Here is a 57,671-nt window from a genome sequence, read left to right as displayed (position 1 = left end):
CGGTCTGGCTGGGCTGGATTGCGCAACAAACCGGCTGGCCACGTCAGATTTCGCACAATATCGCCCGCCAGACTCAAGGTTATGACACCTTTATCTCCTGGCCGGTCATGATTATTGCCGCGCTAGGTACGCTCGCCTGGATCGCCCTGGTACGCTGGCGCCTGTCCACCAACCCGCCAGGGCTGCTGCGCGGCACGGTCTTGTCTGCAGGTGGCCTGATTACGACCTGGCTCCTGCTGGTTACCCTGTGGATGCCCTCGCTGGACTACGTACGTAGTTACCGGGACGTCTCCGGTGAACTGTCCGCCGCCCTGCGCGAACACAGGCAGCCCGGCGAATGCCTGCGCTCCTGGGGCCTGGGTTCGGGACAACGAGCCTCCTTCCTGGTGTTTAACAACATCAAGATCAATTTCGACAACCGCTGCTCTTTGGTGCTGGAACAGTTCTCCCTGCGCGACCTGCAAGATGGCAAGGCCCCCATTCCTGACAATGCGGTCCAGCTCTGGCAAGGTAAACGCGGGCCAGATCGTCACGAGGCTTTCCGTCTGCTGCGAGTACAAGCTCAGTAAGTTTCAATCATGTCCTCCGTGTTTCATCACAACTGGAAAGGCCAGGCAGGCCAAATCCTGCGTCAGGCCTGGCCTGTGCTGGTCGGCTCCTGGGCGGGTATCGCCTTTGGGGTGCTGGATACCGTTATGGTCGGCCACAGCAGTCCGGTCGACTTGCAGGCCATGGGCCTGGGCGTATCCATTTACATCACCGTCTTTATTGGCTTGATGGGTGTCATCCACGCCCTCATTCCTATCATTGCGCAGCAATTTGGCGCGCGCCGCCTGACTGAAGTAGGCCGCTGGTGGGGGCAAGGCGTGTGGCTGGCCCTGTTGCTGACCTTGATCGGCACCCTGGCGCTGGCCTTTCCCAATATCTGGCTAAGCTGGTCGGGCGATTTGAGCCCTGAGGTTCACGACCGGGTGACCTGGTATTTGCGCAGCCTGATTCTGGCCCTGCCCGCCTCCCTGGTTTTCCGAACGATTTACTGCCTGGGCACGGCAACCTCTCACCCCAAAGCCGTCATGCTGATCAATCTGTTCAGCGTGGCCTTCAAGGCCCTGTTCAACTGGATGCTGATTTTCGGGAAATTCGGTTTGCCAGCCATGGGAGCCGTCGGTTCGGGCCTGGCGACCACCGTGGTTTCCTGGCTAATGCTGGCTGCTGGCCTGTGGCTGCTGCGCGCCGACCGCTTCTACAAGCCCTTTAGCTTGCGACTGGGCCTGCCTAGCTGGACGGCGCAGAAAGAACTGCTGCGCCTGGGCCTGCCCATGGGCGGCTCTTACCTGATCGAGATCTGCGCCTTCAGCTTCATGGCTTTGCTGGTAGCCCGCGAAGGGGTCTTTGCTTCGGGTGCACACCAGATCATGGCCAATCTGGCCGCTGTCTGCTTTATGGTGCCCATGGCCGTCGGTGTTGCTGCGGCCTCGGTCAGCGCTCAAGCCATTGGAGCCGGGCAATATCATCGTGCCCGCCATGTGGGAATGTTAAGTCTGGGGATTGTGTTGGCCGGGGTCACGCTGACGATCAGCCTGCTGGTTCTGCTGCGCCCTACCTTGGCCCATGCCTATACCGACGATGCCGACGTAGCCCTGCGCGCCCTGCTCTTGCTGCAACTGCTGCCCTTCTTCCACTTTTTCGACGCGTTCCAGTGCCTGATTTCCTATTTGCTGCGCGCCTATAAAGTGGCTTTTGTTCCCATGTTGCTGCAGTTCTTTGCCTTAAGCGTGTTGGGTCTGGGCGGTGGCTGGTGGTTAGGGTTTGGACCGGCGGCCGGATCGCTGGAAGGGGTTATTCAGTGGCTGGCACCGGGTGCGCCTGTGGGTGCGGCCAGCTTGTGGACCATGTCCAGCCTGGGCCTGGGGGCCTCGGCCTTGCTGCTGCTATTCTGGTACAGCCATATTCTGCGTATCTACAATCCGGCAAGACGCAAGGCGCGGGCGTCCTAACAAGCAAAGCATGAGCTGCCGGCATTCAGGTCCATGGCAGACTCAGACATCCAGCGGCTCATTGCTCAGCACTAAAAGCCTAAGGCCAAAATAAGCCAAACCGTGAAAGCACAAACAAAAAAAAAACGGGGCCAGTTATTCAACAGGACCCGTTTTCTTTATCGCTTTAGCAAGACAAGGCTAACTCAGGCAGCAGGTTTACTGCCTTCAATGGCTTCCACGATCTTGGCCGTATCATCCGGAGTCGACTCTGCAGCCGCATCTGGCGATTCCTCCACCGCATCAATCAGCGGGCTGACCAGGTCCACAACCTTGCTGCGCGAGAGCAGGCCCAGGAACTCGTCGTTCTCGCCAGTGACGGCCAAAGGTTCGCTGCTACGCAGCAATTGCCCCAGGATTTCATCCAGACCCATGGTGGCGGGCACGGAACTCATCTCGTCCACAAAGCCGGAAATATCCCGTGCACCTTGCTGCACTGCTTCTTGAGCACTGGAACGCATCAAGACACCGGCCAGACGCTTGCCATCGAGCACAGGCGCATAACGCACGCCCCGTTCGCTCAAGCGCTCCAGCGCATGAACAGCGCGGGTACGCATGGTGAAGGTCAGCGTCTTGCTGGAATCGCGCACCGCATGAGCAGCGTTCAGCACTTTGCTGCGGTTCACATCCTGCAAGAAGGCCTGCACATAATCGCTGGCGGGCGAGAGCAGAATATCCTCGGGCGAGCCTTCCTGGATCAGTTCACCATCTTTAAGAATGGCAATCCGGTTGCCCAGACGCAGCGCTTCGTCCAGATCATGCGTAATAAACACAATGGTCTTGTTCAGACGGGCCTGCAGTTCCAGCAACTGGTCCTGCATTTCACGTCGAATCAGCGGATCCAGCGCAGAGAAGGCTTCGTCCATCAGAAGAATGTCGGCATCGGTGGCCAAGGCACGCGCCAGACCCACACGTTGCTGCATACCGCCAGACAACTGATGCGGATACTGATTCTCGAAGCCTTGAAGCCCTACCTGCTCCAGCCAGTAAGTGGCTTTCTCTTCACGGGCGGCACGTCCTATGCCCTGCACTTGCAGACCGTAGGCCGCGTTCTCCAGCACCGTGCGATGCGGGAACAGGCCAAAACGCTGGAAGACCATGCTGATCTTTTGCTGGCGGAACTGCATCAGCGCCTTGCCATCCAGGCTCATCACATCCACGTCATCGACCAGAATCTGCCCGGCTGTCGGTTCGATCAGGCGGTTGAAATGGCGGATCAGGGTGGACTTGCCCGAACCGGACAAACCCATGATGACGTAAATGCTGCCATGCTCAATGGACAGGCTGATGTCACGTAGCCCCAAGGTGTGGCCGCTTTTGGCCAGTAGCTCGTCCTTGCGCACACCGTTGCGGGCCTCTTCCAGCCAGCGCTCGGGTTGGGAGCCAAAGATCTTGTAGATATTGCGAACTTCAATCTTGCTCATGAGGCCTCCCGTGTCTGAAAGCGGCGGCCAAATTCTTGTGTGATACGGTCAAACAGAATAGCCAGCAGCACAATACCCAAACCGGCCATCAGGCCACGGCCTACTTGCAGTCGGTTGATACCTTGCAGCACTTCGTAGCCCAGACCTCGCACACCGATCATGGAGGCGATCACTACCATGGCCAGCGCCATCATGGTTGTCTGGTTAATACCCGCCATGATGTTGGGCATGGCCAATGGCAATTGCACCCCGTAGAGCTGCTGCCAGCGGTTGGACCCGAAAGAACGCGAGGCTTCCAGCACTTCGCTGTCGACCAGGCGTATACCCAGATCGGTCAGACGAATCACCGGCGCAATGGCGTAAATAATGGTGGCAATCAGGGCGGCGATCTTGCCCAGGTTGAACAGCATCACTACCGGAATCAGATACACAAAGCTGGGCATGGTTTGCATCACGTCCAGCACCGGCATCATGATGCGGCGCAGCCAGTTGAAGCTGGCCATCAACAGACCTAGCGGTATGCCTATCAGGACAGACAGGAAAACGGCCACGATCATCAGCGCCAGGGTCTGCATGGCAGCATCCCACAGGCCGATCAAACCAATGACGAACAGCATGGCACCCATGGCCACGGAAAACAGGACGCGACGGCTGGCAGCCCAGCCCAGCACGACCACCACCAGCACAACGGCCCACCAGGGACTGCTGCGCAAGATGGACTCCATAAAGACCAGCATGTCCAGCAAAGGCTGGGTCATGGCGCGCAAGGTACTGGAATAATTGGCAACCAGATCACCCACGAACTGATCGATGGGCAAACGTAAGGCGCGCGGATCAATCAACTCAGGAAACATAAAAAACACTCCGTAAAACTCGTGCATGCGGCGCGGGCATATCGCCCGGCCATGAGCCTGCCGGCCACAATGGGGCCAGGCAGAAAAGCGAGGTACGACTCAGTACCCGCACCCGCATGGGGTGCAGTCACCGAGGCCGGCCTCGCCCTACAACGACACGAATACTAAAGAGCGGCTTTTACGCGCTGAGCCACTTCCATGGGCACCCACTTGGACCAGGTGTCCTCGTGCTCTTTCAGGAACCAGTGCGCCACATCCTCAGGCTCGCCTTCGGTTTTTTCCATGTGGGCCATGGTGTCGTTCATCAGCTCCAGGGGCATGCTGACATTGGCCAGGAAGGCCGTCAGTTCGGGAGCCTGCTTGGAGAACTCCGTATTCACAGCCGTGAACACCGGATTTTCGGGGTAATCGCTAGGCTCTGGATTGGCACAATCCGGGTCCGTCAGACACCCGTGCTTTTTCTCGTCATAAGCGGGCAGTTCCAGCTTGACCAGATCCATGGAACCCACCAGCGGCGTAGGGTACCAGTAGTAGAACACCACGTTTTCCTTGCGCTGATAAGCAGAGGTCAGAGCCGCTTTCTGCGTGGCACCAGTACCGGGCGAGAACAAGGTGAAGGTATCACCCAGCTTCAAGGCATTGAACAGATTGCCGCTGACCACTTCACAACCCCAACCTGCCGGGCAGCCATAGAAGCGGCCTTTACCGGGCTCTTCAGGGTCCTTGAATTCATCCTTGAACTTGGGCAGGTCCGCTGCGGACTTCAGTTCAGGCAGGCGCTCGGCGGTGTAGCGTGGAATGAACCAGGCTTCGCCACCCATATAAATATCACCAATACGTTTTACGTTTCCCTTGGCTTCAGCCTGTTTCCAGGGATCAGCCACACTGTTGAGCCAGATTTCAGTGTTGACATCCAGGTCGCCTCGCTCCAATGCGGCCAAGGCCGGAAGCGTCTCGACCGAGATGACCTCAGTCTTGCAGCCATAACCCTTGTCAGCGATAAAACGCTCGACTTCAGTCAGGACCAGATTGGATTCCCAATTCATGCCGCCAAAGCGAACCGTGCGGTCCAGTTCGCAGGCAACCGGGGTAGCGGCTTGTGCGGCGGACGACAAACCCAGCAACACGCTGGTCAGCACAGAGGCTTGAATCAGGGGAAAGCGGTGCAAGCGCGACTTGGCACCGGCGTGAGGGAAGTATGAAGACATGATGCTCCTCCTTGAGTTACTGTGGACGCGTCCTGCATGATCAGTCGGCGCCAAGGCTAAAGGGGTGTGCGGAAGACGATGCTCTTATCGCCAATACATACCTACGTATAGAGCGAGTGCCAGGCACTCACGAAAAACCCGGAACAATATTCAGGGCTGAGCCCTTTTTGTACTGTTCGCTGCCTTGACCGAAACAAAACGGCTGGGCCAGGGTTACACCGCGCGGCGCGATGATTTGGTGCGAATAGAACACGCAGTTTCAGGCGGTTCTAGATCGAATTGATGAATCTGGTAAGGAGGCCATTCTACGGGCCTTTGCAATCAAAAACAAATTCTTACCTCGAAAAACCATCAAAATTCTGGAATATGTCAATGGCAAAAACGCAACAAAACCCTTGTTTGGCGTGGTTTTAGCGCTTTTCTAAATTTTTTTTTGTTACCTATTAATTCAGAATTGATGGAGTGGCGTAAAAGCAGCCCCAAAAAAGACAAATGACAAGGCATAAAGCCTTGTCATTTGCCCCTCCAGACCGCGCCCTCTAACGCTGGTACATATAGTCCCGACGCCATGGATACACCAGGTCTGGCGCGTAATCCAGCTCCTGTGCCCGCCCAGCACTTTGCGCCTGAGCCAGAACCTGGTGCAAGGCAATCCAGCCATGCTCAAAGCCCATGGCGCAACCAGCCAGATAAACCCGGTAAGCACGCAAGGATTTTTGACCCTGCTCGGAATCCAGCGTGGCCTTGGCCTTGTCCAACTGACTTTCCAAGGCATCGCTCCAGGCCCACAACGTGCGTGCATAGTGCGGACGCAGATTCTCAATGTCCAGGCCTTCCAGACCACCTTCAGCCAGATGACGCAACACATGGCTGATATGGGTCAGCTCTCCACCGGGGAAAATGTATTTCTCGATAAAGTCGCCCATCCCGGCACCCAGCTGGCTATTGTCCACGCCACCGGCTGTAATGCCGTGATTCAGAATCAAACCACCGGGCTTGACCAAACGGCGCAACTTGTCGAAATAGGCACTAAGCTGGGCGCGGCCCACGTGCTCGAACATCCCGACCGAGGCCAGCTTGTCATAAGGCTTGAGTTCATCCAGCTCGCGATAATCCAGCAACATCATGCGGGCCCGGCCCGACAAACCTTTCTGCTCGATCAGCCCGTTCACATAGGCATGCTGGTTACGGGACAAGGTGATGCCCGTCACGTCCACATCGTAGTTTTCAGCCGCCCATATCAGCAGCCCGCCCCACCCGGCTCCCACATCCAGAAAGCGCTCGCCCGATTGCAGACGCAGCTTGCGGCAAATGTGGTCCAGCTTGGCTTCCTGAGCCTGCGCCAGCGTCATGTCCGGTTCGCGGTAATAGGCGCAGGAGTAGACCCGACGCGGGTCCAGCCACAAGGCGTAGAAATCATCCGATAAATCGTAGTGAAACTGGATCTGTTTGGCGTCCCTTTCCTGGGAATGGCGCCAGACGGAAGTCAGATGCTTGACGATGGAAGTCAGCCAGCCTGCCTGGGCAGCGTCAACCGGGGAGCCCGGCAAAATATCCGCTGCCAGCTGCATCAGATCCCGCATGGAGCCCTCAAAGTCCATACGCCCTTCCACGTAGGCCTCTCCCAACTGCCCGGATTGCCCGGCGGCCAGCTGCGCCAAGGTGGCATTATCTTTAATGATCAGATGAACCGCTGCATCAGCCGGGCCAACTTGCTCGCCGTTGGGCAAGGTCAGCCGAACCGGAATGCTGAGTTGATCTAATTTGGCCTGGACCATTGATGAAATTGAACTCAACTTCGCCTCCTTGTATGTAAACAAACAAAGATGACAATGTGTCGCCTCTTTCGACACACCGCCCGTAAGCTGTCAATCCTGTAGCCTAATACAATCAGCCCCTGAATCCGTTGCGTCAAAGTCACGAATCATATGCTTTACACCTAAAGCACTTAGACCGGAGTTGAGCTTGCCCCATGCTAAACTGCCTGCCTTTGGCCCATTGCATCGGTTTGCATTGATGCTCGGCACAGGGTAGTGGGTTCAGGCTCTCGGCCAGGATCTGCCCCACCTTAATACTTGGCCCGATGACACGCAACCACTCCCCTGCATTTCCCCCTTGGCTCATCTTGATGGGGCTGCTCACTGCCCTGGGGCCACTGGCCATTGATATGTACCTGCCCGCCTTCCCGGCAATGGCCCAGAGCCTGAACACCTCGGCGGGCATGGTAGAGCGCACGCTGGCGGGTTTCTTGCTGGGTGTGGGCGTGGCTCAATTAGTGTACGGCCCCATGGCCGACCGCTTCGGGCGCAAGCTGCCCTTGCTGCTGGGCGTGCTGATTTTCGCCACCGCTTCCTTTTTCTGTGCACGCGCCAGCGATATTGATGAATTGACCGTGTGGCGCATTGTGCAGGCCTTTGGTGGTGCCGCTGGCATGGCTATTCCCCGTGCCGTGATCCGGGATCGTTTCGAGACCCGTGAAGCCGCCCGCGCCCTGTCCATGCTGATGCTGATTATGGGCGTCATGCCTATTCTGGCCCCGCTGATCGGTGGTCAGATCCTGCTGTTTAGCGACTGGCGCGGTATTTTCTACTTCATGGCTGGCTGTGGCGTGCTCTTGTGGCTGCTGACTTTTTTCACCATGAAAGAGTCCCTGACCCCCGAACGAGTCCTGCCACTGCAACCCAAACTGATTGCCCATAATTACAGTGCCTTGTTACGCGACCGGCCTTTCATGTTTTATTCGCTGGCCGCCGGTTTCAGTTCTGCAGGCATGTTTGCCTATATCGCCGGATCGCCACGCGTCTTTATTGATTTATTTGCAGTCGAGCCGCGCCATTTCGGTTTTTATTTTGGCGCGAATGCCGCCTGTCTGATTGTTTTCTCTCAAGTCAGCGCCCGTTTGCTCAATACGTACAGCCCGCCCACTTTGCTGCGCGTGGCACAGGGACTGCAAGTGATCTTTACCCTGCTGGGTGCCGTTCTGACCCTGCTGGGCGTACTGGACCTGACCTGGCTGATGGTGACGCTGATGGGCTTTATGGCGTGCCAAGGCTTTGTGAACCCCAATTCCGCGGCCCTTGCCCTGTCTGAACAAGGCCATCGCCTGGGAACGGCCTCGGCCCTGATGGGCGCTTTGCAAATGCTTTGTGGTGCGCTGGCCGGTTTTGCGGTCAGCAGCTGGTCCTCTTCCAATGCTTTGCCATTGACCGCCGTATTGGCCAGTTGTGCCGTCTTATCGTGGCTGTTTGGCCGCAACGCAGCAAGGAAAGCACGGTAAAACTTGATCTAAGTGATTTTTCCATATTAGAATAATCTTCTTTGTACCCCAGCACTGGGGTTAACACGATCCTAATTTTACAATCGCCCGCGGCTTTTTTCGTTTAGCGGAGGCTGATTTAGATCTCAAGGGGTATGACCATGGCACGCGTATGCCAAGTGACCGGAAAAGGCCCAATGTCGGGCAACAATGTTTCGCACGCCAACAATAAAACCAAGCGTCGCTTCCTGCCAAACCTGCAGTCCCGTCGTTTCTGGGTTGAAAGTGAAAACCGCTGGGTTCGCCTGCGCGTTTCCGCTAACGCTATCCGCACCATCGACAAGAACGGTATCGACTCCGTTCTGGCCGAAATGCGCTCCCGCGGCGAAAAATACTAAGCTGCGCTTCTTAAACATTTAACCAGGAGCTCATCATGGCTAAAGGTATACGCGAAAAAATCAAACTCGAATCGTCCGCCGGCACCGGTCACTTCTACACCACCACCAAAAACAAGCGCAATATGCCTGAAAAGATGGTGATCAAGAAATTTGACCCCGTCGTTCGCAAGCACGTCGAGTACAAAGAAACCAAGTTGCGTTAATTCGCGCCCCGCTCCTGCAGCGGATTGGTTTTCAAAAAAAGCCCCTGCCCTGCAGGGGTTTTTTTTGCCCTTCACAGGCTGCTGTGACAGGCCTGCCTCCTGTCTGCCATTACGCTCATGCACACTGCCCACCTTGCAGCCGTCCACAGCGAGATTTGCCCCGTATAATGGCGGATACTCCTTTACTTTTGTCTAAAACGGTATTGCCACTCATGCAGGAACGTTACAACCCCAGCGAGGTTGAACAACTCGCTCAGCAAAACTGGACCGATCGGGACGCCTATCGCGCCGTCGAAAACGCCACCGCTCCCGATGGCTCGCTCAAACCCAAGTTTTACGCATGCTCCATGCTGCCCTACCCCAGTGGCAAGCTACATATGGGCCACGTGCGCAACTACACCATCAACGACATGATGGCGCGCCAGCTACGCATGCGCGGTTTTAACGTTCTCATGCCCATGGGCTGGGATGCCTTTGGCATGCCCGCTGAAAACGCCGCCATCAAATCGCAGGTTCCGCCCGCCAAGTGGACTTACGACAACATCGCCTACATGAAAAAGCAGATGCAGGCGATGGGTCTGGCCATCGACTGGTCGCGTGAAATGTGTGCCTGCGATCCCGAATACTACAAATGGAACCAGTGGCTGTTCCTGAAGATGCTGGAAAAAGGCATTGCCTACCGCAAGACCCAGACCGTGAACTGGGACCCGGTGGATCAAACCGTTCTGGCCAACGAACAGGTTATTGAAGGCCGAGGTTGGCGCTCGGGCGCGCTGGTTGAAAAGCGTGAAATCCCCGGCTATTACCTGCGCATTACCGACTACGCTGAAGAGCTGCTGGACACCGTGAAAACCGGCCTGCCCGGCTGGCCCGAGCGTGTCCGCCTGATGCAGGAAAACTGGATCGGCAAGAGCCAGGGTGTGCGCTTTGCCTTCCCTCACGATATTCGTGACGAGCAAGGCCAACTGATTCAGGACGGTCGTCTGTATGTGTTCACCACCCGCGTGGACACCATCATGGGTGTTACCTTCTGTGCTGTTGCTCCTGAACACCCGCTGGCCGCCCTGGCTGCCCGCAACAATCCCGAGCTGACTGCCTTTATTGAAGAATGCAAGAAAGGCGGCACCACGGAAGCCGATATGGCCACCCGTGAAAAAGAAGGTCTGCCTACCGGCTTGAGCGTCAAGCACCCACTGACCGGTGCGGACGTTCCTGTCTGGGTCGGTAACTACGTCTTGATGAGCTACGGCGACGGTGCCGTCATGGGCGTGCCTGCTCACGACGAGCGCGACTTCGCCTTTGCCCTGAAATACCAATTGCCTATTCAACAAGTGATTGGCGTTGAAGGCAAAGAGTACGACGCCACTCAATGGCAAGACTGGTACGGCGACAAGCAGCAAGGTCAAACCATCAATTCCGGCAAGTACGACGGCCTGGCGCATGCCGCCGCCGTGGACGCAATTGCGGCAGACCTGAATGCTCAAGAGCTGGGCGAGAAACAAACCACCTACCGTCTGCGCGACTGGGGTATTTCCCGTCAGCGTTACTGGGGCACCCCGATCCCGATCATCCACTGCGAGGATTGCGGCCCGGTTCCTGTTCCGGAAAAAGACCTGCCCGTCGTTCTGCCCGAAGAGCTGATTCCCGATGGCAGCGGCAACCCGTTGAACAAGCACGAAGCCTTCCTGAAGTGCACGTGCCCTTCTTGCGGCAAGCCTGCACGTCGCGAAACGGACACCATGGACACCTTTGTGGACTCGTCCTGGTACTTCCTGCGCTACACCACGCCCAATCTGAACGACTCCATGACCGATCCACGCACCGATTACTGGATGCCCATGGATCAGTACATCGGCGGTATCGAACACGCTGTGCTGCACTTGCTGTATGCCCGCTTCTGGACCAAAGTCATGCGCGACATGGGCCTGGTCAAGATTGACGAGCCCTTCACCCGCCTGCTGTGCCAGGGCATGGTGCTGAACCACAGCTACACCCGCCGCACACCTCAAGGTGGTATCGAGTACTTCTGGCCTGAAACCGTCGAAAACGTCTACGACGAAAAAGGCGCGATTATCGGTGCCCGTTTGAAGAGCGATGGTCAGCCCGTGCAGTACAACGGCATCGGCACCATGTCCAAGTCCAAGAACAACGGCGTGGACCCCCAATCCCTGATCGACACGCTGGGCGCGGATACCGCCCGCCTGTTCATCATGTTTGCCAGCCCGCCAGAGCAAACCCTGGAGTGGTCGGATTCGGGCGTGGATGGCGCCAACCGCTTCCTGCGTCGCCTGTGGGCCTTCTGCTATAACCACGCCGATGCTCTGCGCGCTGGCAACGCCCAACAAGCCACCGACTGGAGCGATCTGGATGCGGCCGCCAAGCGTACCCGTCTGGAAATTCACTCATTGCTCAAGCAAGCCAATTACGACTACGAGCGTATTCAATACAACACCGTGGTTTCGGCTTGCATGAAGATGCTCAACACCCTGGAGCAGACTCAATGGGAAGACACTCCCGCCGCACAACGTGCACTGGCTGAAACCACGTCCATTCTGTTGCGCGTGCTGTACCCTGTCGTCCCTCACATCACCTGGCAGTTGTGGCGTGAACTGGGTTGGGCAGACAGCCTGGGCGATATGCTCGACGCCCAATGGCCTGCTGTGGATGAACAAGCCCTGATTGCCGACGAAGTGGAGCTGATGCTGCAAGTCAATGGCAAGCTGCGCGGTTCATTAGTCGTGCCTCAGGGAGCGGAAAAAGCCGCCATTGAACAAGCCGCAGCCGAACACGCTGCCGTGCTCAAGTATCTGGAAGGCCGCCCCGCCAAGCGCATCATTGTGGTGCCTGGCAAACTCGTTAACGTCGTAGGTTAATCATGCACCTAGCCCGCCTGCTTCCTTCCAGATCCTTGTCTGTTCCTGCACCCAGGTTCTGGGGACTGGCGGGCTTGATAATCCTGCTCAGTGTTGTTCTGACAGCGTGTGGCTTTCACCTGAAAGGGGTGGCCCCGCTGCCGTTCGACACGATTTACACCAACATTACGGACAACAGTGCGTTTGGCGCGAATCTGCGTCGAACCTTGTCGGCCAGTTCACCGCAAACCCGCTTTGTGGAGCGCCCGCAAGACGCTGAAGCCATCTTGCAACAGCTCTCCCACAGCCGTAATCAACGCGAAATTTCCATCAACGCCAAAGGCCAGGTGGAAGAGTACGAACTGCAACTGACATTTGTGTTCGAGCTGCTGGACGCCAAAGGCCGCGTGATCCTGCCGCCCACAACACTGAATGTCATTCGTGAAGTGCCGTACGATGCCGAGGCCGTGCAAGCCAAAGATAGCGAAATCGAGATGATTTTCCGCGACATGGAACAGTCTCTGATCAATCGCATTGTGCGTCGCTTGAGTTCGCCCGACGTCACCAGTGCCTACCATTACATAAGCAGCCAACCAGAGGCCAGCTCCATGGAAGAGATGGAACTGCTGCCCACTCGACAACAGGCTCCGCTGTAAGAATGGGACGCAGGGCCGACCACGACACCTTGCTGCGCGAGCTGGCCACGCCAACCGCCGCTTTCCAACCGCTTTATGTGGTGTCCGGTGACGAGCCTCTGTTGCTGGTTGAAGCGGCGGATGCGGTGCGCGCCCGCGCCCGCCAGGACGGCTTTACCGAACGCAGCAGTTTTACCCTGGATGCACGGGCCGACTGGTCGCAGCTGTTTGCTGTAGCCCAGAACATTTCCCTGTTTGGCGATCAAAAACTGGTGGATGTCAATATTCCCAGCGGCAAACCTGGCAAGCCAGGCGGCGACGCCCTGCAAAAGCTGTGCGAGCTGATCAGCGGGGGGCAAATGGATGGCACCAGCTTTCTGATTCAACTTCCCCGGCTGGACAAGGCCACGCGCAACAGTAAATGGTGTCAGGCTCTGGAGCAGGTGGCCTGTTGGGTTGACATTCAGCCCATCAACCGCAACTCTCTGGCAGGCTGGATTGCCCAACGCCTGAAAGCCCAGGACCAAAGCCTGGAGCGCAACAGCCTGGAATGGATGGCTGACAAGGTTGAAGGCAACCTGCTGGCCGCCCATCAGGAAATACAGAAACTGGCCCTGATTTACCCACCTGGCCAGCTTAGCCAGGAAGAACTGGAAAACGCGGTTCTGAACGTAGCTCGCTACAGCGTGTTTGATCTGCGTGACTCCATGCTGGCAGGCCACAGTCAACGCGCCCTGACGGTGCTTGATGGCTTGCAGGCAGAAGGCGAAGCCCTACCGCTGGTCTTGTGGGCTGTAGGCGAAGAAGTGCGTACCTTGGCCCGCTTGTCACAAGCGCGTCAGCAAGGGCAGGATCTGTCCAACCTGTTTCGCCAATACCGCATTTTTGGCCCGCGTGAAAAACTCGTTCGTCAGGCCCTGGACCGTATCCCGCCTCAAAGCTGGCCCGCTTCGGTTCTGCATGCACACGATATAGACCGTTTGATCAAAGGCCTGCACCCCAACGGACGTCAGCAAGACCCGTGGGAAGAAATGCGCCGCCTGACCATGCGTATCGCGGTCGCGACACAAGCGCCCCGCCGCTAAGCGTCCGATACCCCTTAACTTCTTAATTGTTGCGATAATGCTCTCTTGAACCGGAGAGTTACACGGCTATGAACGATATCACCCAGTCCTCTGCCGCCACCCAGGTCGGCGATCTGTCTTCCATGATGCAAGATTTGGGCAAGCGCGCCCAGCTTGCTGCCCGTCGTATGCGCGCCGCCACAGGCAAAGCCAAGGCCGACGCCCTGCGCTATATGGCTGATGCCCTGATTGAGCAAAAAGCCCAGTTGCAAGCAGCCAACGAGCTGGACTTGCAAGCGGCACGTGAACGTCAGATTGCCCCGGCCATGATCGAACGCCTGGTCCTGTCCGACCGCGCCCTGGAGATCATGACCACCGGCCTGCGTCAAATTGCCGATATGGATGATCCGGTTGGCCAGATCAGCGCCTCGCGTACCCGCCCGAATGGCATGCGCGTGGCTCAGATGCGTGTCCCTTTGGGTGTCATCGGCATCATTTACGAGTCGCGCCCCAATGTGACTATTGACGCCGCTGCCCTGTGCCTGAAATCGGGCAACGCCACGATTCTGCGCGGTGGTAGCGAAGCCTTTCATTCCAACCAGGCCCTGGCGCAGATCATCTCCAGCAGCCTGGAACGTGCTGGTTTGCCCAAAGAAGCCGTGCAAGTGGTTCCCACCACGGACCGCGATGCTGTTGGCCTGCTCGTAACCATGAACGACTACGTGGACGTCATTGTCCCGCGTGGTGGCAAGAGCCTGATCCAACGACTGAGCGCCGAAGCCACGGTTCCTCTGATCAAGCACCTGGACGGCAACTGCCACGTCTATGTGGACGAATTTGCCGATCTGGAAAAAGCGAACCGCATCGTATTCAACGCCAAGACCTACCGCTACGGTATTTGCGGCACCATGGAAACCTTGCTGGTTCACCGCAGCATTGCACCCGCTTTCCTGCCAGAAATGGCCCGCCAATTGCAGGAAAAAGGGGTGGAACTGCGTGGCTGTGAGCAGACCCGTGCCCTGGTTGCCAATGTGGCCCCTGCTACCCAGGAAGACTGGGAAACCGAATTTGCCGCGGCCATTCTGGCAATCCGCATTGTGGACTCCATGGACCAGGCCATGGACCATATCGCCCAGTACAGCTCCGAGCACACCGAATCCATCGTGACGGAAAACCTGAGCCTGGCCGAGCGCTTCCAGCGCGAAGTGGACTCCAGTTCCGTCATGGTGAACCTGCCTACCTGTTTTGCTGACGGCTTCGAGTACGGCCTGGGTGCCGAAATCGGCATTTCCACCAACCGTCTTCATGCCCGTGGCCCGGTCGGCCTGGAAGGCCTGACGACCTACAAATGGGTCTTGCACGGCAATGGCCAAATGCGTGGTTAAATCATGCTTTGGCTAAAAACATTTCACATCTTGTTTGTGACCTCCTGGTTTGCAGGGCTGTTCTACTTGCCCCGCATCTATGTCAATCTGGCCCAGGAGCAAGATGCCAAGACCTATGAAACGCTTCTGGGCATGGCCCGGCGCCTGTATCGCTTTATGGCTCCTCTGGCCATTTTGACTTTGCTGACAGGCCTGGGATTGTTTTTGTATTACGGCATAGGCAAAGGACAGGGCTGGATGCACGCCAAACTGACCCTGGTCTTGATCCTGTTTGCCTTTCACGGTGTGTGCGGACGCTATCTGCGGCAGTTCCAGCAAGGGCAACAAAGCCGCTCACACGTATTCTTCCGCTGGTTCAATGAAATTCCGGTCATCGTTCTGCTGCTGGTCCTCATCCTGGTGGTTATAAAACCCTTCTAATACCTTATTCATGTCAGACCAATCTGAACGCAAGACACTAAGCCTGAACCCAGGCGCTAAAAAGAAAGCCAGCAATGCGGAACCCCGCGTGCGCTCGGGTGCGCGCGCACGTGCAGCCAGCCTGCAGCAAGACCGCCTGGGCGGCCCCAAGCGCGAGGCCCGCCCCTACGTAGAGAAACGTGACCAGGACCGCCGCGAGCGCCCTGCTTTCAACCGCGACCGCGCAGATCGTCCTCAATCGGGCGAGCGTCGCGAATTTTCAGGCGAACGCCGTGAGCGTCCCGCATTCAACCGTGATCGCGACAGCCGCCCACAATCGGGTGAGCGTCGTGAGTTCTCCGGTGAACGCCGGGAATTCTCGGGCGAACGTCGTGAACGACCCGCATTCAACCGTGACCGCGACAGCCGCCCACAATCGGGCGAGCGTCGTGAGTTCTCCGGTGAACGTCGGGAATTCTCGGGCGAACGTCGTGAACGACCCGCATTCAATCGTGACCGCGACAGCCGTCCACAATCGGGTGAGCGTCGTGAGTTCTCAGGTGAACGCCGGGAATTCTCGGGCGAACGCCGTGAACGTCCTGCATTCAACCGTGACCGCGACAGCCGCCCACAATCGGGTGAGCGTCGTGAATTCTCCGGTGAACGCCGTGAGCGTCCCGCATTCAACCGTGACCGTGACAGCCGTCCCCAATCGGGCGAACGTCGTGAATTCTCCGGTGAACGTCGTGAACGTCCTGCATTCAACCGCGATCGTGACAGCCGTCCGCAATCGGGTGAACGTCGTGAATTCTCCGGTGAACGCCGTGAGCGTCCCGCATTCAACCGTGACCGCGACGGCCGTCCGCAATCGGGCGAACGTCGTGAATTCTCCGGTGAACGCCGTGAGCGTCCCGCATTCAACCGTGACCGCGACGGCCGTCCGCAATCGGGCGAACGTCGTGAATTCTCCGGCGAGCGTCGTGAACGCCCCGCATTCAACCGTGACCGAGACAGCCGTCCGCAATCGGGCGAACGTCGTGAATTCTCCGGCGAACGCCGTGAGCGTCCTGCATTCAACCGTGATCGCGACAGCCGCCCACAATCGGGGGAGCGTCGTGAATTCTCCGGTGAGCGTCGTGAACGTCCTGCATTCAACCGTGACCGAGACAGCCGTCCGCAATCGGGCGAACGTCGTGAATTCTCCGGCGAACGCCGTGAGCGTCCCGCATTCAACCGTGACCGTGACAGCCGTCCGCAATCGGGCGAACGTCGTGAGTTCTCCGGTGAGCGTCGTGAACGCCCTGCATTCAATCGTGACCGCGACAGCCGCCCTCAAACGGGCGAGCGCCGCAATTTCTCGGGTGAACGCCGTGAACGTCCTGCTTTCAAAGGTGACAAGGAATCTTCGGAGCGTACCCCTGCCGGCAAAATGCCCAGCAAGCTGTTTAGCCCGGCCGGTGACTCCGATGCCTTTCCTCAATATGTCTCGCCTATTCAGCGTGTAGACAGCCCCCAGGCCCCCAAGCCCGGTCAGCGCCTGCCCGATAGCAATATCGAGCAAAACGAGCGCGTCCAGGTCAAGGCTCTGCAAGGGGAACGCTACCGTCTGTTTGCTCCCTGCCCACAAGGGCTGGAAGAAGCGCTGTCGCTGGAACTGCAAGCACTAGGCTACGAGAACGTTCAAACCGGCCGTGCGGGCTGCCATTTTGATGCGGACTGGATCGGTGTCATGCGTGCCAACCTGTCCTCGCGACTGGCGACACGCATTTTGCTGGAAGTCTCGCACGCTCCTGTCACCAACGAAGAGGACATTCTGGCCCTGGCTCGGGTGACTCCCTGGGAACGCTGGTTTGGCCCCGAGCAGACACTGCGTGTCGACACCTCGGCCGTACGCAGCCCCATGCAAAGCTTGCAGTACTGCAATCTGCGCGCCAAAGACGGGATTTGTGACCGCCTGCGTGATCTGGAAGGCGCACGTCCTTCCATCGATACCGTACGCCCGGATGCCAAGGTGCATTTGTTCCTGGACGAGACCAGTGCCACCTTCTACCTGGATACCAGTGGCGAGTCTCTGTTCAAGCGCGGCTGGCGTCACGACAAGGGCGATGCGCCTTTGCGTGAAAACCTGGCAGCGGGCCTGCTGGCCCTGTCTGGCTGGGACCCCAGCAAGCCTTTGATCGACCCCTTCTGCGGTAGTGGCACGATTCTGATCGAAGCCGCCTGGATGGCTTTGGGAGCGCCTCCCGGCATCTGGCGCCCCTTCCACTTCGAGCGTCTGCGCTGCCACGACCAGCGCTTGTGGCGTGATATCAAAGACGAAGCGCGCTCCATGATCGCTCCTCGTCTGGATACTCCATTGATTGGCTACGACATCAACCCCACCGTTCTGGATGCAGCCCGTTCCAACCTGGAACGCTCGCACCTGACGCTGGAGACGATTCGCTTCGAGCAAGGCGATGCCCTGAAGATTCGTCCCGAAACGGAAGCCGGCTGGATTGTCACCAATCCTCCTTACGGCGAGCGCCTGGAACATCAGGACGAGGATTTCTGGCCCAACTGGGCCAGCAACCTCAAGCAAAACTTCGCCAACTGGAGCGTGAACATGATCAGCAGCGACCTGGAGCTGCCACGTCATATGCGCCTCAAGCCCAAGCGTCGTTACCCGCTGTACAACGGTGCTCTGGATTGCCGTCTGTTCTGCTTTGACATGGTTCCGGCCAGTTATCGCAATAACGAGACAGCCTCGGACGCCAGCGAAGACTCAGCCAGCGCCGAATAAGCGTCAAGCCGTCTTGCACAAGGCGACAAGGGCCAAGTCCATGAAAATGGCTTGGCCCTTGTTTATTGGGACAAGCCCCCCATATCTTGATTACTTTTCTACCCTTCTGGGGCCCGCCCGACTCCATGCCTTCTGTTCCAGCCTTGAACTGGCAGCATTCCGTTAGGCAGCGATATACGCGATAATGGCAGTCTTCCCTGCCTCAAGACGCACCATGACACCCACTTTCACTACTCCTGGCCGCTGGCGACGCTTTGCCTGCATGATGTATGAATCCATCCTGCTGTTTGGCGTTATTTTCACCACCGGCTATCTGTTTGATACCTTGACCCAAAGCCGTAGCGGCCTGGATCTGCGTCATGTGCGTCAGATCGTTCTATTTATTGCGCTGGGGATTTATTTCGTGCTGTGCTGGCGCAAAGTGGGACAGACCCTGCCCATGAAAACCTGGCATATGCGACTGGTAGACGAGCAAGGTCAGATTCCTGCCCTGCGTACCCTGCTGCTGCGTTATATTCTGCTATGGCCCCTGCCCTTGCTGGGAGCTTTGCTGGTTCAGCTTCTGTCTGGCTACACAGGCTATGCGTCCACGGACCTGCTTATCGTGTTTACGCCTTTTCTGAACTTCATCTGGACCTGGTTCGACAAAGACCAGCAGTTCCTGCACGACCGTCTTAGCAAGACTCGCCTGATCGATGCGCGCCCTACCCGTGTTACTTCGGCAGCCACCTGAGCAGGCAGGCTGCCTCTTCATTTTTTAGTAGTACAGCAAAGTCATGACTGACATTTTAAAAAAATACTTGTTCGCCGACCAAAGCACACGAGCCCAGATTGTTCATCTTGAGCAAGCCTGGCAAATGGGTCTGGAACACCAGCACTATCCTGCCTGCATCCGCGACTTGCTGGGCGAGCTGGTAGCCGCTTCGGTACTGCTGGCGGGCAACCTCAAGTTTGACGGCTCCCTGATTTTGCAAATCCAGGGCGACGGCCCGATCGCCTTGCTGGTGGTGGAATGCACGTCCGACATGGACATACGCGCAACGGTGTCGCTGCGTGAGAACCATCCCGTGCCCCAAACCGGCACCTTGCAAACCCTGCTCAACCCCCAAGGCCAAGGCCGCTTCACCGTAGTACTGGCCCCGCGTCAAAGCAGCAAGGATTTCCGCCCCTACCAAGGCGTGGTGCCTCTGGAAGGCGAGACCGTTGCCGAGGTTCTGCAAACCTATATGCGCACCTCCGAGCAGTTGGATACCCACCTGTGGCTGGCCGCCGACGAAAACCGTTGTGCAGGGCTGTTGCTGCAACGTATCCCGCCCCAAGGCGGCCACAGCCTGGCGCAAAATCTGGACACCTGGGAACGCGCCCTGGCGCTGGGCTCCACCGTCCAGACACAAGAATTGCTGCAACTCGATAGCGACACCTTGATTCATCGCCTGTTCTGGGAAGAAGACCTGCAAGTCTTTGAACCTCAGTCCGTGCGCTGGCATTGCCCCTGTTCCCGTCAACGCGTCAGCAATATGTTGCGCATGCTGGGCCGGGCAGAAATCGAGCAAATGCTGGCAGAACAAGACACCATCAATGTGTCCTGCAACTTCTGCGGCAAGCCCTATCAGTACGATGCAATTGACTGCGCGTCCCTGTTTGTCGACAAGGGCGATACCCAGCCTGGTGACGATACCCTGCACTAAGCAGAAACCGCTACGAAGGACTACACCCGCACAAGTCCTTCTACCAAGCTAAAAGACACTCAGCCATGATGACAACATCATGGCTGATTCTTTTTCCTCACCCCATCATCAATCTGGTTTGGCAGGCACCCACATCATGGTAGCCCTGCTTGCAATCATCCTGCTGAGCTGGCTGGTGCTGGACGTGCTGACGCTGTACTCCTTGCGCGTACGCCTGCAGCACGGCCTGTTGCAGGCGGCTCGCCAGGCCAGCGTGCAGCATGCCCGACCTGAAACCATTGCCTCGGCATTCAGCCAAACACTGGCCGCCGCCAAAGTGCCGCTACACGATCAGTGGCAAATCCAGATCCTGTCGCCCTCACCACAGGCTTTTATGCTGCATGGCAGGCCTTCCCGGCTTCATGAGGGGCGTACAAGCATTACCCAGGGCTGGCAGCCGCAACAAGCAGATCAAGCCAGCCACGGCGGCCCCAGCATCTACCAAGCCAACACATTGCACTTGTACCTGCTCTTTGCCCATAAGCCGGGCCCTCTTTCCTTGCTTCGCCTGCTACCCAAGCTTGCTGCCAGCATGCCTGGCCCTCCAGGTTCGGCAGCAGTCTGGCTCCGCCTGGAAATCAGACACACCATGCAGTCTGATGCCGTGCAGTGGGATGACTTGGCTGACGGTCGGGTCGTCTATGCCCAGCAGACTGAAAACAAGCATGCCTTGCCAGTTTCCCAAACAGGCTGGTCAGCAGATATAGAGCCAGCGGAAATACCATCAACGGACGGGAGTGCTCGTCTTCCCTCATGGAGTGACTCTATTCAAGGGCCTGGTGCTAGCGCCTCCTCTCCAGAACCAGCCGTACCCACCCCAGACTCAGGAGGAGCTGAATCCCCGCCCCCAAACCCTGCCTGCTACTAACTGCCGCGCTATTCGGGGCGGCTTCAGGAGTCGGCAGCATAGGACGCTATAAACGCATTCCTGCCACAAGTGGTAGACAGAGTTACAGCCTCTTGTGGCCGTAGTCGGGGCAGTGAAGGGAACAAGGAGAAGGAAAGCACGGATAAGGCCGTCACAAAACCAACAAAGCCAAAGGAACTCGATAGCTACTCTGCCACCACTCCGACCCTGAAATGCCTGCGACTTATAACCAAGCCCGATCCAGGCCCACATACAAAGGGCGCAACAAAGCCCGGATCAACGATCCAAACATAAGGTAGAAGAGTAATCAGAAATGAACTGGCCGATCGGCAGTTCCAGCAGCGCCTTGCGCGCTACTTCTTAACGTGGGCTGCTTGTCGTGGCAGCCGAACCACCGGGAGGCACGATTTGCACAAAGATCTCGCCTTCACGCATCATGCCAAACTCGCTACGGGCGCGCTCTTCGACTGCGTGGGTACCCGAGCGTAAATCCTGAACCTCGGCCAGCAAGGCGTTATTACGCGCCGTCAGGGCTTCATTGGTTTCTTTTTGCGCAACCAGCTTGGTCTGCATTTGCCGTACATCCAGCCAACCGCCTTTGCCCCACCATAAAGCGTAATGGGTTACCAGGGTCAGGCACAGCAGAAGCAGGACGATAAGGCGCATGGCGATATAAGAACCGGGTCTTCCGACCCGGTTCATCAAACAGAATTAGCGCAGATTATAGAACGCTTCGCGACCTGGGAAGGTAGCAACTTCTGCCAATTCTTCTTCAATACGCAACAACTGGTTGTACTTGGACATGCGATCGGAACGGGACAGGGAGCCTGTTTTGATCTGCATGGCATTCGTAGCCACAGCGATATCCGCAATCGTGGAGTCTTCGGTTTCACCCGAGCGGTGCGAAATCACGGCGGTGTAACCAGCGCGCTTGGCCATTTCGATGGCAGCAAAGGTTTCGGTCAGGGTGCCGATCTGGTTGATCTTGATCAGAATGGAGTTGCCGATACCCAGCTCGATGCCCTTCTTCAAGATCTTGGTGTTGGTTACAAACAAATCGTCACCAACCAACTGGATCTTGTCGCCCAGTTGCTGGCTCAGAATGCGCCAGCCATCCCAATCGTCTTCGGCCATACCATCTTCAATGGAGATGATGGGGTACTTGTCGCACCAGTTGGCCAACAGATTGGCAAAGTCTTGCGAGCTCAGGGACACGCCGCCTTCGCCGGCCAGGTGGTATTTGCCGTCGCGGTAGAACTCGGAAGCGGCGCAGTCCAGGGCCAGAGCGATCTGGGTGCCGGGTTCGTAGCCAGCTTGTTCGATAGCGCGCAGGATCAGTTCGATAGCGGCTTCGTGGTTGGCCACGTTAGGAGCAAAACCACCCTCATCGCCCACAGCGGTGGACATGCCTTGATCGTGGATCAGGCCTTTCAGGGTGTGGAATACTTCTGCACCCATGCGCAGCGATTCGCGGAAGCTCTTGGCACCCACGGGCATGATCATGAATTCTTGCAGATCCAGGGTGTTGTTGGCGTGTGCACCACCGTTGATGACGTTCATCATTGGCACGGGCATGGCCATGGCACCACTGCCACCGAAGTAGCGGTACAGGGACAGACCCGAATCATCAGCAGCGGCACGGGCCACAGCCATACTGGCAGCCAGCATGGCGTTAGCGCCCAAGCGGCTCTTGTCTTCGGTGCCGTCCAGCTCGATCAGGGTACGATCGATAAAGGTTTGTTCTTGAGCATCCAAGCCCATCAAGGCTTCGGAGATTTCTGTGTTCAGGTTCTCGACAGCGCGCAAAACACCTTTGCCCAGGTAACGGCTCTTGTCACCATCACGCAGCTCCAACGCTTCGCGAGCGCCAGTGGATGCACCAGATGGAACGGAGGCACGCCCCATAGCGCCCGATTCGAGCAATACATCACACTCCACCGTTGGATTACCACGGGAGTCCAGAATCTCGCGGCCAATAATATCTACGATTGCACTCATGATTTTGACAGTCCTGCCTGAAGTAGCATTAAGCTAGATAAGTTAAACAATCCTGCTGCCGGGCATATCGCCGTAAGCCGATGTGAAAATCAGCTTGAAAAGGCGCCTAGCCTGGAAGTTGAAAAGATCAGCAAGCGCGACAGCTATAGTGCAATCAGCGCCCCCTGCCCTCCTGCTAAAACAGGATTGTACCTGCCCATGACACAGCCGTGCCATGTCTGGTCCCGAAAGCTGGAAAAAAGCCTGGATTCAAGACCCTGCCTTCATCCGGATCGAAACCGGCACGTGTTTATTATCACCAGAAACTCCGAGACTAGGCGGCGTCTCTGTAAATACAAAAAGTACCGATACGTCTCAAAGTAAATCTTTGTCGGCCGCTTTCAACAAGGCGCTTTCCCAGTTGCCCAGCAAGGTGATCAACTGATTCAGATCCTGATCAGAGAAGTCTTGCAGCATGGCTTCCACCAGACGACGACGCCGGGGCAAGGTAGCTTCCACCAGCTCGCGGCCAGCGGGGCTTAGACGCACATTGGTCAGCCGGTTGTCCTGCTCATCCGTGAAACGCTCGACCAGTCCCAGGGACTCGATGCTTTTAAGCTGCCGTGTCACTGCAGCCGGATCAATGCGCAGCAGACGCACCAACTGCTTTTGAGACAGACTGCCCTCTTCCTGGTACAGGGAAATCAGGATGCGCCAGCGTGGCAAGGGCATCCCCAACTGCTGGTCAAATGCCGCCATCAGGCTGCGATACGTGCGCCCCAGCTGCTGAGCCGCTTGAAGTTGCGGAAATTCATTCATCATGTTCAAGACTGTTCTTGACGATTAAAACGTATCGGTGGCACTTTGCGTACCCAATAAAAACACCAGACTATCAGCAGCAAGGTCACGGCCATCCCCATATTGACGGCATGTGCCAGGGCGTCGCGGGCCAAGCCCAGATACACCTGCCCTTCCTGCCCGGCCTGCTCCAGAAACTGCGTCTGCTGACTCACACTCATCAGAACTTGCGGATCTTGCAGGGAGTTGACCAGGCTTGTGGGCAAAGCCGCCAATTGCGTGCGGATGGTCTCCCCATACTGATAATTGATCAGGGTTCCGACCACAGCAGTACCCAACATGCCACCCACCATGCGCATGGACTGTAGCATGGCCGTGGCAATGCCCAGCATGGAGCGTTCCACAATTTCCTGCGCAAATACTGTCAGATTGGGCATGATGCAACCGACCCCGGTGCCAGCAATAGTGGCATAGATCACAAAATGCCAGTGCGGATCGGTCTTCTTGATGAACACCATACCCAGGCAGGCGATCGTCAACAGCACCAGGCCCAGATACAGCATCAAGGTAGGACGACGCAGGCGTGTAATCGTACGGCCATTAATAATACTGCCCACCGTAATGAACACGACCAAGGGTGTGATCAACAAACCGGCGGTTTGTGGTCGCAGGCCATACCCCCCTTGCAACAACAAGGGCGCATAGAACAAGAGACCAAACAGAATAAAGCCCAAGCCCGCAGACAGAACCAGCAAAGAGAATTGGGCTGGGCTACTGAACAAGACCAGGGGCAGCAAAGGTTCTGCCACCCGTCGCTCCCAGGTCACCAGCAGAACAAAAGCGGCCACACTGCACAGGCCAAGCAAAACCATCAAATAGCTGCCCCCATATTGCGGCAGCAACTCTACCAGCAACTGGATACAGGCCAAACCGACCATCAACAAGAAAGCACCCAAGTAATCCATGCGGACCTGGGTTTGACGAAAATGACGGATCTGCGGCAAATAGCGATAGACAAAATACAGGCTTAACAAACCCACGGGCAGATTCACATAAAACACGGAGCGCCAGCCATAGTGCTCGGTCAGAATTCCGCCCAGAAAGGGCCCTATCCCGTTCGCAATCCCAAAGGAAGCGCTCAGCATGACTTGCCAGCGCAAACGCACACGGGGGTCAGGAAACAGATCAGGCACACAGGCAAATGCGGTCCCCACCAGCATGCCCCCCGCAATCCCTTGCAAAGCACGTGCCAGTACCAGCTGCAACATGCTTTGCGCCATGCCGCAGAGCACGGAAGCCAGGGTAAACAAAACGATGGACACCAGCACAAAGCGGCGGCGTCCATAAAAATCTCCCAGACGGCCAAAGATAGGCACGGTAATCACTGAAGTCAGCAAATACGCCGTTGCCACCCAGGCATACAGTTCAAAACCATACAGCTCGGAGACAATGGTGGGCAAGGCTGTCCCGACCACGGTCTGATCAATTGCCACCAACATCACCACAAAGCACAGCCCCATCATCGCCAGTATGGATTCTGTGACTGACAAGACCCGCCCCGGCGTCTTTTGTGCTGTTTCCGATACGTTTACCATTTCCATTGACCATGCAATTATTGCCTAGTCAATAATTTTACGAGAGTGATAAAAACCTGACAAGCGCTGCCTGAATCAACCCTTATCCCGGCATCCCGGTACACAATAGCGACCATCCGGAAAGCACCGCTTTCCAAGCACATCCTCCCCACAGGAAAACAGTATGAATATCATGATTGTCGGTGCCAGCATGGGGCTGGGACGCGCCTTGATGGACGGCCTGGCCCAAGACGGCAACACGCTTTATGGCGTGGCTCGCCGGACACCCGCACCATCGGCCAACCCGCTCAGTCCCGATCCCGGCATCAATCAACACTGGATCAGTGCCGACTTGTCCCAGCCTGACGCCGCCAGCCAATTAGCAGCCGCCTGCCCGGAATCACTGGACGTGCTGATTTATAACCTTGGGATTTGGGAAGACACGGCCTTCAGTGAGGACTACGATTTCCTGTCGCAAAACGATCAGGCCATCCGTCGTCTGGTCGATGTGAATCTGACTGGAGCCTTACTGGCCATACGTCATCTGCTGCCTCATTTACTGCGCAGCAGACAGCCCCGCCTGATTCTGACTGGTTCCACCTCGGGTCTGCGTCAAAGCGGTCGCCCAGAAGTTGCCTTCGGAGCGACAAAATTTGCCTTGAATGGTTTGGCAGACAGTCTGCGTGAAGGCTATAGAGATCAAGGCCTGGCTGTCACTTGCCTGCAACTGGGCTACCTGAATACGGAAGACGGCCTGGATGTGCCACTGCACGCCGCCGCAGAGCGTGGCCAGGGCGAGACGATTCCAGTGCATGACGTGCTCACGATTGTGCGTAGCCTGCTGCAACTGTCTCCCGCCAGCTTCATACGTGAGCTGACCCTACCAGCCCTGCGTGATCCGCGTTTCTAAACAGCCACACAACTCCTTCCTGCCATCGTGCTCAAGAAGGTCGGACTGTGTCCCTGCAAGCATCAAAAAAGGGAGTGTTTTCACACTCCCTTTTTCCTGCCTGACTACATGGCGTAGTCCGCTTCTTACAGACCCTGCACCACGTACATCGTCATGTTGGCAGCACCCTCACGTGCTTGACGAGCACGGCGGTATTCCTCGGAATCGTGGAACGCCTGGGCCTGTTCCAGTGTGTCGAACTCCATAACCACGGTACGCAAAGGCGCATTGCCTTCCAGGGTGACCGTTTCACCGCCACGTACCAACACTTTCACGTTGTGGGTTTTCATGGCAATGCTGGAAAACTCCTGGTACTGCTTGTACTGCTCGGGGTTGGTTACTTCGACATTAGCAATCAAAAATGCGGACATAGTGTCTCCAAACTACTTTTAATAGCCGTGCTGTAAGGCACCGCTGTTTTTAACAATCGAATCGATCTGCTGCAATGTCCGCAGCAAGTCTGCCATCTGCGACAGAGGGACAGCATTCGGGCCGTCAGACAAGGCCTTGTCCGGGTTAGGGTGAGTTTCCATGAACACGCCCGACACACCCGCTGCGACAGCAGCACGCGCCAGGACGGGCACAAACTCACGCTGACCACCCGATGTCGTGCCCTGCCCGCCCGGCAACTGTACCGAGTGCGTGGCATCAAACACGACCGGGCAATCCGTGGCGCGCATGATCGCCAGGGACCGCATATCGGACACCAGGTTGTTGTAGCCAAAGGAAGCACCACGCTCACAGACCATGATGGTGGAGCCATCTCCGCCCATTTCCATCGCTGCCGCACGTGCTTTTGCCACCACCTGCACCATATCCTGAGGAGCCAGGAACTGGCCCTTCTTGATATTCACGGGTTTCAGGGTAGCAGCGCAGGCCTGAATAAAGTCGGTCTGACGGCACAGGAAAGCCGGGGTTTGCAGCACATCCACGACGGCCGCCACATCATCGACCTGGTCCTTGTCGTGCACATCGGTCAGGACCGGCACTTTGTAGTGCGAGCGCACATCCGCCAGAATCTGCAGACCTTCGGCCATGCCGGGGCCACGATAAGACTTGTCCGAACTCCGGTTGGCCTTGTCAAACGAGCTTTTGTAGATAAAGGGGATACCCAGAGCCGAAGTAATCTCAGCAAGCTGGCCCGCTGTATCAAACGCCATTTGACGCGATTCAATCACACAAGGGCCAGCGATCAGAAAAAAGGGCCGATCCAGGCCAACGTCGTAACCGCATAAATCCATAATAGACCTCGTTTCAGTATTTCTGCATTCTCCCACATTCCTGACGGCGCTGCTGCACCGCAGTGCAGCAAGCCTGTCAGCCCAATCGTTCGGAGATTTCGATCAGGTTCAAGTCCGGGTCGCGCACATAGACTGAGCGAATCGGGCCGGTAGCTCCTGTACGCTGCACCGGCCCTTCAATAATGGGCCAAGCTTGTGACTGCAGATGCGCGATCACCTGCTCCAGCGGAATGCTGGCAATAAAGCACAGGTCCAGCGCCCCCGGCACCGGCAAATGCGCCTTGGGCTCGAACTCCTGCCCACGCACATGCAAATTGATCTTTTGCGAGCCAAAGCTGAAGGCAATGCGTCCTTGCCCAAAGACTTCCTGCTTCATGCCCAACACTTGTGTATAGAAATGGGTTGTGGCTTGCGGGTCGGTACAGGTCAGCACCAAATGATCCAGCTGTTCGATCATGACAACTCCCAGGAAAGCGGGCAACGCACTCTGTCGCCCCGAATGAAAAAGCCCGCGTAGCGCGGGCCTTTTCAGTCATACCAAATTATCAGGCTGATTTTTTCTGGTAGTCCAGAGCAGCTTTGATATAGCTGGTAAACAGCGGATGGCCATCACGCGGAGTGGAAGTGAATTCCGGATGGAATTGCACGCCCATGAACCAGGGATGATCAGGCAATTCCATGATTTCTGGCAGGTTCTCGGTAGGAGTACGAGCGGAAATCACCATGCCCACTTCTTCCAGACGTGGCACATACAAGGTATTCACTTCGAAACGGTGGCGGTGACGTTCATTTACTTCCGGACCGTAAATGGCTTCAGCACGCGAACCTGGCTTCACTGGGCAACGCTGTGCGCCCTTGCGCATGGTGCCGCCCAAATCGGAGGAACCATCACGGTGCTCAATCTTGCCTTCGCGGTCTGCCCATTCGGTAATCAAGGCCACAACCGGGTGCACGGCCGATGGATCGAATTCGGTCGAGTTCGCGCCCACCAGATTGCCCACATTGCGAGCAAATTCAACCACCGCCAATTGCATGCCCAGGCAGATACCCAGGAATGGCACGCCGTTTTCACGAGCGTATTGAATGGCGCGAATCTTGCCTTCGGTACCGCGTTTGCCAAAGCCGCCTGGCACCAGAATGGCGTCCAGACCTTTCAGGCAATCGGTGCCTTCGTTCTCGATGACTTCGGAATCCAGGTACTCGATATTGATACGGGTACGGGTGTGAATACCGGCGTGAACCAGTGCTTCGCTGAGCGACTTGTAGGATTCGGTCAGGTCTACGTACTTGCCGACCATACCGATACGCACTTCGTGCTCCGGATTTTCCAAGGCCTGTACCAGACGATCCCACATGGACAGATCAGCCGGTGGAGGCGACAGCGCCAGTGCATCGCACACCAGGCTGTCCAGACCTTGCTTGTGCAGCATGGCTGGAATCTTGTAGATGGAATCCGCGTCCCACACCGAAATCACGGCGTCCATGGGCACGTTGGAGAACAGCGAAATCTTGGCCAGTTCGTCGTCAGGAATGACGCGATCCGCACGGCACAGCAAAGCGTGTGGGTGAATACCGATTTCACGCAGCTTTTGCACCGAGTGCTGGGTAGGTTTGGTTTTCAGCTCGCCTGCCGATGCAATGAAAGGCACCAGCGTCAGGTGAACAAAAGCGGTGTTGTTGCGGCCCAGACGCAGATTCATCTGGCGGGCAGCTTCCAGGAAAGGTTGGGATTCGATATCACCCACTGTGCCGCCGATCTCGACGATGGCAACATCGGCCTCACCATTGTAGGCAGCCTTGGCGCCACGAATGATGAAATCCTGGATTTCGTTGGTGATGTGCGGGATAACCTGCACGGTCTTGCCCAGATAGTCCCCGCGACGCTCTTTGCGCAGCACGGATTCGTAAATCTGGCCCGTGGTGAAGTTGTTGACCTTGCGCATGCGAGCGGAAATAAAGCGCTCGTAGTGGCCCAGGTCCAGGTCGGTTTCCGCACCATCCTCAGTAACAAACACTTCACCGTGCTGGAAGGGGCTCATGGTGCCCGGATCTACGTTGATGTAGGGATCCAGCTTGAGCATAGTCACGCGCAAACCGCGGGACTCCAGGATGGCAGCCAGGGATGCAGCCGCAATACCTTTGCCCAGGGAGGACACAACGCCTCCCGTTACGAATACATATTTGGTGGTCATTATAAAAGGCGCCTGAGGTCAAATCAGGCGATAGCGGGAAATTTGGATTATAACGGCAAGCGCCCATGCTTGGCGACCCGACTAGTGGCATTTCACAGCGGAAATACCACTAGCCCTTGCAGCTATTGACAAGAGCAGAGGGTGGCGATCAGATCGCCTGCGTCCTTTGCTCAAGCCACTTGCGTGCATCCCCCTGAACACGAGGCAAGAGACGTTCACGCACTTGCTGATGATATTCATTGAGCCAGTTACGCTCGGCAGCCGTCAGTAGTGCGGCATCTATACAACGCGTATCAATGGGGCACAGGGTCAGGGTTTCAAAACGCAGGAACTGCCCGTACTCGCTGCGCAGGGCCGGAACCGCCGCCACCAGATTCTCGATGCGAATGCCCCATTGGCCGGGACGGTACAAGCCAGGCTCGTTGGAGGTAATCATGCCGGCACGCATGGCGGAATGAGGCCCGATACGACCGCGCCAGGAAATGGACTGCGGGCCTTCATGCACATTCATGAAGTAACCCACGCCATGGCCAGTGCCATGACCAAAGTCCAGGCCCTGCTCCCACAAAGGCTGACGGGCCAGTACATCAATTTGCTGACCGGCAATGCCTTCCGGGAACACCAGCATGGACAAGGACACCATGCCTTTGAGCACCAGCGTGAAGTCACGAATCTGCTCGGCAGACACCTGACCTACCGGCACTACACGGGTAATGTCGGTCGTCCCGCCCTGATACTGCCCACCCGAGTCGATCAGCAATAAACCATTGCCGTCGATGTGGGCATGGGACTGCTGGGTAGCCTGATAGTGCGGCATGGCACCATTGGCGTTATAGGCGGCAATCGTGCCAAAGCTGGGGCTGACAAAACCTTCCTGACGAGCACGCGCCGCGCAGATATGTTCGTCCACATCCAGCTCATTGACATCGCTTTGCTGTTCAAACCAGGCAAAGAACTCGCACAAGGCAGCGCCGTCTTTTTCCATGGTTTCACGCACATGATCCAGCTCGGCATCGGTCTTGCAGGACTTGAGCAATTGAGCGGGATTGATGTGTTCGACCACATTCAAATGCGCAGCCAGTTGGGCGGCCCAGGCCGTGGTCCGAGCCATATCCAGCAAGATGGGCATGGATGCCGGCAAGGCGCGCATGAAGGAGGACAGTTCGGTATAGCCTTGAACTTGCACGCCATCCACAGCCAGCGCCTCCTGTATGCCTGCTGACAGCTTGTTGCTATCCACAAACAGAAACGCCTGATCCGGGCCTATCAGCAGGTACGACAGGAACACCGGGTTATAGGACACATCGCTGCCGCGTAAATTCAAGGTCCAGGCAATATCATCGAGCGCACTCAGCAAATGCCAATGTGCCCCCTGCTCCTGCATGGCCGCCCGCGTGCTGCTCAAGTTTTCCTGACGAGTGCGGCAGGCAAACGGGGGTAAATGCTCCACCACCTGACCAACAGGTGCAGCAGGTCGCTCCGTCCAGATAGGGCTGAGCAAGTCAGCCTCCAGCACCCATTCCAGCTCTGGCGTCGCTTTTTGCCAGGCCAGCAGACTTTGTGCCGACACCGACTGGCTATCCAGTGCGACTCGCGACTGGGCAGGCAAATGTTCCGCCAGCCAGTTGGCTGGCTCCGGCACCCCGGCCTCGCCCGCACGTTGCAATTGAATGCCGCTACCTTCCAGCTCCTTGGCAGCCTGTTCCCAATAACGGCTATCGGTCCACAAACCGGCCCAATCTGCCGTCACCACCAGGAGCCCGGCCGACCCGACAAATCCGCTTAGCCACTGACGGCTTTTCCAGCGATCGGGCAGGTATTCAGACAGATGGGGGTCAGATGTAGGCCAGATACTTGCCTGCACGGACTGAAATTGCATTTGTTCGCGCAGCGCCTGCAAGCGTGCGGCAACGGGGGGATGGGCCATGCCAACTTCCTTTACATAAACAGCGTTCACGCACCGATCAAGCATAAAAAAAGCTCCGACTCGCGCCGAAGCTTTTTTAGCCAGAGAGACCGATCAGGCCAAAGCACTGACGTCCAGCGGGACGCCTGTCTTGGACTGAATGTACTCAAGGCTGACTTCTGGTGCCAACTCAAGCAACTTTAAACCATTTTCCGTCACTTCCATCACCCCCAGATCGGTAATGATGAGGTCAACTACCCCCACGCCCGTCAGGGGCAAGGTGCAAGAAGGCAGAATTTTCAGGTCTTCTGTGCCGTCTTTCTTGGTGGCCACGTGTTCCATCAGAACCACGACACGGCCAACGCCAGCGACCAGGTCCATGGCACCACCCATACCCTTGATCATCTTGCCGGGAATCATCCAGTTGGCCAGATCACCCTTTTCCGACACCTGCATGGCACCCAGAATCGCGATATTGATCTTGCCGCCGCGAATCATGGCAAACGAGTCTGCCGAGGAAAAGATGGACGAACCGGGCAAGGTGGTGATGGTTTGCTTGCCTGCGTTGATCAGGTCAGCGTCAATCTTGTCCTCAGTCGGAAAGGGGCCGATACCCAGCAAACCGTTTTCCGACTGCAGCCAGACCTCAATACCTTCGGGCACGTGGTTGGCAACCAGCGTAGGCAAACCGATACCCAGGTTGACGTAAAAGCCGTCCTGAAGCTCCAGAGCGGCGCGTGCCGCCATTTGATCTCTATTCCAAGCCATTATTATCTTGCCTCGCTAATCAGGAAGAACGAACGGTACGCTGTTCAATGCGCTTTTCGGGCTGGGCATTGAGCACGATACGGTGCACATAAATACCGGGCAAATGCACATCATCCGGGTCCAGGCTGCCGGTCTCGACAATTTCCTCGACCTCGACAATGGTGATTTTTCCAGCCATGGCCACGTTCGGGTTGAAGTTGCGCGCGGTCTTGCGAAACACCAGGTTGCCGCTGCGGTCGGCCTTGTAAGCTTTAACCAGCGATACATCGGGCACCAGGGCCTCTTCCATCACGTATTGCTGACCGTTGAACTCGCGGATTTCCTTACCGTCAGCCACGATAGTGCCCACACCCGTTGCGGTAAAGAACGCAGGGATGCCTGCGCCACCGGCACGCAGCTTTTCAGCCAGTGTGCCCTGAGGAGTGAACTCCAGTTCCAGCTCGCCCGCCAGATACTGGCGCTCGAACTCCTTGTTTTCGCCCACATAGGAGGAAATCATCTTGCGGATCTGGCGTGTTTCCAGCAACTGACCCAGACCAAAGCCATCCACCCCGGCATTATTGCTAATGCAGGTCAGGTTTTTGACTCCGCTATCGCGCAGCGCAGCAATCAGCGCTTCGGGAATTCCGCACAGGCCGAATCCACCTACCGCGACTGTCTGTCCGTCGGCAACGACCCCCTGCAACGCCTCCTTGGCGCTTGGATAGACTTTATTCAATTGACTCTCCAATAACTCTTTAATTGGCCTAAACAGCAAACTTTGTCCAATAATGCCGCTATGCACCATACAGTGCTATCAGGCATTCTACGACTTGACTATGCTTTCCGTATACGTAAAGCTTAACCCTGAAAAACCGAGTGTATCTGTTTACGCTCATCTTCGGTCCAAGGTTGTGAGCCGCCTTGGGGGTTAATGGACACGAGCACACAGCGGCCACGTGCATAAATGACATCAGCTTGATTTGCGTCACATACAAAGACTTCCAACTCAATGCTGCTGCCACCGACTTTCAGCAATTTGTGCACAATCCGCACAGTGGCCGGATACAGGACCGAACGCAGGAAATCCAGGCTGGCGTGCGCCAGCACCCCGGTACGTGGAGAAGGTGGCACCATGCCCAGCTTCATCATTAACTGGACACGGGCTTCCTCGATGTAGCGAAAGTAGACCGTATTGTTAACATGATTCATGGCATCCAGATCGCCCCAGCGCACGGCAATATCAAAAGTGGCTCCTGCACCAGAATCTACTACTTGTGTCATTACATGCTCTCCTTACTGATATTTACTGATGAAGCCGGAAGCCAAGGGGCACTGCCTCTGGCCTCTGAACTCAAAACGGGATTGCTCAGACTACAATACAATCGACCGTACGCACAGTACACGAATTTCACCCGCCAACAATCAAGAACAAAGCGCTAAGCCGTAATAGGAGATCAGCAGCAATGTCTGAACGTGAATCGATGGAATATGACGTTATTATCGTCGGCGCTGGCCCTGCAGGCCTGGCCACCGCGATACGTCTTAAACAGCTCGCCCAAGAAAAAGAACAAGAAATCAGCGTCTGTGTCCTGGAAAAAGGCGCTGAAGTGGGTGCCCATATCCTGTCAGGCGCTGTCATGGACACGCGCGCCCTGGACGAGCTGCTGCCAGACTGGAAAGCGCAAGGCGCTCCTATTTCGGTAGAGGTGACTGAAGACAAATTCCTTTTCCTGACCGAAAAAGGCGCACGCAGCACCCCGATGTGGTTGCTGCCTGACTGTTTTAAAAACCATGGAAATTACATTGTTCGCCTGGGCAATGTCGTGCAATGGATGGGTGAACAGGCCGAGGCCCTGGGCGTGGATATTTTCCCCGGCTTTGCCGCTGCCCACATTCTGTATGACGACAACGGCGCGGTCCGTGGCGTCCTGACGGGCGATATGGGTGTGGCCCGCGACGGCACGCACACCGCCCACTATCAACCCGGCATGGAACTGCTGGCGTCCTACACCATTTTTGCCGAAGGTTCGCGTGGCCACCTGGGCCGTGAGCTGACCGAGCGTTTCAAGCTGGACGAGTCCCGCAATGCCCAAAGCTACGGCATTGGCATTAAAGAACTGTGGGAAGTGGACCCCTCCCAATCGCAGCCCGGCCTGGTGATCCACACCGCTGGCTGGCCACTGGATTCGGACACCTACGGCGGCTCTTTCCTGTACCACCTGGATAACAATCTGGTCATGGTCGGGATGGTAGTCGGTCTGGATTACGCCAACCCCTGGCTGTCTCCCTTTGAAGAATTTCAGCGCTACAAAACCCACCCTGCCCTGCGCGCCACGTTTGAAGGCGGCAAGCGCATTGCTTACGGGGCTCGCTCCCTGACCGCCGGTGGTCTGCTGGCGCTGCCCAAGCTCAGCTTCCCCGGTGGTGCTTTGGTCGGTTGTGATGCCGGTTTCCTGAATGCTTCGCGCATCAAGGGTAGCCACGCTGCGATCAAATCCGGCTCCCTGGCCGCTGAGGCCGCTTTTGAAGCCTTGCAAGCCGGACGCAAGCAAGACGAGCTGTCGCAATTTGCAGAAAAGTTCAAACAGTCCTGGCTGCATGAGGAGCTGAACAAGGCCCGCAACTTCAAGCAATGGTTCAAGAAAGGCCGCTCGATTGCATCCGTCATGACCTTTGTGGAGCAAGGCCTGTTCAAAGGAAAAATGCCTTGGACACTACGCAACAACAAGCCTGACCACGCCTGTTTGCAGCCTGCAGCCGAATGCGCGCGTATCGACTACCCCAAGCCAGATGGCAAGATCACCTTCGATCGTCTCAGCTCCGTGTTTATTTCAAACACCAACCACGAAGAAGACGAACCTGTCCACCTGACGCTGAAAGATCCGTCCGTTCCTGTGGCGGTGAACCTGGCTCGCTACGGTGGCCCCGAAGCCCGTTTCTGTCCGGCTGGCGTATACGAGTTCATCAAGACTGAAACTGGCGACGACAAGCTGCAGATCAATGCACAGAACTGCGTGCACTGCAAAACCTGTGACATCAAGGACCCCACCCAGAATATCGTCTGGGTTCCCCCGCAAGGCGGCGAAGGTCCGGTGTACAACGGCATGTAAAAACAAATCTGGCCTTGGTGTCACCGCCAAGGCCAGAAGTATTAATGTCGAAAAAGCCACCCCTCAGGGTGGCTTTTTTTTTGCTCTATGACTTGCGAGATCGGCTGGGCCAGTTCACTACGAACAGCCCCAATAGAATCAGGCCTGTCCCCATTAACTCCAGTTGAGTTGGCCATTCGTCCAACAACAGCCAGGCCAGCAAAACAGTCAGTGCAGGCACGCCCAGACTGGACATCCCCGCCAAGGTCGCGCTGACACGACTGACTACCGCCATCCACAGCAGCCAACCTACCCCAGTTGCAATCACGCCCAGGTACAGAACGCCACTGAACATCTGCCATTCCATCACGATAGGACGCTGGGAAATCAGGAAGCTCAAGGGCAGAACAATCACAATCCCCAGAAGACACTGCCAGACTGTGGCATTGAGCAGCTCCACTCGATGACGCTCAAATAGCTGTTTGGAGAAAACCGCCCCCAAGGCCCAGCTCACGCCACTCAATGTCGCCAGAACCGAACCAAGTATGCCGCCCATTCCTTCCCAGGGCGCAATCAGAAGCATCAAGCCCAAAATCGCGGGCACCATACCCATTACGTGACGTTTCTGAGGTCGTTGCCCCAACATGGGCCAGGACAACAGCAGAATCCAGATTGGCATGGTGTAGGCCAGGGCCACCATCTTGCCTGCCCCACCGGCTTGCAAGGAAAACTGGCTAAGCAGTTGAAAGCCGGTAGTCTGGAAAATGGCGACGCCCAGGCTCAGCTTCCATGGCGTAGGACGTAAATGCCCGCCTTTAAGACGCAGCACCAGCCATAAAAAAACAAATGCCACCGCATAGCGTGCTGCAATCAGATCCACTGGCCCGATGTAGACAGTCATCGCCTTCATCACGACCCAGCTCATGCCCCAGGTCAGTACCACCAAGCCCATCAGCGCCAAAGCGCCCCTGTCTGCCTGCTGTTCCCCGCTCAAACCTTTCCCCTTTTCTTTGAATTCATGGACCGATGTTTTGGCCACGGACTCAATGCTAGGCTAATTCCACACCGCGCAGGTTTTCAGTAACAAAATAATCAGGAGAAATAAAAAAACCCTGGCTCTGCAAAGAAACCAGGGTCAAACAGGAACTACCAAATAAAATTAGTGCGCTTCGGACAACTGATCCAGAATGGCCGGATTCTCCAGCGTGGATACGTCTTGGGTGATCGGCTCGTTATTGGCAACAAAGCGCAGCAAACGACGCATGATCTTGCCCGAACGTGTCTTGGGCAGGTTTTCACCAAAGCGGATCTCACGAGGCTTGGCGATAGGACCGATTTCCTTGCCTACCCAATTGCGCAGCTCAGCGGCAACCTTGTCGGCCTCTTCGCCGGAGGGCAGATCACCATTCAGCACCACAAAGGCCACAATGGCTTCACCCGTCGTGGGGTCAGGCTTGCCCACAACAGCGGCTTCAGCGACCAGCGGGTGTGCCACCAGGGCAGACTCCACTTCCATCGTGCCCAAGCGGTGACCCGAAACGTTCAGCACGTCGTCGATACGGCCCATGACCCAGAAGTAACCGTCAGTATCACGCTGTGCGCCGTCACCGGCCAGGTAATAGCCTTTCAGCTCGGGGGGGAAGTAGCTTTTCACGAAACGGTCTGGATCGCCCCAGATGGTACGGATCATATTGGGCCAAGGCTTGCGAATGACCAGGAAGCCGCCATTGCCGCGTTCCGCTTCTTCACCCACCTCGTCCACAATGGCAACGTCCATGCCGGGGAACGGCAGGCCGCAGGAACCGGGTTTCAGGGGAGTGGCGCCAGGCAAGGGAGTAATGACGTGACCGCCGGTCTCCGTTTGCCACCAGGTATCCACAATAGGGCAACGCTCGCGGCCCACATTCTTGAAATACCACATCCAGGCTTCGGGGTTGATGGGTTCACCCACCGAACCGATGATGCGCAGGGTATCCAGATTGTATTGCTTGGGATGAATGGCCTCGTCCGCTTCGGCTGCCTTGGTCAAGGAGCGAATAGCGGTAGGTGCGGTGTAGAACACCGTCACGCCGTGGCGTTCAATCATGTTCCAGAAACGGCCAGCATCCGGGTAGGTAGGCACGCCTTCAAACACAACCTGCGTCACGCCAGCAGCCAGAGGGCCGTAAGTGATGAAGGTGTGGCCTGTTACCCAACCGATATCGGCGGTACACCAGAACACATCGCTGTCCTTGGCATCGAAGGTCCACTGCACGCTCAGCATGGCACCCAGCAGATAACCTGCCGAGGAGTGCTGCACGCCTTTAGGCTTGCCCGTAGAGCCGGAGGTGTACAGAACAAACAGAGGGTGCTCTGCATTCACGGACACGGCTGGGCACTCGCTGCCTTGACCTTTGACAGCATCTTCCCACCACAGATCGCGACCTTCATGCCAGGCAACGGGGCCGCCCGTGCGCTTGTACACAATGACGTGACGCACGGCTTCGCAGTCACCGCCGCTCAGGGCTTCGTCAACTGCATTTTTCAGGGGGATGGCACGGCCACCACGACGCTGTTCGTCAGCGGTAATGACCAGGGAGGCACCCACGTCCACGGCACGTTCGTGCAGGCTCTTGGCCGAGAAACCACCAAACACGACGGAGTGAGTAATACCCAAACGGGCACATGCTTGCATGGCCACAATGGCCTGCACCGACATGGGCATGTAGATCAGGGCACGTTCGCCCGTCTTGTAACCCAGGGCTTTCAAACCATTGGCAAACTGGCAAACCTGTTCATACAGTTCGCGGAAGGTCACTTTGGTGACTTCACCACCGTCGGCTTCAAAGATCAGTGCAGTTTTGTTTTCAGTGGGGGTGCCAAGGTGCTTGTCCAGACAGTTGGCCGAGACGTTCAGCTCGCCATCATGGAACCACTTGTAAAACGGGGGCTTGCTGTCGTCCAGAACCTGGGTAAAAGGCTTGGTCCAGACCAGACGATCGCGGGCCAACTCCGCCCAGAAACCGGGGTTGTCCTGCTCGGCTTTCTGGCAAAGCTCCTGGTAGGCCGCCATGCCAGCAATGCTTGCTTCGCGTTCCAGTTTGGGGAACACGGGAAAGACTCGGCTTTCCGACAGGACGGATTCAATAGACGTTGGACCGCTCATGGTGTTGGCTCCTTTATTTTCCATATTTGGTGTTTTTTTTGGGCCACGCATGGGCAGCCCAGCTTAATTTTATATAAACGTAACGCGCCTTACTTACTCAATCCTGACAACTGAGATCGGCTTGATTCTTGGCCAAAATGCCGCGCTGAAAATTCAAACGCGACAGGATCAGCAGGCCCGCCAGAAAGAATAATCCCGTGCAGGCCAGAGCCAAGCGGTGGTTCCCGCCGCTTAGCCAAGTCACCAGACCGTAAGACAGCGGACCACATACTGCGGCCAGTTGAATGGCAAAGGTCCACAAGGCGAAAAATTCAGCCAGACGACTCTTGGGAGCCAGCAGTCCAACCATGGCTCGCCCCGCACTTTGGCTACTCCCTATGCATAGCCCGGCGACGGCTGCCGCCGCCCAGAACCCCGCCAGGGAACGCGTGCTGACAGCAATGCCCACCATGACCAGCCAGGCACACAGCGTCAGTGCTAGAGCACGTCTATGGCCGATGCGATCCTGCACATGTCCAAACAACAAAGCCCCCACAGCGGCCGCAATATTGACGGTAAAGATCAGTGTCATGGTTTGCGCCATGGTGAAACCCATGGCCTCGGTGGCATACACCGCCGACAAGGTAATAATGACGGCAATCCCGGCTTGATAGGCAGCACCACATAACAACAAGGTGCGGAAATCGGGAAAATGCTGATGCACATCACGCGCCGATGCAATCAGGCGCGACAACATGCCCTGCTGCTCTGCCCCGCTGGGTGCACTGCGTTCGCGCAGAAACAGAAAAGAAGGCAAGGCTGACAAGGCAAACAAGGCAGCCGTAATCAGGGCAATTCCCGGCACATACTCCTGAGCCGTCCACCCTTGCGAGGTCGCCCAGGTCAGAAAAGCCAGGGAAAGTCCCAAGGCCAACATGCCACCAAAATAACCAAAACCCCAGCCCCACCCGGAGACACGCCCCAAGGCGTCAGGCCGGGCAATTTCCGGCAAGAAAGCGCCGATGATGGACTCGCCTATGCAGTAGCAATAATTGGATAAAGCGATAAAAACCAGGGCCCAGACGATGTCATTGGGACCGGCCCAATACAGCATCACGGTTGCCGACACACAGCCTATGGTGCTGGTGAACAAAAGTCGCCTTTTGCCTTGACGTGCATCGGCTTTTGCACCGAGCCCCGGCATGGTCAACATGATGCTCAAATACGAAGCGGACAAGGCCAAGGTCCACGCCAAGGTAGCCCAGCTGCGGCCTTCGGCGACGACACCAACAAAATAGGCACTGTAAACACTGGTCAAAATGACGGTGGTGTAGCCAGAGTTTGCGAAATCATACATAGCCCAAGCCCACAACTCGCGCAGCCGTACTCCTTCGTTCAGGGCTTTCCCTAGGGCCTGTCCCATAAATCGCATCATTCAATCCCTATAAACAGTAAAACTTCGCTCTATTTCGGCTAACTTTCAACAAGTCAGCAAGAAGAGCACTGGACCCATGCACAGGGCCTGAAAACCGCTGTCAGCCGCACTTTGCAACAGTATGATTCAATCGCAAAATACACTCCTACAATGCTTTACGGTGCAATTATCATCCGGTACACTGCCAAACATTCAACGCACAGCAACGTCCGGCAAAGTATGGTGCTTTTAGCCATACTTACAGCCCTGATACCCATCAATTGCTGCTAATTTCAGCAAAAATAGGCATCAAGGTTGTGCTGCTGCCCACCAAGTCCTTAAAAAAGCCCTGGTCATGCCGCCACATTACCTGAATCCACCCGCACTTTTGCACATTACCTATCGCAGCGCCAAGTATCTTTTGTTAGCCGGCGCGCTCGCTCTGACAGGGTGTGCCACCACTGGAACTCAACAGTCCAGCCAGAACAAAGATCGTGCAGAACTGGATCACGGCTATTACGCCGACTACGAATTCCAGACCGAGTCCGACCCGCTGGGTACATATCTAGCCAACCGCGCTCGTAACGACATCAATATTGCTTACAGCAGCGATCGTCGCCAAGGGCGCGCCGAAAGCCGCAGTAGCCAAGCTTCTTCCTCTACCCACGGCCTTGCCAACGCCGCCCTGGACTTCCTGGGCGTGAAGTACAGTTTTGGTGGCGATGCTCCCAGCACTGGCTTTGATTGCAGCGGTCTGGTGTCCTACGTGGCTGAAAAGTCCCTGGGTCTGAAGCTACCCCGCCAATCCAAGGACATTGCCAAAGAAGGCACTTCGGTTAACCGTAGCGAGCTGCGCAAAGGTGACCTGGTCTTCTTCAATACTCGTGGCGCTCGTTTCTCTCACGTAGGCATTTACCTGGGTGATGACAAATTTGTCCACGCCCCTCGCACTGGCGCTGTTGTCCGCGTCGAGAACATGGAAGTGGGTTACTGGAAAAAACGCTATAACGGCGCACGCCGTCTGGCGGCTGCCGATACGCAGCAGTCGGAAGCTCGTTTGCGTAGCGTCAAATAAGACCGCCCTGCTGCCAAACCGGCAGCACACAAAAAAGCCACTGTTTCATAACAGTGGCTTTTTTTTGATCTGTAAAGATTCCTTCTTTGCCCCAGTAAGTCATGCCGCCAATCTAGTGGCTCTTGGACTTACCGAGCGGACAAGATTCACAATAGCCGCATTGGGTTAAGGCTTGCTTCATGCTACAAACCGAGCGTCGGCAGGCAACTACTCGAATACCGGACTTCAAGGCAGCAGCCCGGAAGGTTTTCATGACGTTGTGACCCAGGAAGTCGGTCAGCAAAATCAGCAAATCGGTGCCGGAAGGCAACTGCAGGGTTTTTTTCTGGTGGGCTGGATCACGCCCGCTAATATGATGTTTGATCGAGATATTGTGGATCTTGAGCAAGTCGGGAATGTTCCCCAGACGGTCTGCTCCAACCACGACTGCACTGACGTATTGAGACACAGGAAGCTCCATTGGCTAAGAAAGTTGGATAATGATAATCATTCTTATTATCATAGTCAATTAAGTCGATAGCTTGTTTCAATTTTTACTTATAGCCTTTGACCATAAGCTCTCACCTGCCCTGCAAAACCACGCCGACTGCACAAACAATAAGGGCCACCGTGTAATCACGATGGCCCGTATTTCCAACTAAACAGCGGCTAGCTCTACAACGGGCCACCAGCTTGTTTCTCATCCAGAGCGCTCAGCACCACATCCCGGGTCAATTCCGGTGCCAGCATCTCCAGCAGTTCAAAAATATAGTCACGCAGGAAAGCCCCGGCTTTCACCGCCACCTTGGTGTGGTGTGCGCCAAACAAATGCCCCGCTGGCAGGCCCACCAGACCTTTGTCACGACGCGGATCGAACGCGATGCCTGCGATGATACCGATACCCAGACCGACATCAACGTAGGTTTTGATCACGTCAGCATCAATAGCTTCCAGCACAATATCCGGAGTGATGCCATGCTTGGCAAAGGCCTCGTCGATCGAACCTCGACCCGAGAAAGCATGGTCATAAGTCACGATGGGGTACTGCGCCAGGGTTTCAATGGACAGCTGCTTGTTGGCAGGCAGATCAGCCAGTGGATGATCCGGCGTCACCACCACCGTATGCTCCCAGGTGTAGACCGGCAAAGCGACCAGGCCCGGCGTCAATGCCAGGGTTTCGGTAGCGATGGCCACGTCAGCCTGCTCGTGTATCACCATCTGGGCCAGCACAGGCGGGCTGCCTTCAGCCAAGGACATATGGACCTTGGGAAAGCGACGGCGGAATTCAGGGATCACCTTGGGCAGCAAATATCGTGCCTGGGCGTGGGTACAAGCGATCACCAAGGTGCCTTCATCACGGCGGGCGAAGTCGTCGCTGACACGCTTGAGGTTGTCGATCTCGCGCATGATGCGGTCGATCACCTCGGCGACAGCTTCGCCCGGTCGGGTCAAGCCCTTAATGCGTTTTCCATGACGTTCAAAAATCTTGATGCCCAGTTCATCTTCAAACTCGATGATCGCTTTGGACACCCCCGGCTGGGAGGTATAGAGCGAGCGAGCGGCTTCAGTCAGATTGAAGTTACGTCGGATGGTCTCTCGGACAAAGCGGAATTGTTGAATATTCATATGTTAATAGCCCCAGGTACAGGGCTATTATATGTAATAAGGAACAGCTCGCTTATTGCATTAAGTTATATATATAGATTCAACAATTACGTCATGCTGATTGTTGTATTCATCGTATTGGCATGAGCTTGCCAGCGGGCCGTCACGGTTTTGGTCTGTGTCCAGAACTGAACGGCTTGTTTGCCGTTCGGACCCAGATCACCCAGCTTGGACGCACGCGAGCCAGTAAAACTGAACCAGGCCACCGGCACAGGGATAGGAATATTGATACCGATCTGGCCTACGTCAATACGGTTCTGGAAGTAGCGCGCATGGCCGCCGTCCTGGGTGAAGATGGACACGCCATTACCGTTGGGGTTGCGGTTGATGAACTGCACCGCCTCTTCCAGCGTATTGACACGCACAATGCACAGCACGGGTCCGAAGATTTCTTCTTCGTAAATGCGCATATCGGCTTTCACATCATTGAAGATGGTTGGGCCGACAAAGTTACCGCTTTCATAGCCAGGCACTTTCACGCCACGACCATCCAGCAAGAGACTGGCACCTTCCTGTACACCGGCTTCAATCAAGGATTCCACACGCTGGCGAGCACGCGGCGAGACCAAGGGGCCCAGATCGGCCTGACGGTCCGTACCTACGTTGACCTTCATGGTGGCAGCACGTTTGACCAGTTCATCAACCCACTCGCCAGTTTCGCCGACCATCACGGCTACCGAGATCGCCATGCAGCGCTGGCCGGCCGCGCCAAAAGCAGCGCCCAGCAATTGGTTGATCGCCACATCACGATCCGCATCAGGCATCACAATGCAGTGGTTCTTGGCGCCCATCATGGCTTGCGAGCGCTTGCCAGCTTCAGTGGCACGACGGTGAATTTCGGTGCCAACGGCCGTCGAACCAATAAAGGACACAGCCTTGACTTCAGGATGGGTCACCAGGGCATTGGCAATATCTGCACCGCCGTGGACCACGTTCAGCACTCCTGGAGGCAGGCCAGCTTCCAGAGCCAGTTCAGCCAGCATCAGACTGGCGCTAGGATCCTGCTCGGAAGGCTTGAGCACGAAGGTATTACCGCAAGCCACAGCCAGCGGGAACATGAAGCAGGGCAGCATCACCGGGAAGTTGAACGCGGTCACACCGGCACACACGCCCAAGGGCTGGATCAGGGTGTAGACATCAATACCGCCCGCAGCGTTTTCTGCGTATTCGCCCAATTGCATCGAAGCAATGGAACACGCGTATTCGATCACTTCCAGGCCGCGGCCTACTTCACCTTCAGCGTCAGGCATAGTCTTGCCGTGTTCACGCGAGATGGCTTCAGCCAGCTTGGCACTGTTTTCACGCACCAGACGCTGCAGATTCAGCATGACGCGCATGCGCGCGCCCTGGCTGGAATGGCGCCAGCTCTCATAAGCCTTGGCCGAGCTGGCAATAATGGTTTCCAGCTCTTCCATCGTGGCGTAAGGCACTTGGGCCACGACTTCCTGGGTGGCTGGATTGAGCACATCGTCCCAACGGGTGCTCTTGGATTGAACATGTTGTCCATCGATCAGCAAAGGTACACGAACCACTTCCGTCATAGCATGTCTCCAATGAATTGCTCAGGCGGCTAAGCCTTATTTGTTATCCCACTTGTATGAGGGTTCTCATCGAGTGTAGAAGCCTCAAGACCCGTTTACCATGTTGAAAAATGCACAGGAGCTGGGCATTTATGCACAAGTCTTTTTCAGGGCGGGCCCATCACGATGGACTGGGATAATCTGCGTTACTTTCTGGAAGTGGCCCGCTGCCAGCGTATCAGCGTTGCCGCTCAACGGCTGGGCGTTCAACACAGCACCGTGGCACGCCGTATCCAGGCGCTGGAGCAGGAGCTGGGCTTGCGGCTGTTCCACAAATCCACGGTCAGCGGCTATAGTCTGACCAGCGAAGGGCAGAATCTGCAGCAACGCATGGAGCCGGTAGAGAGCCGCTTGCTGGCGGCTCGCGATGCGATTACGGGCAAGGCCAGACCCTTGACCGGCAAGCTGCGCCTGGGCTGCACCGAAGCCTTTGGCAGCTATGTGCTGACGCCCTTGCTCAGCATTTTCCAGGCCCAATACCCAGAGCTGACCCTGGAGCTTTTGCCTGTACCCCGCCCTATCAGTCTGTCACGCCGGGATGCCGACTTGGCCATTGCACTGGAGCGCCCCCAACGCGGCCCTTACTGGTGTACGCGCCTGGCAGACTACAGCTTGCGGCTCTATGCCCATCAGGATTATTTGAACAGCCATCCGCCCATAGAAAGCGTGCAGGATTTGTCCCAGCATCGCTTTATTGCCTATGTGGATGATCTGGTGTTCAGCGACAGCCTGCGCTATCTGGAAGAAATCGTCAGATCCGCCGCCGTACGCTTTCGCAGCACCAGCGTGATTGCGCAGTACCAGGCCACCTTGCAGGGGCAAGGAATTGCCGTTCTGCCCTGCTTCCTGGCAAAAACCGATCCGCGCCTGCGTTGTGTTCTACCCGACCAGGTGGAATTGCGTCGACGCTTCTGGATGTTCTGTCATGAAGAGCAACGCCAGAACCCCAGCCTGACTCGGCTGTGGCACTTTCTGAAGCAGTCAGTGGAAGAGCGGCAGGATTTGCTGGATGGGGCTTGAGCCGCCAAACCGATCAAAAAGCCATTCGACAGGCACAAAAAGGGGGCTGGACGCCCCTTTTGCCGATCAGCTTACTGCTGGCGGTTTAGGTGCCTTGATGCGCAATTTACGCCACATCATGAAGAGCATGATCAGCAAGAAGATGGCATGAACCAGCCACAAACCGATTTCAAAACCCAATTGGCCATTACGAATCCAGCCGCGCGAGAGGTTGATCAGGTTCATATAGAGCAGACCTACCAGACCAGCCACCAGAATATTGCCTGAGCGTCCCATCCTGGGATTCACCGCTCCCAGAGGAATCGCCAGCAAGGCCAGATTCAGTGCCGCCAGGGGCAAAGCCAAGCGCCACATGATCTGTGAGCGCGCCTCGGCATCGTCATCACTGAGTAACAAGGTGGTTTGACGAGCCTTGATCTGCTGCTCGGCACGGGCGCGGATCGTTTCAGCGGTATTGCCTGCATCACGGCTCTCCAGACGCATGCCATAACTTTCAAAGTCCACCATACGGAATTCAGCCTGACCGGGCTTCAAGTCGTAGCGATGGCCTTCGCTCAAGACCAGAAAGCGATCGCCATTGGGCTGCTCTTCCATGCGGGCACTTTGCGCAGTCACAATGCTGAGCCACTGCGGGTCGATCACGCGGGCGATCACATTACCCAGCTCATCCCCTTCTTTTTCTGGGGAGTCGGCGTAAAACACACGGGCACCATCATCGGACTCGATAAACTGCCCGGCGGTCACCTTACTCAGGTCCGAGCGCTGCTCAAAACGCTGGCGGTACTCGGCAATCTGACGATAAGCCCATGGCGAAGCCTGCAAGGTCAGAACGGCAATCAGAATGGCAACCGGCACTGCACACTGCAAAACGGGCGTTACCCAGCTTTTCAAGGACAGGCCGCTGGCAAACCAGACCACCATTTCGGATTCCCGAAAGCTGCGCGTCACCGTAGTGAGCACGGCAATGAACAGGGAAACGGCCAGAATAATCGGCAAGGCGGTAATACTGGAAAAGGCGGCCAGACCCAGCACCACGTCAGGGCCAATCGTGCCATTGGCCGCTTCGCCTAACAAACGCACCAGAAGTACACTAAGCCACACAATCAGCAAAGTGGACAGTACAACGCCACTGTGACTTAAGATTTCGGATACCGCAGAGCGTTTAAATAGAGACATATGAGAATTTGCGAGATAATCGCAGGTACGATTTGCGACACACTGAGGATAGTTGAATGGAATTTAGCACACAGACATCCGCTTCTTTGCACCAAATTAAGACGGCCGCACTAGGCGTAGGCGTCTTTGCCGAGGGCATTCTAAGCCCCGCAGCGGAACTTATCGACCGCGCCAGCAACGGAGCTGTGAGCGCTGCTGTCAAAGCCGAGTTTAAAGGCAAGCCCAATACCCACCTGGTGCTGCGCAATCTGCCCGGTGTTAAGGCCGAACGCGTTATTTTAGTCGGCTTAGGCGCTCAAGAGGAATACAAAGCAGCAACTCATACGCAAGCCCAGGCCTGCCTTGCTTCTTACTGCCTGAAAGCAGACCTGAAAGAAGCCGTTTCGGCCCTGGCCAGCATTGATTGCAAAGGCACCACCTTGCGCAGCCGCGCTCAGGACGCTGCCGTGGCCGTATGCCGCGCCAGCTACCGCTACACCGCCACGTTCAGCAAGCCCGAACCTGCTCCCCAGCTGAGCCAGTTCCTGCTGTGGACGGCCCGCACCCAAGCCAGCGAAGCCAAGGCCGGTCTGGAGCAAGGTCAGGCCATTGGTAACGGCGTCAACCTGACTCGCTTGCTGGCCGACCTGCCCGGCAATATCTGCACTCCTACCTACCTGGGCAAAACCGCCAAGCAGTTGGCCAAGGAATTCAAGACGCTGAAGGCCGAAGTGCTGGAGCGCAAGCAGATCGAAGCCTTGAAGATGGGTTCGTTCCTGTCGGTGGCCAAGGGCTCGGATGAACCGCCTGCGTTCATCGTGCTGCGCCATACCCCCAACACCAAGACCAAACACGAGGACGGTCCTATCGTTCTGGTGGGTAAGGGCCTGACCTTCGACTCGGGCGGTATCTCCATCAAGCCAGCCGGCAATATGGACGAAATGAAGTACGACATGGGCGGTGCTGCCAGCGTTCTAGGCACCATGCGCGCCATTGCCGAACTGAACATCGACCGTGAAGTGATCGCTGTAGTGGCTTCTTGCGAGAACATGCCCAGCGGCCGCGCCAATAAACCGGGCGACGTCGTGACCAGCATGTCTGGCCAGACCATCGAGATCCTGAACACGGACGCCGAAGGCCGTCTGGTCCTGTGCGATGCCCTGACCTACGTCGAGCGCTTCAAACCCGCTGCCGTGATTGATATGGCCACCCTGACCGGCGCTTGCGTGGTCGCTCTGGGCCACGTCAACACCGGCCTGTTCTCGACCGACGACGACCTGGCTGATGAACTGATGCAAGCTGGCAAGCAAACGGGTGACACGGCATGGCGCATGCCCATGGACGACGCCTACCAGGAGCAACTGCGCTCGAACTTTGCTGATATGGCCAATATTGGTGGCCCACCAGCCGGTTCGGTAACCGCCGCCTGCTTCCTGTCCCGCTTCACCAAAGCGTACCGCTGGGCTCACCTGGACATCGCCGGCACTGCCTGGCGCAGCGGCAAGGACAAGGGCGCCACAGGCCGTCCCGTGCCTTTGCTGGTTCAGTACCTGCTTAATCAGTGTCGCTAAGCATGAGCCGCGTCGATTTCGCTTTCGGCGCGCCAGATCGCTTGCGTATGGCCTGCGAGGTCGTGCGCAAGCACTACGAGGCGGGCCGTCAGGTGGTGGTGTATCTTTCCGATGCCCGCCAACTGGCCCGTTTCGATCGCCTGCTCTGGGGTTTTGAATCCACGGCTTTTGTCCCGCACGTCGGTGTGGAAGACCCCTTGGCAGCCACCACCCCTGTTTTGTTGACCAGTGCCGCCCCCGTGCCCGCAGGTGAGCAAAGCTGGCTGTTGAATCTGGATGCCCAATGCCCGCCCGGTTTTGAACAATTCCCGCGTATATTGGAAATTGTCTCCGAACGGGAAGCTGACCGTACCCAGGCTCGCGAACGCTGGCGTGTGTACCAGGCACAGGGCTGCCAAGTGCATGCCCATAAACTGGGTGCTTGAATAATAAAGAAGATTCTTGATTATTCAGGTAGTTGTCAGTTATTCTTGACCACTGATCTCTCTGTATTCTAAGGACTCATCATGAGCGAATTTCGTCAATCAAGCTTGCCTGAGCATAACGGCACCCTGGGCGCCCAGTCGCTGATTGCTCGCAATCGCGTCCTGCGCAACACCTACTGGCTGCTGGCCCTGTCCATGATTCCCACCGTGCTGGGAGCCTTGCTGGGCCTGTCCTCCGGCATTAACCGGGTTATGGGCGCCAGCCCAGGCCTGAGCGCCATTGTTTTCCTGGTCGGTGCCTTTGGCCTGATGTTCCTGATCGAAAAGAACAAGAACAGCTCGCTGGGTGTCGCCCTGCTGATGGCCTTTACCTTCTTCATGGGTGTGATGCTGTCCCGTCTGCTGGGCTTTGTCCTGGGCATGGGTAATGGCGCACAACTGATCATGCTGGCCTTTGGCGGTACCGCTGCGGTCTTTGGCGCCATGGCAGCTATTGCCAGCACCACCAAGCGTGATTTCTCCGGCATGCAGAAATTCCTGTTTGTCGGTGCCGTTATCTTGCTGGTTGCGGCCTTGGCCAACATCTTCCTGCAACTGCCTGCGCTGATGCTGACCATCTCCGTGATGGCTATCGGTATCTTCTCGGCCTTCTTGCTGGTTGATCTGCAGCGCGTCATCAACGGTGGTGAAACCAACTACGTGTCAGCCACCCTGGCGATCTATCTGGACGTCTACAACATTTTCAGCAACCTGCTGGTGCTTTTAGGCGTGCTGGGCGGTAACCGCGAATAAGATCGCGAACCCCACACTCCCCAAGCCCCCTTTTCGAAGGGGGCTTTTTTTATTATCCGCACGCTCAAGCACTTTGGCTTGAAAACCTGACCATGCCCCTCATCTGCTTGGTCTTGCCCCAAGCTCATGGGGCCTTGAAGCGGCACGACCAGGCCTGAGCCATGGCAAAGGGAATCACCCTGACGCAGCGCCCTGTTTTTCGTGTCCTTGCTCAGACGCGCGGGTATAGTAAACCTTGTAGAAAATTTCCCCTTTGGAGAACACTGGTGGCAGTCTTTGAAACTCAACATATCGTCGACAATCTGCGCGGGGCCCGCGAAGAGTGGCGACAGGCGCATCAACGCTTGAACGAGCTTGAAGGCCAGGAATTTCCGTCGGTACAAGCTTTGATTCAAGTGACCGAACAGCTCAAAGGCATTCTGTTTCCCATGCGTCTGGGCAGCCCGGAGCTGCGTCGCGAGTATGAAGACCACTTTGTCGGCCACCACCTGGGCCAGGCGCTCAATACGCTGCTGCAACAGGCGCGTATCGAGCTGCAACGCGCTGCTCTGCTCCGTGGTGACAAGTACGATCGCGAAACCATTGAAGAGCAGGCACACAAGGCCATACAGGCTTTTGCCAACAAGCTGCCAGACCTGCGCCGCACCCTGGATCTGGACGTGGTCGCCGCCTATCAAGGCGACCCGGCTGCCCGCAATGTGGACGAGGTACTGCTGTGCTATCCCGGTCTGCTGGCCATGATCCATCACCGCATCGCCCATGCTCTGACCAATCTGGGACTGCCCCTGACGGCGCGCATTATTGCAGAACTGGCCCATAGTCAGACCGGTATTGATATTCACCCCGGCGCGCAAATTGATCACTCCTGTTTCATCGACCACGGCACCGGCGTTGTTATTGGCGAGACCGCCATCATCGGCAAGCGGGTTCGTATTTATCAGGCCGTCACCCTGGGTGCCAAGCGCTTTAGCAAGGACGAAAAAGGCTTGCTGCTGAAAGGCCAGCCACGTCACCCCATCGTGGAAGACGACGTGGTTATTTACGCGGGTGCCACGATTCTGGGCCGCGTCACGCTGGGTGCGGGCTCCACGATTGGTGGGAATGTCTGGATTACGGAAGACGTACCAGCGGGTTGTTCGGTGACCCAGGCAAATTTGTTGCGCAATCAACCTGACTGCCCGGAGAAACTGCGCTAAGCAGCCTGCTTATATCGCGCAGGACCCAGTCTGGTACGGCCCGGCCTATCTCCTCTAGAAGAGCCCCGTAGTAAAAAAACGACTCCTGTCATGTCCTTCCAAAAAGCATGGATAGCTATCCAACTTTGGAGAGGGTCTTTCAGGAGTCGTTTTCTATCGGAGTTCTACTTCATTCAGGAAGCCCCCAGAACGTCTGGGCAGACGCTAACTGCCCTTCGGCACTGGCTGGTACTAACTAGCAGAATTTACGCCTTGGGAGGCGGCACAGGGGGTCCGGGTCGCCACATTTTGATGAAACCTTCCATCGCCATCAAGGAAATGGCAATCCAGATCGGAATATAGGTCCACCACTGATTCGCGCTCATGGGCTCGTCCAGCAGCAAATACGCCACCCAGAACAAGAGCACCGGCTCCACATAACCCAGAATGCCAAACAAGGCCAAAGGCAACTGACGACTGGCAGACAGATAGCTGACCAGTGCAACGGAACTGATCAGGCCCAGAACCGGGACCTGCCAGATCAAGCGAGGCTGATCCGCGAACAGGCCCCACATCTGCGTGTCTTGAACAAAGAGCAGCCAGCAAGCTGGCAGGAACAAGAAGCTCAGATCAAACCAGAGTGAAGCCAGCGAGCCCAGACGCAGATAACGGCGCAGCATGAAATAAGGTGGATAACCCACAACCACCACCGCTGTCGCCCAGGAGACGCTCCCTACGCGGAACAGCTCGTGCAGCACACCCACGCCGGCCAATGCCACAGCAATCCACTGAATAGTGCTCAATCTGTCTTTGTAGATCACCCGCCCTACCAGCACCATCATCAGCGGCAAGAGGAAGTAGCCCAGGGACACGTCCAGCGCCATCTGGTGCAAAGGCGCCCAGACAAAAATCCAGAGCTGTACCCCGACCAGGGCTGCAGCCAGCAAGAGCAAGGCAAAATAGCGCCAATTACCGGGCCAGTGTCGCAGAACCCAACGTACCTCCCGCCAGCGTCGTGCGCGCGTGATCACCAAAGCCAAGGCAGGCAAGCCCAGCACAATGCGCCAGGCAAAAATCTGCTCGCCACTGAGCGGGTGCAAGACGGTAGCGTAGTAGTACAGGCAGGCAAATAAAGCGGAGGCCAGGACCGACAGCAATACACCTTGCTTCATGAGTGCGCCTCATCCATTTTCTGACGCCGCAAATAAGCCTGCCCCACACTGAACAAACGATCACGCTTTAACAAAGTATGCGTATTCAGTGCCTGCGCTTCGGGCGTCAGCATCAAAGCGGGCAAACCATCCAGCAAGCGCTGCATCACATCCGGATGAGCGGCCATGAGCAAACCCAAAAACTGATCCGGCTCCCACAGGCTGATTCCCAGACGTCGCAGCTCGGAACGATTAAAGTCTTTCAGATTACGGGTCAGGATTCCCACCGGCTGACCGGGATAACGCTGCTGTGCCAAACGGGCAGTGGCGATCACATGCCAGTCCTTGGCATCGGAGTAGCGCAAGTCCTTCTTGAACTCGCTGCTATCGCCTAAATCGGCTTCGGGGTAACGCTGTTGCAGCGCTTCCCACTGCTCCTCGATAGAGGTGGGCATGACTTTCCACAACCTGCCCGCATTACGCCGCCATTCGTCCCCGATCACCGGACTCCAGACAGGCTTGAACAACTGCTCGTCAGCCAGGGCCAGGAGCAGGCGGCGCAGTACGTTGGAGATCAGTACGCAGGTATCCAGAACCAGCACGGAAGGAAGGGAGACGGCCATATCAATAGCGTTGCAGCTGCATGAGAACGGAGCGGGTATGCAAGGGGCGACCCAGCAAGCTGTTCAGGCGTTCGCGCAAGCGTATGCGCAACTCCGGCTCGCCGACAGGATCGTCAAAGTCCGGCGTGGCTTCATCAAAGCCATAGCCGGTTTCGGTCAGCAGCACCCACTCAAAGCGCCGCAAGGCCCCCGCCACGGGTGGACGAGGAATCTGGGCCAAGTGCACCAGAGCCTCTTCGTAGGCATCGAACAGAACAGGATGTGGGTCTTCACGCGGCAACAAACGAATCAGCAATTCGTTCATGTACCAGGCCGACATCAGGGCACGACCTTTCAAGGGGCGAATCCCGGCGCAGTCCGCCCGTGTCAGCGTTTTGACTTCATTCTTGCCCGACCAGGCCAATAACAAAGGCTGAAACACAGACAAAGCAGGCCGCAAAATGGAATGCGGCCTTTTAGCGCCTTTCGCGACCAGGGGCACCAGCCCGTGGTTACGCGTAAAGGCATGACAGATCAGGGACGTTTCACGCCAGGCACTGGTGTGCAGTATGTAGCCCGCTTCGTCCTGAAAGCGATGACGGGGATTACTCATACCCCAGGTCGCGCAGGACCGCTTCACGATCGGACCAGCCCTTGCGCACCTTGATATACACATCCAGGAACACAGGCTTGTCGATCAGCTTGGCAATATCTTGGCGAGCCTCGGTTGCAATGCGCTTCATGTGCATGCCACCCGCTCCCAACAGAATCGGACGGTGGCTTTCACGCTCCACCACCACGCATGCCGAAATACGCGCGCCCTGCTCGTTCTCGTCCCATTGTTCGATAACCACGGTACACCCGTACGGCAGCTCGTCACCCACCAGGCGGAAGATCTTCTCGCGCAGCAGCTCCGAGGTAATGAAGCGCACCGAGCGGTCGGTAATGGTGTCAGCGTCAAACATGGCCTCGCCTTCAGGCAGGCGGGAGGCGATCTCGTTCAGCAAAGGGTCCAGTTGCAGACGCTTGGCAGCACTGACCGGAATCACGGCACCATAGTCGAATTCCTGCGACAGGCGGGCGATATAGGGCAGCAAGTCATTCTTGCTTTTCAAGGCATCCACCTTGTTGATGACCAGAATGGTCTTGCCACCTTTAGGCAGCATGGGCAGCAATTCGGCGTCCGAAGCGGACCACTTGCCGGCTTCGACCACATGCACCACCACGTCCACATCGGCCAGGGCCTGGGTCACGACGCGGTTCATCATGCGGTTCATGGCCCCACCGTGCTTGGTCTGAAAACCGGGGGTGTCCACAAACACCATTTGATCGTGATCACGCGTCAGCACACTGTTGATGCGGTGACGCGTGGTCTGCGCCTTGCGCGACACGATCGAAATCTTGCTGCCGATCAGGGCATTGGCCAGCGTGGACTTGCCGACATTCGGTCGTCCAACAATAGCCACGAAGCCGCAGCGAAAAGGGGTCTCTGTCATTCTGTTTCCTGCGACACTGCCACAGGCAGTGTCAATTGTGAGGGGCGACGATGGCGACTGGCGCGCGTCGTCTTGGCTGGAAATTCAGCTTCTAAAATAGCAATGGCCTGCGTAGCGGCGGCTTGTTCAGCCGCACGACGGCTGCTGCCACTGGCACGAACATGGATGTTGAGCTTGGCGATCGTGCATTCGATATCGAAGAGCTGATCGTGGGCTGCGCCATGGGTGGCCACCACGGTATACACCGGCAAATCCAGCTTGCGACCTTGCAGCAGCTCCTGCAGCAAGGTCTTGGGATCTTTCCCCAAGGTTTTGGGGTCCACATCTACCAGCATGGGCTCATAGAGCTGGGTGATGACGGTTTGGGCTTGCGTAAAGCCCGCGTCCAGAAAGACAGCGCCAAAAATGGCTTCCAGCGCGTCTGCCAGAATGGAGGGACGACGGAAACCACCGCTTTTCAGCTCCCCTTCCCCCAGACGCAAATAATCCGACAAACCCAGACGAGTAGCAATTTCCGCCAGAGCGACCTGTTTGACCAGATTCGCTCGCAGGCGGGACAGATCGCCTTCATCAATGCGTTGGAAACGGTCGAACAACAAGGCCGCAACCGTGAAGTTCAAGACCGAATCCCCCAGGAACTCCAGCCGCTCGTTATGGCGAGCGCTGTGGCTACGATGGGTCAAGGCCTGCTCAAGCAGGCCTGTGTCTTTGAAGGAGTAGCCGATAGCGGCTTCAAGCAAAGCAAGACGTTTCATTAATGGAAGCGACCTATACGGCTAAGTTCGCGGAAATTCATCCAGATAAAGAAGGCGCGTCCCACAATATTCTCATCGGGCACAAAGCCCCAATAACGACTGTCCAGACTATTGTCGCGATTGTCTCCCATGACGAAGTAATTACCTTCGGGCACCACACAAGAGATACCGTTGGAGAAATACTCACAGGAGTCGCGGTTGGGGAACGCCACGATAGGCATCAAACCCTGAGGCTGAGTCTTGTTCAGCAAGATATTGTGCTGCACCTTGCCCAGCTCTTCCAGATAGCGCCCAATGTAGGCGGAGCGATCCGGTTCGTAGTAATCGCCACTGCGCACTTGGGTAATGACTTGACCATTCACGGACAGCACCTTGTCGCGGTACTCCACGCGGTCACCGGGCACACCAACCACACGCTTGATGTAATCCACAGTGGTATCAACGGGATAGCGGAACACAATCACATCGCCACGCTCGGGATGGCCCAAAGGCACAACCTTGGTACCACTGACAGGCAGGCGAATGCCGTACTCGTATTTGTTCACCAGAATCAAATCGCCATTTTTCAGCGTGGGCAACATGGAGCCCGACGGAATGCGAAAAGGCTCGATGATAAAAGAGCGCAATACAAACACGAACAGAATGACTGGGAAAAAACTGACGCCATACTCAATCCACCACGGCATACGGTTGGCCTGGTCATAAGCGTCCTGGCGCAGTTGCTGCAAGTGCTCGGGGTCTTGAGCTGCCGTTTCCGGTACCGCCTGCATCGCGGCCTGCGCACGCGCCAGACGGCGCGAGCGCAGGGAGAAACGATCCAAAAACCAGATTGCGCCGGTCAATATCAGCAGTACAAACAAAATCAGAGCGAAATCCCAGCTCATCGGTTTCCTTTAAAGAAATTAAAGCAGTCCTGGCTGTGGTCGGCTTGAGCTGCCGACCAGAGCATTACTTATCCTCGACCTGCAAAATTGCCAAAAAGGCTTCCTGCGGAATTTCCACGTTCCCAACTTGCTTCATCCGCTTCTTACCGGCTTTTTGCTTCTCAAGCAGCTTTTTCTTACGAGAAATATCGCCGCCATAACACTTGGCCAGCACGTTCTTGCGCAATGCCTTGACGTTTTCGCGAGAAATAACTTCGGCGCCAATGGCAGCCTGAATCGCAATATCAAACATCTGCCGCGGAATCAGAGAGCGCATCTTGGCGACCACTTCGCGTCCACGGTAACGGGCGTTGCTACGGTGCACAATCATGGACAGGGCATCAACCCGGTCGCCGTTGATCAGGATATCAACCTTGACCACATCGGCCGAACGGTATTCCTTGAACTCGTAGTCCATGGAAGCGTAGCCGCGCGATACCGATTTGAGTCGGTCAAAGAAGTCCAGCACGATCTCGGCCAGAGGCATCTCATAGACCAGGTTCACCTGACGGCCATGATAGGTCATATTTAACTGCAAACCGCGCTTGGCTGTACACAGGGTCATGACCGGGCCTACGTATTCCTGCGGCATTAGCAGCGAAACCACAACAATAGGCTCGCGTACGTCTTCGATATGGGCCACTTCCGGCATGCGGGAAGGGCTTTCAATCATCAAGACTTCGCCGTCACGACGCTCGACCTCGTACACCACCGACGGTGCGGTGGTGATGATATCCATGTCGAATTCGCGCTCCAGACGCTCCTGGACGATTTCCATATGAAGCAGGCCCAGGAAGCCGCAACGGAAACCAAAACCCAGCGCCTGGGACACTTCGGGCTCGAACATCAGGGACGAGTCGTTCAGCTTGAGCTTTTCCAGAGAGTCGCGCAGCTGGTCGTACTCACTGCTTTCCACCGGGTACAAACCGGCAAACACCTGAGGCTTCACTTCCTTGAAGCCCGGCAAGGCTTTTTCAGCCGGTTTGCCGGCCAGAGTGATGGTGTCACCAACCTTGGCGTGTTCCAGCTCTTTAATGCCGGCAATAATGAAACCCACCTCGCCTGCAGACAGATGAGGACGGTTTTCAGACTTGGGGGTAAAGACACCGATATGCTCGACCAGGTGCGTCGCACGGGTGGCCATCAGCAGAATTTTTTCCTTGGGCTTGAGCACACCGTTGACGATGCGCACCAGCATGACCACGCCCACGTAGTTGTCAAACCAGGAGTCAATGATCAGGGCTTGCAAGGGAGCAGTCGGATCACCCACTGGCGGCGGAACACGCGCCACGATGGTTTCCAGAATCTCGTCGATACCCAGGCCGGTTTTCGCACTGGCGGCAATTGCGTCACTGGCATCAATGCCAATCACGTCTTCCACTTCCTGGCGAGCGGCATCCGGGTCAGCCGAAGGCAAGTCCATTTTGTTGAGCACTGGAATCACTTCCACGCCCTGATCCAAAGCGGTATAGCAGTTGGCTACAGTCTGCGCTTCCACACCTTGGGAAGCGTCCACGACCAGCAAGGCACCTTCACAGGCCGACAAGGAACGGCTGACTTCATAGGAGAAGTCAACGTGGCCGGGGGTGTCGATCAGGTTCAGGTTGTATACCTTGCCATCCTGAGCCTTGTAGTGCAAAGCGGCGGTCTGGGCCTTAATCGTGATGCCACGCTCTTTCTCGATGTCCATCGAATCCAGAACCTGGGTCGACATCTCGCGGTCGGCCAGGCCACCACAGCGTTGGATCAGGCGGTCAGCCAAGGTCGATTTGCCATGATCGATGTGGGCAATAATAGAGAAATTGCGGATGTGATCCATAAACCCGTTAATAAACAAAGAAAATGTTGAGGCGCAATGCCAGAGAGACGGCACAAGAAAGGGGCGCACATGACGCCCCTTTTCAGTCCACGCGCCGAAAACGCAAGACCCGTCCTGTCAGACGGGCGCACGTGGAGCCAGTATCCATTCGGGGCAAACTGCCCCCGCGAATAGCGGCGGAAAAACTCCGGCCCCTGGCCGGAGTTCATCAATGACTACCATTTTAGCCGTTTTACAGAATTTTTATTTCGATGGCGTAATCAAAACCCATTGCGACTGCCCTGCACGCAGGACCAGCAAGGCTGCTGCTTTGGATTTATCCAAGGAAGCCACCATTTTAGCGTATTGATCCGGCGTCCCTACGTCTTTATCGTTGACACGCAAAA

53 protein-coding genes (2 of these 53 running past the window's edge) are annotated in these 57,671 nt (G+C 56.5%); 22 read left to right on the top strand and 31 right to left on the bottom strand.

Going from position 1 to position 57,671, the window contains the following annotated elements; translation table 11 throughout:
- Window positions 1-569, top strand: the final stretch of a protein-coding gene (locus ACU6HM_RS01815; protein ID WP_446763284.1) for an ArnT family glycosyltransferase. It extends 1,027 nt beyond the left edge of the window; 569 of the gene's 1,596 nt are visible here — the last part of the coding sequence; the start codon falls outside the window, past its left edge; its stop codon occupies window positions 567-569.
- 9 nt (window positions 570-578) lie between these two features.
- Window positions 579-1,997, top strand: coding sequence for an MATE family efflux transporter (locus ACU6HM_RS01810; protein ID WP_250755904.1), 1,419 nt, complete (start codon window positions 579-581; stop codon window positions 1,995-1,997).
- A gap of 185 nt (window positions 1,998-2,182) precedes the next feature.
- On the opposite strand, the gene ACU6HM_RS01805 is transcribed toward ACU6HM_RS01810, so the two are convergent.
- The 4 genes from ACU6HM_RS01805 to ACU6HM_RS01790 form a co-directional block, all read right to left on the bottom strand.
- Entirely contained in the window at window positions 2,183-3,460 is a 1,278-nt protein-coding gene (locus ACU6HM_RS01805) for a quaternary amine ABC transporter ATP-binding protein (protein WP_035272547.1), read from the bottom strand.
- Window positions 3,457-4,314 (bottom strand): ABC transporter permease, encoded by an 858-nt coding sequence (locus ACU6HM_RS01800; RefSeq protein WP_009456478.1) that lies wholly within the window; start codon window positions 4,312-4,314, stop codon window positions 3,457-3,459. The genes ACU6HM_RS01805 and ACU6HM_RS01800 overlap by 4 nt, the downstream gene beginning before the upstream one ends.
- Window positions 4,315-4,478: 164 nt before the next feature.
- Window positions 4,479-5,522 carry an ABC transporter substrate-binding protein gene (locus ACU6HM_RS01795; RefSeq protein ID WP_009456480.1) on the bottom strand — a complete coding sequence of 348 codons (1,044 nt, stop codon included), beginning with the start codon at window positions 5,520-5,522 and terminating at the stop codon, window positions 4,479-4,481.
- Window positions 5,523-6,061: 539 nt separating this feature from the next.
- Window positions 6,062-7,300: a class I SAM-dependent methyltransferase gene (locus ACU6HM_RS01790; protein WP_009456482.1), complete on the bottom strand. Its 1,239-nt coding sequence runs from the start codon at window positions 7,298-7,300 to the stop codon at window positions 6,062-6,064.
- A gap of 350 nt (window positions 7,301-7,650) precedes the next feature.
- Between ACU6HM_RS01790 and ACU6HM_RS01785 the strand changes: the two genes are divergently transcribed.
- From ACU6HM_RS01785 to ACU6HM_RS01730, 12 genes are all read left to right on the top strand, one after another.
- Entirely contained in the window at window positions 7,651-8,799 is a 1,149-nt protein-coding gene (locus ACU6HM_RS01785; RefSeq protein WP_446763283.1) for a Bcr/CflA family multidrug efflux MFS transporter, read from the top strand.
- 140 nt (window positions 8,800-8,939) lie between these two features.
- A complete protein-coding gene (rpmB, locus tag ACU6HM_RS01780) occupies window positions 8,940-9,176 on the top strand; it encodes a 50S ribosomal protein L28 (protein ID WP_003802782.1) in 237 nt (78 codons plus the stop codon).
- Between the two features lie 35 nt (window positions 9,177-9,211).
- Window positions 9,212-9,379 carry a 50S ribosomal protein L33 gene (gene rpmG / locus ACU6HM_RS01775; protein ID WP_003802781.1) on the top strand — a complete coding sequence of 56 codons (168 nt, stop codon included), beginning with the start codon at window positions 9,212-9,214 and terminating at the stop codon, window positions 9,377-9,379.
- 212 nt (window positions 9,380-9,591) lie between these two features.
- On the top strand, window positions 9,592-12,252 hold the full coding sequence (gene leuS / locus ACU6HM_RS01770; protein ID WP_009456487.1) for a leucine--tRNA ligase: 2,661 nt from the start codon (window positions 9,592-9,594) through the stop codon (window positions 12,250-12,252).
- A 2-nt stretch (window positions 12,253-12,254) separates the two neighbouring features.
- Complete coding sequence (locus ACU6HM_RS01765) at window positions 12,255-12,887, top strand: LPS-assembly lipoprotein LptE (protein ID WP_446763282.1); 633 nt, start codon at window positions 12,255-12,257, stop codon at window positions 12,885-12,887.
- A 2-nt stretch (window positions 12,888-12,889) separates the two neighbouring features.
- A complete protein-coding gene (gene holA, locus ACU6HM_RS01760; protein WP_035272542.1) occupies window positions 12,890-13,951 on the top strand; it encodes a DNA polymerase III subunit delta in 1,062 nt (353 codons plus the stop codon).
- A 68-nt stretch (window positions 13,952-14,019) separates the two neighbouring features.
- Window positions 14,020-15,315, top strand: coding sequence for a glutamate-5-semialdehyde dehydrogenase (locus ACU6HM_RS01755; protein WP_446763281.1), 1,296 nt, complete (start codon window positions 14,020-14,022; stop codon window positions 15,313-15,315).
- A gap of 3 nt (window positions 15,316-15,318) precedes the next feature.
- Window positions 15,319-15,735 (top strand): CopD family protein, encoded by a 417-nt coding sequence (locus tag ACU6HM_RS01750; RefSeq protein ID WP_035272539.1) that lies wholly within the window; start codon window positions 15,319-15,321, stop codon window positions 15,733-15,735.
- Between the two features lie 1,408 nt (window positions 15,736-17,143).
- On the top strand, window positions 17,144-18,493 hold the full coding sequence (locus ACU6HM_RS01745) for a THUMP domain-containing class I SAM-dependent RNA methyltransferase (protein WP_235332513.1): 1,350 nt from the start codon (window positions 17,144-17,146) through the stop codon (window positions 18,491-18,493).
- 214 nt (window positions 18,494-18,707) lie between these two features.
- Window positions 18,708-19,226, top strand: a complete 519-nt coding sequence (locus ACU6HM_RS01740; RefSeq protein WP_446763280.1) for an RDD family protein — start codon at window positions 18,708-18,710, stop codon at window positions 19,224-19,226.
- Window positions 19,227-19,269: 43 nt separating this feature from the next.
- The gene (gene hslO, locus ACU6HM_RS01735) at window positions 19,270-20,181 is read left to right on the top strand and encodes an Hsp33 family molecular chaperone HslO (protein WP_009456504.1); all 912 of its coding nucleotides are present in this window, start codon (window positions 19,270-19,272) and stop codon (window positions 20,179-20,181) included.
- A 79-nt stretch (window positions 20,182-20,260) separates the two neighbouring features.
- Entirely contained in the window at window positions 20,261-21,088 is an 828-nt protein-coding gene (locus tag ACU6HM_RS01730; RefSeq protein ID WP_446763279.1) for a hypothetical protein, read from the top strand.
- Window positions 21,089-21,448: 360 nt separating this feature from the next.
- Here ACU6HM_RS01730 and ftsB read toward each other — a convergent pair whose 3' ends face one another.
- From ftsB to ACU6HM_RS01710, 4 genes are all read right to left on the bottom strand, one after another.
- Window positions 21,449-21,754, bottom strand: coding sequence for a cell division protein FtsB (ftsB, locus tag ACU6HM_RS01725; RefSeq protein WP_026483075.1), 306 nt, complete (start codon window positions 21,752-21,754; stop codon window positions 21,449-21,451).
- A gap of 45 nt (window positions 21,755-21,799) precedes the next feature.
- Window positions 21,800-23,086 carry a phosphopyruvate hydratase gene (eno, locus tag ACU6HM_RS01720; RefSeq protein WP_009456510.1) on the bottom strand — a complete coding sequence of 429 codons (1,287 nt, stop codon included), beginning with the start codon at window positions 23,084-23,086 and terminating at the stop codon, window positions 21,800-21,802.
- 354 nt (window positions 23,087-23,440) lie between these two features.
- Window positions 23,441-23,887 carry a MarR family winged helix-turn-helix transcriptional regulator gene (locus tag ACU6HM_RS01715; RefSeq protein WP_052159446.1) on the bottom strand — a complete coding sequence of 149 codons (447 nt, stop codon included), beginning with the start codon at window positions 23,885-23,887 and terminating at the stop codon, window positions 23,441-23,443.
- 2 nt (window positions 23,888-23,889) lie between these two features.
- Window positions 23,890-25,458 (bottom strand): MFS transporter, encoded by a 1,569-nt coding sequence (locus tag ACU6HM_RS01710; RefSeq protein ID WP_446763555.1) that lies wholly within the window; start codon window positions 25,456-25,458, stop codon window positions 23,890-23,892.
- A gap of 163 nt (window positions 25,459-25,621) precedes the next feature.
- Here ACU6HM_RS01710 and ACU6HM_RS01705 point away from each other — a divergent pair, with 163 nt between their 5' ends.
- Window positions 25,622-26,347, top strand: a complete 726-nt coding sequence (locus ACU6HM_RS01705) for an SDR family NAD(P)-dependent oxidoreductase (protein WP_446763278.1) — start codon at window positions 25,622-25,624, stop codon at window positions 26,345-26,347.
- 125 nt (window positions 26,348-26,472) lie between these two features.
- Here ACU6HM_RS01705 and ACU6HM_RS01700 read toward each other — a convergent pair whose 3' ends face one another.
- The 8 genes from ACU6HM_RS01700 to ACU6HM_RS01665 all read right to left on the bottom strand — a co-directional run bounded on the left by ACU6HM_RS01700 (window position 26,473) and on the right by ACU6HM_RS01665 (window position 33,756).
- A complete protein-coding gene (locus tag ACU6HM_RS01700; protein WP_009456520.1) occupies window positions 26,473-26,757 on the bottom strand; it encodes a DUF1330 domain-containing protein in 285 nt (94 codons plus the stop codon).
- 18 nt (window positions 26,758-26,775) lie between these two features.
- Window positions 26,776-27,627, bottom strand: a complete 852-nt coding sequence (kdsA, locus tag ACU6HM_RS01695; protein WP_009456521.1) for a 3-deoxy-8-phosphooctulonate synthase — start codon at window positions 27,625-27,627, stop codon at window positions 26,776-26,778.
- A 76-nt stretch (window positions 27,628-27,703) separates the two neighbouring features.
- Window positions 27,704-28,084, bottom strand: coding sequence for a VOC family protein (locus ACU6HM_RS01690; protein WP_009456523.1), 381 nt, complete (start codon window positions 28,082-28,084; stop codon window positions 27,704-27,706).
- Window positions 28,085-28,172: 88 nt separating this feature from the next.
- Window positions 28,173-29,819, bottom strand: a complete 1,647-nt coding sequence (locus ACU6HM_RS01685; RefSeq protein ID WP_336971352.1) for a CTP synthase — start codon at window positions 29,817-29,819, stop codon at window positions 28,173-28,175.
- A gap of 148 nt (window positions 29,820-29,967) precedes the next feature.
- The gene (locus ACU6HM_RS01680; RefSeq protein ID WP_254498980.1) at window positions 29,968-31,746 is read right to left on the bottom strand and encodes an aminopeptidase P family protein; all 1,779 of its coding nucleotides are present in this window, start codon (window positions 31,744-31,746) and stop codon (window positions 29,968-29,970) included.
- Between the two features lie 93 nt (window positions 31,747-31,839).
- Entirely contained in the window at window positions 31,840-32,493 is a 654-nt protein-coding gene (locus ACU6HM_RS01675) for a CoA transferase subunit B (protein ID WP_009456529.1), read from the bottom strand.
- Window positions 32,494-32,512: 19 nt separating this feature from the next.
- A complete protein-coding gene (locus ACU6HM_RS01670; protein WP_009456533.1) occupies window positions 32,513-33,211 on the bottom strand; it encodes a CoA transferase subunit A in 699 nt (232 codons plus the stop codon).
- 122 nt (window positions 33,212-33,333) lie between these two features.
- Window positions 33,334-33,756 (bottom strand): acyl-CoA thioesterase, encoded by a 423-nt coding sequence (locus ACU6HM_RS01665; RefSeq protein ID WP_009456536.1) that lies wholly within the window; start codon window positions 33,754-33,756, stop codon window positions 33,334-33,336.
- Between the two features lie 182 nt (window positions 33,757-33,938).
- Between ACU6HM_RS01665 and ACU6HM_RS01660 the strand changes: the two genes are divergently transcribed.
- A complete protein-coding gene (locus ACU6HM_RS01660; RefSeq protein WP_035272529.1) occupies window positions 33,939-35,585 on the top strand; it encodes an electron transfer flavoprotein-ubiquinone oxidoreductase in 1,647 nt (548 codons plus the stop codon).
- A gap of 85 nt (window positions 35,586-35,670) precedes the next feature.
- Here ACU6HM_RS01660 and ACU6HM_RS01655 read toward each other — a convergent pair whose 3' ends face one another.
- From ACU6HM_RS01655 to ACU6HM_RS01645, 3 genes are all read right to left on the bottom strand, one after another.
- Window positions 35,671-36,558: a DMT family transporter gene (locus ACU6HM_RS01655; protein WP_031232600.1), complete on the bottom strand. Its 888-nt coding sequence runs from the start codon at window positions 36,556-36,558 to the stop codon at window positions 35,671-35,673.
- A gap of 165 nt (window positions 36,559-36,723) precedes the next feature.
- Window positions 36,724-38,709 carry an acetate--CoA ligase gene (gene acs, locus ACU6HM_RS01650; protein WP_369327032.1) on the bottom strand — a complete coding sequence of 662 codons (1,986 nt, stop codon included), beginning with the start codon at window positions 38,707-38,709 and terminating at the stop codon, window positions 36,724-36,726.
- 97 nt (window positions 38,710-38,806) lie between these two features.
- Window positions 38,807-40,111 (bottom strand): MFS transporter, encoded by a 1,305-nt coding sequence (locus ACU6HM_RS01645; RefSeq protein ID WP_446763277.1) that lies wholly within the window; start codon window positions 40,109-40,111, stop codon window positions 38,807-38,809.
- A 346-nt stretch (window positions 40,112-40,457) separates the two neighbouring features.
- Between ACU6HM_RS01645 and ACU6HM_RS01640 the strand changes: the two genes are divergently transcribed.
- Window positions 40,458-41,177 carry a C40 family peptidase gene (locus ACU6HM_RS01640; RefSeq protein ID WP_031232602.1) on the top strand — a complete coding sequence of 240 codons (720 nt, stop codon included), beginning with the start codon at window positions 40,458-40,460 and terminating at the stop codon, window positions 41,175-41,177.
- Between the two features lie 112 nt (window positions 41,178-41,289).
- Here ACU6HM_RS01640 and ACU6HM_RS01635 read toward each other — a convergent pair whose 3' ends face one another.
- The 3 genes from ACU6HM_RS01635 to ACU6HM_RS01625 all read right to left on the bottom strand — a co-directional run bounded on the left by ACU6HM_RS01635 (window position 41,290) and on the right by ACU6HM_RS01625 (window position 44,362).
- Complete coding sequence (locus ACU6HM_RS01635; protein WP_259672468.1) at window positions 41,290-41,637, bottom strand: DUF2325 domain-containing protein; 348 nt, start codon at window positions 41,635-41,637, stop codon at window positions 41,290-41,292.
- A gap of 194 nt (window positions 41,638-41,831) precedes the next feature.
- On the bottom strand, window positions 41,832-42,782 hold the full coding sequence (locus ACU6HM_RS01630) for a CysB family HTH-type transcriptional regulator (RefSeq protein WP_009456554.1): 951 nt from the start codon (window positions 42,780-42,782) through the stop codon (window positions 41,832-41,834).
- A gap of 86 nt (window positions 42,783-42,868) precedes the next feature.
- Entirely contained in the window at window positions 42,869-44,362 is a 1,494-nt protein-coding gene (locus ACU6HM_RS01625) for a CoA-acylating methylmalonate-semialdehyde dehydrogenase (RefSeq protein ID WP_009456555.1), read from the bottom strand.
- 165 nt (window positions 44,363-44,527) lie between these two features.
- Here ACU6HM_RS01625 and ACU6HM_RS01620 point away from each other — a divergent pair, with 165 nt between their 5' ends.
- Window positions 44,528-45,421: a LysR family transcriptional regulator gene (locus ACU6HM_RS01620; RefSeq protein ID WP_009456556.1), complete on the top strand. Its 894-nt coding sequence runs from the start codon at window positions 44,528-44,530 to the stop codon at window positions 45,419-45,421.
- A gap of 66 nt (window positions 45,422-45,487) precedes the next feature.
- On the opposite strand, the gene lptF is transcribed toward ACU6HM_RS01620, so the two are convergent.
- Entirely contained in the window at window positions 45,488-46,597 is a 1,110-nt protein-coding gene (gene lptF / locus ACU6HM_RS01615) for an LPS export ABC transporter permease LptF (protein WP_446763276.1), read from the bottom strand.
- Between the two features lie 56 nt (window positions 46,598-46,653).
- On the opposite strand from lptF, the gene ACU6HM_RS01610 reads away from it, so the two are divergent.
- From ACU6HM_RS01610 to epsC, 4 genes are all read left to right on the top strand, one after another.
- Window positions 46,654-48,147, top strand: coding sequence for a leucyl aminopeptidase (locus ACU6HM_RS01610; RefSeq protein ID WP_009456557.1), 1,494 nt, complete (start codon window positions 46,654-46,656; stop codon window positions 48,145-48,147).
- Window positions 48,148-48,149: 2 nt separating this feature from the next.
- Window positions 48,150-48,572: a DNA polymerase III subunit chi gene (locus ACU6HM_RS01605; RefSeq protein ID WP_009456558.1), complete on the top strand. Its 423-nt coding sequence runs from the start codon at window positions 48,150-48,152 to the stop codon at window positions 48,570-48,572.
- 81 nt (window positions 48,573-48,653) lie between these two features.
- On the top strand, window positions 48,654-49,364 hold the full coding sequence (locus tag ACU6HM_RS01600) for a Bax inhibitor-1/YccA family protein (protein ID WP_254498977.1): 711 nt from the start codon (window positions 48,654-48,656) through the stop codon (window positions 49,362-49,364).
- Window positions 49,365-49,630: 266 nt separating this feature from the next.
- A complete protein-coding gene (gene epsC, locus ACU6HM_RS01595; RefSeq protein ID WP_021446866.1) occupies window positions 49,631-50,560 on the top strand; it encodes a serine O-acetyltransferase EpsC in 930 nt (309 codons plus the stop codon).
- A 245-nt stretch (window positions 50,561-50,805) separates the two neighbouring features.
- Here epsC and rarD read toward each other — a convergent pair whose 3' ends face one another.
- The 8 genes from rarD to ACU6HM_RS01555 form a co-directional block, all read right to left on the bottom strand.
- Window positions 50,806-51,711, bottom strand: a complete 906-nt coding sequence (gene rarD / locus ACU6HM_RS01590; protein ID WP_250755912.1) for an EamA family transporter RarD — start codon at window positions 51,709-51,711, stop codon at window positions 50,806-50,808.
- Window positions 51,708-52,313, bottom strand: coding sequence for a PIN domain-containing protein (locus tag ACU6HM_RS01585; RefSeq protein WP_254498976.1), 606 nt, complete (start codon window positions 52,311-52,313; stop codon window positions 51,708-51,710). Before ACU6HM_RS01585 ends, rarD begins: the two co-directional genes overlap by 4 nt.
- A 1-nt stretch (window position 52,314) precedes the next feature.
- Window positions 52,315-52,905, bottom strand: a complete 591-nt coding sequence (recO, locus tag ACU6HM_RS01580; protein WP_026483095.1) for a DNA repair protein RecO — start codon at window positions 52,903-52,905, stop codon at window positions 52,315-52,317.
- Window positions 52,898-53,788: a GTPase Era gene (gene era / locus ACU6HM_RS01575; RefSeq protein WP_009456562.1), complete on the bottom strand. Its 891-nt coding sequence runs from the start codon at window positions 53,786-53,788 to the stop codon at window positions 52,898-52,900. Before era ends, recO begins: the two co-directional genes overlap by 8 nt.
- Complete coding sequence (gene rnc / locus ACU6HM_RS01570) at window positions 53,785-54,543, bottom strand: ribonuclease III (RefSeq protein ID WP_446763275.1); 759 nt, start codon at window positions 54,541-54,543, stop codon at window positions 53,785-53,787. The genes era and rnc overlap by 4 nt, the downstream gene beginning before the upstream one ends.
- Entirely contained in the window at window positions 54,543-55,427 is an 885-nt protein-coding gene (gene lepB, locus ACU6HM_RS01565) for a signal peptidase I (protein ID WP_009456564.1), read from the bottom strand. Before lepB ends, rnc begins: the two co-directional genes overlap by 1 nt.
- Before the next feature lie 64 nt (window positions 55,428-55,491).
- Window positions 55,492-57,285 (bottom strand): translation elongation factor 4, encoded by a 1,794-nt coding sequence (lepA, locus tag ACU6HM_RS01560; RefSeq protein WP_009456571.1) that lies wholly within the window; start codon window positions 57,283-57,285, stop codon window positions 55,492-55,494.
- Window positions 57,286-57,528: 243 nt separating this feature from the next.
- Window positions 57,529-57,671: the final stretch of a DegQ family serine endoprotease gene (locus ACU6HM_RS01555; RefSeq protein WP_009456573.1), read on the bottom strand. 1,366 nt of this gene lie beyond the right edge of the window; the window shows 143 of its 1,509 coding nt (coding positions 1,367-1,509); its start codon lies off the right edge, out of view; it ends in the stop codon at window positions 57,529-57,531.

Source organism: Alcaligenes sp. RM2 (assembly GCF_052931795.1).
The sequence above is the reverse complement of the archived record's forward strand: the minus strand, read 5'-3'. Positions and strand labels throughout refer to the sequence as shown.

Coding starts and splice junctions, on each gene's coding strand:
- ACU6HM_RS01635 (WP_259672468.1), bottom strand. CDS start 41,637: ATGGAGCTTCCTGTGTCTCAATACGTCAGTGCAGTCGTGGTTGGAGCA.
- ACU6HM_RS01755 (WP_446763281.1), top strand. CDS start 14,020: ATGAACGATATCACCCAGTCCTCTGCCGCCACCCAGGTCGGCGATCTG.
- rpmG (WP_003802781.1), top strand. CDS start 9,212: ATGGCTAAAGGTATACGCGAAAAAATCAAACTCGAATCGTCCGCCGGC.
- era (WP_009456562.1), bottom strand. CDS start 53,788: ATGACAGAGACCCCTTTTCGCTGCGGCTTCGTGGCTATTGTTGGACGA.
- ACU6HM_RS01730 (WP_446763279.1), top strand. CDS start 20,261: ATGGCTGATTCTTTTTCCTCACCCCATCATCAATCTGGTTTGGCAGGC.
- ACU6HM_RS01600 (WP_254498977.1), top strand. CDS start 48,654: ATGAGCGAATTTCGTCAATCAAGCTTGCCTGAGCATAACGGCACCCTG.
- ACU6HM_RS01645 (WP_446763277.1), bottom strand. CDS start 40,111: ATGGGACAGGCCCTAGGGAAAGCCCTGAACGAAGGAGTACGGCTGCGC.
- lepB (WP_009456564.1), bottom strand. CDS start 55,427: ATGAGCTGGGATTTCGCTCTGATTTTGTTTGTACTGCTGATATTGACC.
- ACU6HM_RS01685 (WP_336971352.1), bottom strand. CDS start 29,819: ATGACCACCAAATATGTATTCGTAACGGGAGGCGTTGTGTCCTCCCTG.
- rpmB (WP_003802782.1), top strand. CDS start 8,940: ATGGCACGCGTATGCCAAGTGACCGGAAAAGGCCCAATGTCGGGCAAC.
- ACU6HM_RS01750 (WP_035272539.1), top strand. CDS start 15,319: ATGCTTTGGCTAAAAACATTTCACATCTTGTTTGTGACCTCCTGGTTT.
- rnc (WP_446763275.1), bottom strand. CDS start 54,543: ATGAAACGTCTTGCTTTGCTTGAAGCCGCTATCGGCTACTCCTTCAAA.
- lptF (WP_446763276.1), bottom strand. CDS start 46,597: ATGTCTCTATTTAAACGCTCTGCGGTATCCGAAATCTTAAGTCACAGT.
- holA (WP_035272542.1), top strand. CDS start 12,890: ATGGGACGCAGGGCCGACCACGACACCTTGCTGCGCGAGCTGGCCACG.
- ACU6HM_RS01630 (WP_009456554.1), bottom strand. CDS start 42,782: ATGAATATTCAACAATTCCGCTTTGTCCGAGAGACCATCCGACGTAAC.
- ACU6HM_RS01660 (WP_035272529.1), top strand. CDS start 33,939: ATGTCTGAACGTGAATCGATGGAATATGACGTTATTATCGTCGGCGCT.
- recO (WP_026483095.1), bottom strand. CDS start 52,905: ATGAGTAATCCCCGTCATCGCTTTCAGGACGAAGCGGGCTACATACTG.
- eno (WP_009456510.1), bottom strand. CDS start 23,086: ATGAGTGCAATCGTAGATATTATTGGCCGCGAGATTCTGGACTCCCGT.
- kdsA (WP_009456521.1), bottom strand. CDS start 27,627: ATGGATTTATGCGGTTACGACGTTGGCCTGGATCGGCCCTTTTTTCTG.
- ACU6HM_RS01715 (WP_052159446.1), bottom strand. CDS start 23,887: ATGATGAATGAATTTCCGCAACTTCAAGCGGCTCAGCAGCTGGGGCGC.
- ACU6HM_RS01620 (WP_009456556.1), top strand. CDS start 44,528: ATGGACTGGGATAATCTGCGTTACTTTCTGGAAGTGGCCCGCTGCCAG.
- ACU6HM_RS01680 (WP_254498980.1), bottom strand. CDS start 31,746: ATGGCCCATCCCCCCGTTGCCGCACGCTTGCAGGCGCTGCGCGAACAA.
- ACU6HM_RS01705 (WP_446763278.1), top strand. CDS start 25,622: ATGAATATCATGATTGTCGGTGCCAGCATGGGGCTGGGACGCGCCTTG.
- ftsB (WP_026483075.1), bottom strand. CDS start 21,754: ATGCGCCTTATCGTCCTGCTTCTGCTGTGCCTGACCCTGGTAACCCAT.
- hslO (WP_009456504.1), top strand. CDS start 19,270: ATGACTGACATTTTAAAAAAATACTTGTTCGCCGACCAAAGCACACGA.
- ACU6HM_RS01675 (WP_009456529.1), bottom strand. CDS start 32,493: ATGGCTTGGAATAGAGATCAAATGGCGGCACGCGCCGCTCTGGAGCTT.
- ACU6HM_RS01795 (WP_009456480.1), bottom strand. CDS start 5,522: ATGTCTTCATACTTCCCTCACGCCGGTGCCAAGTCGCGCTTGCACCGC.
- ACU6HM_RS01690 (WP_009456523.1), bottom strand. CDS start 28,084: ATGATCGAACAGCTGGATCATTTGGTGCTGACCTGTACCGACCCGCAA.
- ACU6HM_RS01700 (WP_009456520.1), bottom strand. CDS start 26,757: ATGTCCGCATTTTTGATTGCTAATGTCGAAGTAACCAACCCCGAGCAG.
- ACU6HM_RS01610 (WP_009456557.1), top strand. CDS start 46,654: ATGGAATTTAGCACACAGACATCCGCTTCTTTGCACCAAATTAAGACG.
- ACU6HM_RS01710 (WP_446763555.1), bottom strand. CDS start 25,458: ATGGTAAACGTATCGGAAACAGCACAAAAGACGCCGGGGCGGGTCTTG.
- ACU6HM_RS01765 (WP_446763282.1), top strand. CDS start 12,255: ATGCACCTAGCCCGCCTGCTTCCTTCCAGATCCTTGTCTGTTCCTGCA.
- ACU6HM_RS01625 (WP_009456555.1), bottom strand. CDS start 44,362: ATGACGGAAGTGGTTCGTGTACCTTTGCTGATCGATGGACAACATGTT.
- ACU6HM_RS01605 (WP_009456558.1), top strand. CDS start 48,150: ATGAGCCGCGTCGATTTCGCTTTCGGCGCGCCAGATCGCTTGCGTATG.
- ACU6HM_RS01740 (WP_446763280.1), top strand. CDS start 18,708: ATGACACCCACTTTCACTACTCCTGGCCGCTGGCGACGCTTTGCCTGC.
- leuS (WP_009456487.1), top strand. CDS start 9,592: ATGCAGGAACGTTACAACCCCAGCGAGGTTGAACAACTCGCTCAGCAA.
- ACU6HM_RS01745 (WP_235332513.1), top strand. CDS start 17,144: ATGCCCAGCAAGCTGTTTAGCCCGGCCGGTGACTCCGATGCCTTTCCT.
- ACU6HM_RS01585 (WP_254498976.1), bottom strand. CDS start 52,313: ATGGCCGTCTCCCTTCCTTCCGTGCTGGTTCTGGATACCTGCGTACTG.
- rarD (WP_250755912.1), bottom strand. CDS start 51,711: ATGAAGCAAGGTGTATTGCTGTCGGTCCTGGCCTCCGCTTTATTTGCC.
- ACU6HM_RS01810 (WP_250755904.1), top strand. CDS start 579: ATGTCCTCCGTGTTTCATCACAACTGGAAAGGCCAGGCAGGCCAAATC.
- lepA (WP_009456571.1), bottom strand. CDS start 57,285: ATGGATCACATCCGCAATTTCTCTATTATTGCCCACATCGATCATGGC.
- ACU6HM_RS01800 (WP_009456478.1), bottom strand. CDS start 4,314: ATGTTTCCTGAGTTGATTGATCCGCGCGCCTTACGTTTGCCCATCGAT.
- ACU6HM_RS01805 (WP_035272547.1), bottom strand. CDS start 3,460: ATGAGCAAGATTGAAGTTCGCAATATCTACAAGATCTTTGGCTCCCAA.
- ACU6HM_RS01640 (WP_031232602.1), top strand. CDS start 40,458: ATGCCGCCACATTACCTGAATCCACCCGCACTTTTGCACATTACCTAT.
- ACU6HM_RS01790 (WP_009456482.1), bottom strand. CDS start 7,300: ATGGTCCAGGCCAAATTAGATCAACTCAGCATTCCGGTTCGGCTGACC.
- ACU6HM_RS01665 (WP_009456536.1), bottom strand. CDS start 33,756: ATGACACAAGTAGTAGATTCTGGTGCAGGAGCCACTTTTGATATTGCC.
- ACU6HM_RS01785 (WP_446763283.1), top strand. CDS start 7,651: ATGGGGCTGCTCACTGCCCTGGGGCCACTGGCCATTGATATGTACCTG.
- acs (WP_369327032.1), bottom strand. CDS start 38,709: ATGAGCGGTCCAACGTCTATTGAATCCGTCCTGTCGGAAAGCCGAGTC.